Origin of the sequence: Paenarthrobacter sp. NPDC090517 (assembly GCF_044769165.1) — a bacterium.
Taxonomy (GTDB): Bacteria; Actinomycetota; Actinomycetes; order Actinomycetales; family Micrococcaceae; genus Arthrobacter.
Genome location: NZ_JBIVXN010000005.1, coordinates 221,638 through 276,721, shown reverse-complemented (window position 1 = coordinate 276,721; position 55,084 = coordinate 221,638). Strand labels below are relative to the sequence as shown.

The window sequence follows — 55,084 nt, the reverse complement described above, 5'->3', positions numbered from 1 at the left end:
TGGGCCTGACGGCGGCAAGCCTCGGCATATCTGCCGGAGAATTGTGGTTCGCAAAGTCAACCCAGTCACGGGTGACCAGGTTGCTGGCCCTCGCTGCCGCATTTACCTCCCTGTACTATCTGGGCCGGGCCATCACCTTTGTGCTGGAAGGGCCGGACGGGAATACGTTCCGGACCGTCTTCGGCTACGCGCCCGCGGCCCTGGTGCACCTTATTCTCCTGGTGTCGCTGTCCTTCACCATGAACGCGCTTAGCAATAGCCACCTGATCACAAAACTCAGGGAACGCGCCGAACGGGACCATCTCACCGGCCTGCTGAACAGGGGCGCCTTCCTTGCTTTGGCTGCCAAGGAACTGGCAAGTCCCGCCTCCCAACGAGGAGGGGCCTTGATCCTGGCAGACCTCGACTACTTCAAAGCCGTCAATGATGAACACGGACATGCGGCCGGGGACGCCGCCTTGTGTGCCTTCGCCGAGGCCTGCACCGCTTCGGTTAGGTCAACCGACCTTGTTGGCCGGTACGGCGGAGAAGAATTCATCCTGCTGCTGCCCGGGGCGACGCAACAGCGGGCCGAAGCCATCGCCTCGGAGATCAGTCACCGCCTTTCCGCCATGCAAGATCCGGAAGGCTTGCCGTTTCCGACAGTCAGTTATGGCGTCACGTCCACTGGTACTGAGGCTCAAGACCTGGATTTCATGATCAAAGTGGCAGACGCCGCGCTATATAGCGCCAAGGCCCAAGGACGTAACAGGGTTGTCGGCGCAGACCCAGTGGAAATTTCACTGCCTGAATTTCACCAAGGGCCGTAGTACATGCACATAGTGTCGGGCCTCACCCGTCACCCCTTCTTATGGCCCGGGGGTCCGCAAGCGTCTGGTACCGCGTTGTGTGACGTTATGCCTAGGCTGTGGGTGGCAAGTGAGAGTTCCCACCCGTGGATGACTAAGAACAACGATGATGGAGAGCAACGATGACTGAAGCAAACACCAACGTACGTGCACAACAGCTGAAGGCCCTGCACGAGGCACCGGAAATCCTGAGTGTGGTTAATGTGTGGGACGCCGTCAGTGCCCGCACTGTTGCAGAACTTCCCGAAACCAAAGCCATCGCCACGGCAGGGCATTCCATTGCTGCAGCCTTTGGCTATGCCGACGGAACCATGCCGTTGGACGTTGCGCTGGATGGGGTCAAACGAATTGTCGACGCCGTGGATCACCCTGTCACTGCAGACCTGGACGACGGCTACGAGAACCCTGCCGAGACCATCCGCCGGGCGATTGGGATCGGCGTGGTTGGGGCGAATGTTGAGGACCGCTTGCGGCCCTTCGACGAAGCCGTTGCGCGTGTGCAGGCCATCATTTCGGCCGCTGCGGATGAAGGCGTCTCATTCCAGCTGAACGCACGCACTGACGCTATCGCCCGGGGTGGGGATCGACCTATCAACGACAGCATCGAAGACGCCATTGCCAGGGGCCGCGCCTTCCTCGACGCCGGTGCTTCGCTGGTCTTCGTGCCCGGCGCCATGACCCGCGAGGTCATCGAGCCTCTGGTTGAAGGCCTCGGACATGGGAAGCTCTCCGTGATTGGCGCACCCGGCGCCCTCCCGGCAGCAGAGCTTCAGAAACTTGGTGTGGCCCGCGTTTCCTATGGTCCCTTTACCCAGCGGGTGGCTCTGCGGGCGCTTCGGGACCTGGCCACGGACCTCTATGGTTCGGGAGTGGTCCCTACTGACACGCCTGCGCTGAACTAGCTGACGCCTGCCTGGGTGCAGTCTGCCTGATCGGTCCTGACCTGTCCCGCCTTTGGTGGCCTGACAGGTCAGGACCCTGAACGGGTGTCGAACGCGGCCGCCGACTCCCGAAGCAGGCGGGCCACCGTGTCCAACGGCAGGCTTGCAGCCTTTCTCCGGTCGAATCGACGCAACGCGATGTGCCGGGTTCCCAACCCCGGAACATCCAGGATGTCCACTTGGTCATGGACGACGCCCGTCAGCGCCAAGGTGGGCACAATCGCAACTCCCTCACCAGCGGCAACAAGTGCCAGCGCGGTGAGTGTGTCGTGATATTGATGAACAGTCTCAATTCGGGCACCCGTCGAGTGACGAAGGCGCCCAAGTACTGCAGTGTTTGCCGCTGATGGCTCGACTCCCAGCCACGGCAAGTGCAAGCGGCTCAGGTCAACATTGTCCGTGCCGAGCAGGCTTCCTGCGGGCACCACGAGCTTCCAGGGCTCATCCAACAGGGGTTCCTGGACCATTCCGGCCGCCATCGGGCGCTGCTCTGCCGCCGTCGAATCCTGTTCAATCACAACAGCGTCGAGCTGGCGCTGCCGAAGCAGCCGCATCAGAGCTGGAAAGCTGTCCTCAACGATCTGAATCTGCAACTGGGGATATTGGTTGCGCCATTCCGGAAGGCGCGGGATCACCACGGTGCGCATGAAGCTGGTGAACCCGCCCACCCGCACCACTCCCGCGATATTGACTTCGCTTTGCATCCGGGCCCGGGCCACGTTGAGGGCCCGCTCTATCTCTTCCCCTGCCTCAGCCATGGCCAGGCCTGCTGGCGTGAGCACCGAGCCTTTGGGCGTGCGGAGGAGTAGCGCCTGCCCTGCCTCGTTCTCGAGTTTGCTCAGTTGCTGCGAGACGGCGGAGGCAGTAATCCGCAACTCATCAGCTGCGGCAAGGACGCCTCCAGTGCGCGCGACCGCAAGAAGCACGAGCAGCCGGCGCGGGTCCATCTCCATGTTAAGCACTCCTAAACACCGGCTTCAGAATATTGCAATTGAACTAAACGACATCCTCACTCAATATTGACTCAAAAGCACGATTCAGTCGCCAATACCGACAACCGAATCAAGCCCCCATCCCGGATCGAACGCCCCCCTTCGGCTTCATTCGGAATGCCCAAATTCTGAAAGGACTCCCATGGAACTGCTGTTCGAAATTACCGGTTGGGCCGGCGCAGTGGCGATGCTCGGCGGCTACATGGCGGTGTCCATGGGCTGGTTGCAGGCGGGCAGCACCTTCCAGACCGTGAATCTCTTTGGCTCATGCGCCTTCATCGTCAACGGCACGCTCCATGGAGCATGGCCTTCCGTAGTGACGAACGTGGCTTGGTTCTTGATTTCAGCCGTAGCCCTCCTCCGGATGCGGGCCAAGCAGAGGCCAGCGCAGACCGTGGACCAAACTCAAGAGAGCCCTTCACTTGGTCCGGACACTGCCGCCCAGGTCATCGTCTCAGCCACTCGGCCAGCCGCCGGCTGCGCCTAGCGGGTTCACGGGGAACCGTACCCCGCTGGGGGACAGGCGCCGTAACTCCACGAACTCGGTCAGTCCACGAACTCCGACTGAGTCTCGATGAAGTCCCAATCCGCGACGGTCAGCACACCACTGACCTTGTCCGGATGTGGCCCGCCGGCCTCGGCGATGTGCTGCAGCACCTGGAGGGGCAGTTCTTCCGCGCGCAGGTTTTCGCGCAGCCATTCCTTGCTGTCCAAGTGCAGATCGAGCCACCACATGTAGATTTCCATCGCGGACCGCCTTCCTTCGGATGAGCCGTGGACCCGGATTAACCGTAGGCCCCGTCAGGAAGGTCTACAAGGGTGCATGTACGTCTGCAAGGGCCCGCTGAGTCAAAGTAGCTGTTCAAGCACGCGCCGCAGCGCAACAATAAGGGTATGGCTGCGGAAGGTTTCAGCGGACGGATTCCCCTGGTGGTCGGAGTCCTGCCGGATCAGCATGTGGAGGTCCTCCAAACTGCCAGGACTCTCGCCGAACAGATGGGCGTGCCGCTGGTTTGCGCTTATGTGGACGAGGCCAGCTACCTGGTGGAGTGGGACCCCTCGCGCGAGACACACCGGATGTCGCTGCATCCCGAAAAAGATGACGAGGACGTCGCGGCCGTCCGTGGTGATCTGGGCAAGGCCATCGCGGAGGCGATGGACGGCGGCACGGCGGATTGGACTTTGCGCTTGCTCGCAGGTGATCCTGCCCGCGCCCTTGGCCGCCTGGCCGCGGATATCGATGCGTCAATGATCATCGTAGGGACCCCGGAACCTGGGCTGGGGCACCGGATTTCCGAAGCCCTGAACGGCTCGGTAGCAGCCTGGTTGAGTCATCACCAACGGCGACCGGTGCTGATCGTGCCCCAAAAGAAGAGGCGCGAAGCTGCCCATAAAAACTAAAGCGAAAGTACTTATTCGAGGTGGTGGCGAAGGCGTCCCACGGCACGTAGAGTAATTACTGCAGGACGGCGAGAGCCCCTGCTCAAAGACCGCTCCGGAGTGCGTATCCCCCAATAACGCACTCCGGAGCTCTTTGTTTAAGCAACGATGGCACCGTTCAATCGATGCTTGGACCGCGTGCGGCCTCCACCTTTCTTTAAGGCGAAAACGGCCCCGACACACCCTTTCTTAGGCGTGTCGGGACCGTTGTTATTTCAATGTGGGTGGTGGCGGTGCAGTTCGCGGGAAGAAACGCACGACGCCGCCGCCTGGCTTGGGTGCCGCCAGCTCGCCTGACGGAAACTCACCCGGCGGAAACTCACCTGCCGCCGGCTCACCTGACGAACGTGTACAGCAGCGCCGCCATCCCGAAGCCCACTATGGAGAGAACCGTTTCCAGCACGGTCCACGTCTTCAGGGTGTCCTTGACTGACATGTTGAAGTACTTGGAGATGATCCAGAATCCGCCATCGTTCACGTGGCTGGCAATGATGGAACCCGAGGATATAGCCACCACGATCAACGCGAGCTGCGGCTGCGAGTACCCCGACGCGAGGCTTGGAGCCAGGATGCCGCCGGTGGTCACGATCGCCACCGTGGCCGAGCCCTGGGCGATGCGCATACCGGCGCTGATCACGAACGCGGACAAGATAATGGGAAGCCCGGCCTGGGACAACGTATCCGCCACGGCCTTGCCAACACCTGTGGCGGAGAGGACAGCACCGAAGAAGGCACCGGCACCAACAACCAGCAGGATCATGCCTACGGGACGCAACGAGGAACCCGTGATTTCGCTGAGTTCGGCGGAGGTCATGCCGCGGCGGATTCCCAGGAGCCACATTGCCAGGAGCACAGCGACCGTCAGCGCGATGGCCGGGTTGCCGAAGAACTGGAGGATGTCCCGGAATGTGCCTGCGGGAGCGAAGATGTTGCCGAACGTGCCACCCAGGATGAGGATCATGGGCAAGCCGATGGCCAGCAGTACCAGCCCGATGGACGGTTCGTGGCCCTTGGCTTCCTCAGACTCGGGGACGATCCGATCCTCCGGGACGGAAACCATGACGCGCTTGCCGATCCAGGTGCCCCACAGGATGCCCGAAGCGAACCATGCAGGAATACCGCAGATGAGGCCCATGAGGATGATCCAGCCGAGGTCCACGCCGAACAGTCCGGCCGCAGCAACGGGGCCGGGGTGCGGAGGAAGGAAGGCGTGTGTCACGGAGAGTCCTGCGAGCAACGGCAGGGCGTAAAGTGCCAGCGACTTGCCGCCACGGATAGCGGCGACGTAAACCAGCGGAGCAAGGACAAAGATGCCGATGTCGAAGAACACGGGGATACCCAGCACGAAGCCGGTGATACCCATGGCCAGCGGGGTGCCCTTTTCTCCGAAGATCCTCACCAGCCTTCCGAGCAGCACCTCAGCACCGCCGGACCGCTCAAGAATGGCACCGAGGACGGTACCGAGGCCGATAATTACCGTGATGTGGCCAAGGATGCCGGCAAATCCTTTTTCAATCAGGGCGTCGCTGCTTTTGGTGGCCGAACCGACGAGGGCCTCCACGGAGATGCCACCCACCAGGGCCACGATCACACCGGTTCCCACCAAGGCGATAAACGGTTCGAGCTTGACCTTGATGATCAGGAACAGCAGGAGGGCAATGCCGGCACCTGCCAGGAGGAGCAGGCCGGCGGTGTCGTGCCGCAGCCAGTCAAGGAATTCAGTCATGACGAGTCTTTCTGGGTAAGTCCTACTTGAGGGTGCCGGTGAAGGCTGCGGCACGTGCCGCGATGTCTGCCCAGTCACCTGCAGCAACGGCTGCGGGCGGGACTACGCTGGTGCCGCAACAGACTGCGGCAGCACCGGCGTCGAGGTAGCTCTTGGCGTTGGAGGCGTCAATGCCCCCCGAAGGCAGCAAGCGGATGCCCGGGTACGGGCCTTGCAGATCCTTCAAGTACGCCGGGCCGAGCTGGCGGGCGGGGAAAATTTTGACGGCGGACGAGCCCAGGTCCAGGGCCTGCGCCACCTCCGTGGGGGTCATGGCGCCGAGGCTGAACGGGATCCCGGCGGCGACTGCGACGGCGGCGACCTCGGGGCGAAGGCCGGGCGTCACCAGGAACTGCGCACCGGCGTCGATGGCTGCACGGGCTTGGTCTGCGGTCATCACCGTGCCGATTCCGACGGCGGCACCATGCTCCGCCGCCGTCTCCGCCGCGCGCTGGACGTGCTTGAGGACATCGGGGGTGGTGAATGTCAGTTCGACACTGCGGATGCCGCCGTCGGACAGTGCCCGGCAAAGATCCGCGGCGTCCGTGATGGACGGGGCGCGGACCACGGCCAGGGTACGGTCGGCTTCGAGCTGCTGGAGGAATTGTTCAGGAGTCATGCTGTCCTTCTCTGGTGAGGCCGTCGCTGCTGCGACGAAGGGCCCGGCCTGCGCGGGCACCGGTGGCTTTGCCGTGGTCGATCGCTGCCGTGCCGTTGACGAAGACGTACTGGATGCCGCTGGCGGCTTGGCGTGGATTCTCAAAAGTGGCTTCATCGCGGACGGTTTCCTGATCGAAAAGCACGACGTCGGCCGCATAGCCTTCCCGGATGAGTCCCCTGTTGTGGAGCTTGAGTCGTGCGGCGGGCCGGCCCGTGAGGTGATGGACCATTTCCTCGAGGCTCAAAAGTCCGAGGTCCCGTGAGTAGTGGCCGAGATAGCGCGGGAACGTGCCCCAGGCCCGCGGGTGTGGCTTGGCCCCGACCAGGAGTCCGTCGCTGCCGCCGGTGTGGGTTCGGTGCTTCATGATGGCCTGGACGTTTTCCTCGTGGCCCACGTGTTGGAGGATGCCTGTGCCGAGGCGGTCTTCTGTGAGGATCTGCGCGAACACGTCGAACGGCTCTTGGCCGGACTCTGAAGCGAGGTCCCTGATGGTTCTGCCGACGTAGCCCGCGAGCGCCGGGTTCTGCACGCCGCTGATTTCCAAGGTGTCCCACTCGGCCACCACGCCGTGGCAGCCGTCGGAGCCGTAGATCTCCACGGCTTCCCGGATGCGGGCCCGGGTGGTCGGGTCGGCCAGCCGGGCCAACGTTGCCTCTGTCCCGCCCGATGACGCCCAGCTCGGCAGGATCGCGCTCAGCGTGGTGGCACCTGGGAGATACGGGTAGGTGTCCAGGGTGATGTCCACGCCGTGGTCCAGGGCTTCGTCGATCAGGTCCAGGAGTTCCCCGGCGCGGCCCTTGTTTTCCGCGAAATTCATGGTGGCATGGGACAGGTGGAGTGCGCAGCCGGTGTCGCGGCTCAGCCCGATCATCTCGGCGTAGGCACCCAGTGCGCCTTTGCCGTAGGAGCGATGATGCGGCGCGTAGAAACCGCCGAGCTCGCCCACGGTCCGGCAGAGTCCAGCCAGTTCCTCGGTCTGCGCATACATGCCCGGCGTGTAGGTCAGCCCCGAGGACATTCCCACCGCACCTTCCTCCATCGCCGTGCGGATGATGTCCTGCATCTGCCGCTGCTGCTCCGGCGTGGGGTCCCCTTCGGCGAAGCCCATCACCATGGCCCGGACGGTTCCTTGGGGAACGAGGTATGCGGCATTGGTGGCGATGCGGCCACCGTTTTCTTCCGCGTCGAGCCGGTCGAGGTACTCCCGTACGGTCCGCCAGTTCCAGTCAAAGTGGGCCGGATTGTCATTCCAGCCGGCGATCTTCTCGCGGACACCTGCGAGCGTGGCATCGTCCACGGGCGCGTAGGACAAGCCATCCTGGCCCAGCAGTTCGGTGGTGACGCCCTGGCTGAGCTTGGCGTAGTGGTCCCTGTTCACCAGGAGCTGCAGATCCGAATGTGCGTGCATGTCGATGAACCCCGGGGTCAGGACAAGGCCGGTGGCATCGATGACGCGGTCCGCGCCGCTCTCGGTGAGGGAACCGGCGTCGAGCGTTCCGGCGTCGACGACGGTGGCAATCACCGCGCCGTCCAGCAGGACGTCCGCACGGCGCCGGTCTGTTCCCGTTCCATCCACCAAGGTGGCATTGCTGATGAGGGTCTTCATGGCATGGTCCTAGAAGAAGGTATGGATGAGGTCGACGACGGTCTGGTTACCTGGACCTTCGGCGGACCCGCTGTCCGCGAGCACCGGGATGACGGTCCACTTGTCGAACGCGGTGCACGGGTGGGAGAGGCCCAGCCGGACGACGTCGCCGGGACGGACGGCGGTGGTGGTGGCGTCGAAGGTCATGAAGCTGTGCTGATCGTTGACCGAGGTGATCTCGGCGCCAAGCAGCGGTTCCATTGCCCCGCCCAGGACTGGTCCGATGAACTGCGGTTCGGGCAAGCCTTCGTCGAAGGGGAGGTCGCGTTTCCCTGCGTCGAGGATGGCGAGGCCGGGTTCAGTCTGTGAAACAACCCTTGCCCAGCCGTACATGCCGGCTTTGAAGGGCTGGTCACCCTCGCGGGAAAACGGTGAGATTCCGCGGTAGAAACCGTCGTCGTGGATGATGTAGGCGCCGCTGCGGATCACTAGGTCCACTGCGGGTCCGCCAAGTTCAGCGCCGGTGCTGATGCACGGGGCGAGGACGGTCACGACGTCATCGAAGTACGCGCTGCCACCGGCCGTAATAATCACTTTGTTGGCCCCATACAGCCCTGCGGCGAGGAGTTCCTCGTGAAGCAGCCGCATCTGGGCAAGGTAGCCGCGGACGGCGGCCAATCCGGCGTCGTCAGCTGTGTGCGCGAGTGAGCCTTCATAGCCGCTGACGCCCACCAAACGCAGGTTTGGTGACTCGGAAATAGCGCGGGAAATCTCCATGGCAGCCTCCACAGAGCGGGCGCCGGTCCGGCCACCGTGCGCGCCGAGCTCCACCAGGACGTCCAGCACAGCATCAGTGCCGGCGAGCGTTCGGTTGATGACTTCCACGGTCCCCAGGGAGTCGATCCAGGAAAGGATAGGCGCGTCCGGCGTGGCAACGCCGGCAACCCACTGAATGGCGTGCGGATCCGTGAGGCTGTTGGCGAGCTGCAGGTTCCTTACACCGAACTCGCGAGCCACGCGGAGCTGTGCGAAGTTCGCCAACGTAATACCCCAGGCGCCGCGGTTTAGCTGCTCGGTCCAGAGCTGCGGGGACATAGTGGTCTTCCCGTGGGGGGCGAGCAGGACGCCATGGCCCCTGCACCAGTCTGCCAACCGGTCGGCGTTGGCGCGGAGCGCTGCGGCGTCGAGGGTTAGCAGCGGCGTCTGGAGGTCGGCGAGCGTGTGCTTGGCGGCGAGGAAGTCCGCGTGGGTGATGCCGTTCGCGGATGCCGGCACAGCTTTGTGACGCCAGTCGAGACGGCGTTCAGCCAGGCCTGACACGGCGGATGCCGAGATGGCTTCGGAGGTGTTCACGCGTTTCATTCCCTTCGCGGTGCTGCGTTCTTGAAGCTGCGTTGTGGGGTTTATTAGGTAATCTTGATGCGTTGCGTATTTTGCAACGCTGGTTGCAAACCTGCTGGTGATATGTCTAACATGGTGGCGGATCGAGAGTCAAGGCCGCTGAGAAGCGCACGAACTAGTGGGAGAACGATGCTTTCAGCTGTATGCGTGGGCGAAACCATGGCCATGCTTACCCCTGTCCACGCCGTCCCCCTGCACTTGGCAACGGAGCTCCACTTCGGCATCGGCGGCGCGGAATCCAACGTCGCCATGGGCTTGGCCGCCATGGGACTGGACACGCATTGGGTCAGCCGGGTGGGCCACGACGGCTTCGGCACCCGCATCCTGCACGAGCTTCGAGATCACGGCGTGGGAATCTCCGGCGTGGAAGTGGACGAGTCCCTGCCCACTGGCCTGTACGTCAAGGTCCCGGCGCAGGATTCGGACCCCGACGGCGGCAGTTCGGTTTTGTACTACCGGCAAGGATCCGCGGCGTCGGCCATGGGACGGGACACGCTTACCAATCCCGCCGTTTCCTCGTTGCTTGAGAACGCTTCTCTCATCCACCTGAGTGGAATCACCGCTGCCCTCTCCCCCGAGTGTCTTTCACTGTTGGAAGCAATCCTCACAGCACCTCGCAATGGCCGGATCATCAGCTTCGACGTCAACTGGCGCAAAGCCCTCTGGGCAGGCCAGGACAGATCCGTCCTGCAGCGGCTGGCGAACCTGTCCGACGTCGTCCTCGTTGGAAAAGACGAAGCCGAACACGCCTTCGGCACCACCGACGAAGCAGAACTTCGCCGCATGATGCCGGATCCGAAGGTGCTGGTTATCAAGAACGAGGCGATCAGCGCCATCTCTTTGGACCGGACCGGCACCCGGGAAGAGGCGCCCGCACTGTCCGTCGCCGTCGTCGAGCCTGTTGGCGCGGGTGACTCGTTCGCCGCCGGCTACCTCAGCGGCATGCTGTTCGGTCTGGGCCAGAAGGAAAGCCTCCGCCGCGGGCATGTTGCAGCTGCGTGCACCCTGACCGTGCATGGCGATCGCGGTCCGCTGCCTAACGCCGCCGAGCTGGCGGCCATTCTCGATTCTTCGGATGACGCGTGGGCTGCTATCCATGTTGAAGACGGACAATTCAACACCAGAACCGGAGCGTGACATCGTGAGCCAGAGCCTCATGCGAGCCATCGACCTGCTCGGCGAACTCGCCGCAAAGCCAGCAACCCTGGACGAGCTCGCGTCCAAGGCTGCCGTCCACAAGACCACCGTGATGCGGCTCCTGCACGCCATGGAAGAAAAGCGCTTCGTAGTGCGGGACGAAGACCAGCGGTTCATGCTCGGCTCCAAGCTCTTTGAACTGTCATCGTTGGCTTTGGAACAGCGGGACATCCGCAAGGTGGCGCACCCGCATCTCGCCGAACTCAACGGCCGAACCGGGCACACTGTTCACCTCGCCGCATTTGAAGGGAATGAGGTGGTCTACATCGACAAGTTCGAGTCGCACCACCCCGTCCGCATGTACTCGCGCATCGGCCTGACTGCATCGCTGCACTCGGCCGCCGTGTCCAAAGTCCTCCTCGCCGATATGCCGCGCAGCCGGCAGGAAAAAATCGCCGCGGGGCTGGACTACGTGAAAGTTACCGAGAACACCCTGACCTCGCCGGAGGCCTTGCTGGCCGAACTCGAGCAGGTTAAGGAACAGGGCTGGGCCCACGACAACGCTGAGCACGAAGCCTTCGTGCACTGCATCGCGGCCCCCATCCGCGACGCCAGCGGCGCCGTTGTTGCCGCAGCCTCTTGTTCGGTACCGGTAGTGATGCTCAGCTATGAAGGCTTGCTTGAGCTGCTGCCCCACCTCAAAGCCAGCACCGAGGCCATCTCCAACGACCTCGGCTGGATCAGCCACGAAAGGAACTCAGCATGAGTGAAAAAACCGTAGTACTGACCGAAAACGCCCCCGCCCCGGCGCACGTATTCTCGCAGGGCATCAAGAAGGGCGGCATGTTCCAGGTCTCCGGCCAGGGCCCCATGGACCCCGCCACCAACCAGTACATCGGCGAAGGCGACGTCCGCGTCCAGACCCGACGCACCCTGGAGAACGTCAAGGCCATCCTCGAAGCCGGCGGATCCTCCGTTGAAGACGTCCTCATGTTCCGCGTCTACCTCACCACCCGCGACGACTTCGCGGCCATGAATGACGTCTACGGCGAGTTCATCCGTGAGAACGTGCCCAGCGGCCAGCTGCCGAGCCGCACCACCGTGTTCGTGGACCTGCCGCACGAGGTCATGCTGGTGGAGATCGACGCGCTGGCGGTCACTTCGTAACGCTCGCTCACATCCCTACAGCTTCACGCGGACGCTCGCTCACATCCCACGGGGAAAGCACGACGGCGGCACTCACCTTGAGTGCCGCCGTCGAGCTTTTATGGGTGGCTGGCTTCCTAGCTTCCTGGCTGTGTGCCGTCACCACCCTCTTTGGTTCTGAAACCACCCCGACACGCCGCGGTGCCGGGCGTGTTCAAGCCTCCCGGTTTCAAAGTTGGTGGTGAAGGCACACTCTATTTTTGAAACCGAAGCTTCCACGGCGTCAGCGCGGACTCCAGCTGTTCACGGATATTCATCTTGGAAGCGCCCTCCACCCGTTCTTCAAAGTGGATAGGGACTTCCATGATTTTCAGGCCATGCCGGGCTGCCCGATAGTTCATCTCAACCTGGAATGAGTAACCGTCGCTTCGAATTGATGCCACATCAATTTGCTTCAGGGCGGAGGCTGTCCAGGCTTTGAATCCCGCCGTGGAGTCCTTCACTTTCAAACCCAGAATTACACCCACGTAGAAATTCGCCCATGCAGAGAGTGCCTTTCGGTGCCAAGGCCATTCTGTCGCCGTAGATCCACCGGTAACATAGCGCGAGCCGATCACCAGCGCAGCACCGGAGGTACGGATCCGGTCAAGCATTGTAGGAATTGCCGACACCGGGTGGGAGAGGTCTGCGTCCATCTGGATGACGATGTCCGCGTCCTGCGCCAGGGCCCGCGTCATTCCTGACACATACGCCCGGCCCAGCCCATTTTTTTCTTTTCGATGCAGCACCGATACCGTCCCGTTGGACTTCGCAGCCAGCTGATCAGCCACCGCCCCGGTGCCATCGGGAGAATTGTCGTCCACTACGAGGACATTGAGATTCGCAACCCCAAGTGCATCCAGCCGGGCAACGAGGACGGGCAGGTTTTCCCGCTCATTGTAAGTAGGCACAACAACGGTAATTTTCGGATTTGTGGTCAAGACGTGGATCCCCAATTCGGTACTCGATGATTGCCGGGGCTCAGCGCCCTTTGCGCAGCCCTGGCAGACCCAGTCTATTGAGACAGACTGAAAGGAGCTTGGAAACCCGTACCGTCACCACCCGCTTTGAATCTGAATCAGGCCCGACACGCCGCGAAGGACGGCGCGTCGCCGAGGAGATCCCGTCAAAGAAGGTCAGGAAGCCACACGCCGGCCAGCGACCGACGCCGGGACCGCCGGAATGCGCTGCCGCTTTGCATACACGCGTGCACGCTGGCTGGACAGTGCCAGGAGCACCAGGATGTCAGTGGCCAGCCCGGAGAGACCGGCTTCGAGGGTGATGTTTGCGCTGCCCGTGGAGTAGTCGATTGCCTGGACCAGAATCGAGATGGAACTCAAGCCCATGGCTATCACGCGGGCGCCGTTGCTGCCAAGAAAGATGCGCCAGGCCAGAAAGACTTCTCCCAGCCCGAACACCAGGACCACAGCTGCTATCAAGGCGATTCCCGCCGTCGTGCTTTGCGGGTCTGACGAGTCGTCGTCGAAGCTGAGTCCGGATATTTCACCGCCGGAGGTGAACAACGTGATCGCCAGGATCAAAGCCGCCACCGCCCTGGCTACCACCAAAGCAGCACCCATCAAGATGGGGGCGGGCCGCCTGTCCCTGCTATCGGTCCGGCTGGGCGGCTGATCCGATGGAACCTGGACCCGGCGTGCATCGATGATCGGCAGGTCGCCGTCGGTGGAGATGGAGTCACCGCCGCCATTGCGCGTGTGATAACCGGTGGAGAAGTCCTCGATGACCTGCACAGTCACAGCGGGCTCAGCGGCCGAAACGGTAGAAACAATGTGGTCCCGTTCCACATCCGTGTTCTGTTCAATCTTGTGCGTGATCTGCAGTGTGAACAGCGAGAAGCCGACGCTGCGGTCGTACGTCCCCGCCGCCAACCAATCCACCTTGTGGCCGCCCGGCAGGAGCCAGCCCTCGGGGCAACGCCAGAAGCGGACGTGGTGGCGTTTGCCGGGGGTGTTGTTGACCTCCTGCTGGTACGCGAAGTCCTGTTGGCGGTCGAAAAGATACAGGGGGCTGACCGGCGCCTCCGTGTAGCTCTGCCTGAAGATGGTGGAGCTGATGATACGCCGGCTGCTGGCGAACGTGACGTCATCGGCCATGGTCCAGCCGGCGGACCTCATCATCGCGTGGATCTGGGGTTCGGCCCCCAGCAAAGCAACGTTGACGGGGTCACCGAGCAGGCCGTCGCTGGTCCGCGCGCGGCCAATGAAGTAGCCGGGGACGTAGATGGTGGTCAGGATCCGGTGCAGCCGGGGCAACAGCAGGTACGCGAGGAACGCCCAGAACACGACGGAAAACCATAGCTGCCCCCACCCCAGATGGAAGCTCTCCCCCACCAGCAGGAAAGCCAGCCAGACTGCTGCTGCTCCGCCAAGGATGAAGAATCCATGGTCAAGCCGGCTGTCTGTGACTTCCTTGTTCGGCACTTTGTACATATAGCTCCCCCTCGTGCCCCTTAAGCTTCAGGCTTCGGGTAGGAGTTGTACAGGCTTAGGGCAGCAGGTTCGGCACTTGGAGCTGCCCGTTGTTGACGAGCCATTGTACGGATTCGCGCACCGCCTGCTCAGGTTCATACGCCGGCGCGTACCCGATCATCGACCTGGCCTTGTTGATGGACATGCAGTGATTCCTGGAGAGGTGCGCCCAGCTGATATCGGCAGATTCCGGTGTGGTGTTCCGGCGGAACTCCTCCCAACTCACGGTTTCCATGCGGGGCTCCTGTCCGAACCAGGAAGCGGCGATGCCCACGTAACCTCGAACCGTCAACGCGGTGGGAGCAACAATATTGAAGTCTTCGCCGGCTGCAGCGTCCCGTTTCCGGATGGCTTTCTCGAAGGCCTGCGCGACGTCGTCGGCATGCACATGGTGCATCGACTCGGTCCCGCTTCCGGGAACCTGGAGGACCTGCCCCGACGCAATGGTCTGCCAAACCCCAGGATCCAGATTGCCCAGGGGCCCGATCGGCTGCCAGCCGGGGCCCACGATGTGGCCGGGGTGAATCGATGTTGTGGGCAACCCTCCCGTAGCCGTCTCCTCCTTGAGCATGCGGGCAATGTCGCGTTTCCGGATCCCGTACTCGTCCAGAGGTTCGGCGGCGGAATTCGCTCCTTCTGTCAGGGGCAACTTCAAGCTGACGCCGTACCGCCAAATGGAGCCGCAGTGCAGCAGATGCCCCACATCGCTTCGGAGGCTCTTAACCAGCGCAGTGGCTGATTCGAGCGTGAAGCAGATCAGGTCAACAACGACGTCGGCACCCAGCGCCGCAATCCGGGCACCAAAGCTGCCCTCGCGGTCCTCCTGCTCCCGGTCAGCGACCACCTGGCGGACCTGCTGCCATTCAGGGACGTCAGCATAGGACGCCCTGGACCCGCGACTGATGTTGATAACCTCGTGGCCGCCACGCACGAGCCTGGGGATAAGGAAGGACCCGATATGGCCGCTGCCACCGATCACAACGATTTTCATTGTTCTCCGATCTCCACGAAGCACCGTTTGGCTAAGCCGCATCGCCACCAACGTCAACCCAACACATAATAACGAGACTTACTTGTTCCCGGGTTAGACAAACGGCAGGCTCCCCCGACTAGCATGAATAGTCCGGGCAAGCCCGGGTACGTGACCTCTTGAACGACCCCCTCGGACGGTCGGCGTTGACGCGGCGACCACGTAAAGGAGAAAACTGTGCGGGAGCCTGCAGTCAACGAGAGCGTGTCAGAAATCAGCGAAACTTCGGAAGAAAATCCGGAGGAGACGCCACAGGAAACGCCCGATGAAACCGCAAGCGAACCGGCGGAAATCACGTTCGACGAACAGTTCTATCCAGCTCGCCCGAAGGCACTACGGCCGATCGCCCGGAGGCGGCAATTCTTCGCCGCCCGGCCCTCCTTGGAATTCGACGGCCTTAACTCCACCTACGTGGACTGGCTCAGAAACCAATCCATGCTGGGTGATGCCAACACCATGGCCCGGCAACTGTCCGGGCAGGCCAGCATGTGGCAGAACTCCTATGCCAGGCCGAATCCGCGCTCGGCGGTGGAGCGTGCACCCGTCTGGTTCACGGCTTACCCCTTGTCCTTCATCACCAAGGACGGACAGTCCTTCCTTTCGGCGTTGGGCGATCCCGCACTCTGGGACGCGTTCAGCGAGATCGGCATCCGGGGTCTGCACACCGGACCGGTCAAGCTGGCCGGTGGCATCCGCGGCTGGTCCCAGACCCCCAGCGTGGACGGCCACTTTGACCGGATCAGCATGGCGATCGACCCCGCCTTCGGTACTGAGGAAGAGTTCCGCCAGATGTGCGAGGTGGCCAATGACCACGGCGGCACAGTCATTGACGACATCGTGCCCGGGCACACAGGCAAGGGAGCGGACTTCCGGCTCGCCGAAATGAATTTCCGGGATTACCCCGGTATCTATCACATGGTGGACATCCCCGAAGAGGACTGGCACCTGCTGCCCGACGTCCCCGAGGGCGAGGATTCGGTAAACATCAGTCCGGCAACTGAGGAAGCCCTGCAAAAGGCCGGGTACATCATCGGCCGATTGCAGCGGGTCATCTTCTACGAACCCGGCGTCAAGGAAACCAACTGGAGCGCCACTAAGCCCATCATCGACACCACCGGCAAAACCCGCCGGTGGGTCTATCTGCACTACTTCAAGGCCGGCCAGCCTTCCATCAACTGGCTGGACCCAACCTTCGCCGGCATGCGACTTGTGGTTGGCGATGCCCTGCACTCTTTGCTGGACCTGGGAACCGGCGCTCTCCGGCTTGATGCCAACGGATTCCTCGGCGTCGAGAAAAGCGCCGAGGAAGAACCGGGTTGGTCCGAGGGCCATCCCTTGTCCGAAGCCGCCAACCAGCTGATTGGTTCAATGATCCGCAAGGTGGGCGGGTTCTCCTTCCAGGAACTCAACCTCACCATCGATGACATCAAGACCCAGTCCGAGTCCGGGCCGGACCTCTCCTACGACTTCATCACCAGGCCCGCCTATCACTACGCCTTGGTCATCGGAGATACAGAATTCCTGCGCCTGACCCTGCGGCTTTCCATGGAGATCGGCGTGGACCAGGCCTCGTTGGTACATGCCCTCCAGAACCACGATGAACTGACCTACGAGCTGCTCCACTTTGCGGCGGGCCACAGGGATGATGTCTTCGAACTTGCCGGTGAGGAGCTCACCGGCGCGGAGGTGGCGGAGAAAGTCCAGAACACCATGCGGGAAAGGCTCACGGGGGAGAACGGACCGTACAACGCGGTGTTCACCACCAACGGCATTGCCTGCACCACGGTCAGTTTCATCATGGCGGCCCTTGGCATCAAGGATCAGGATGCCATCACCGAGGAGCAGGAAGCGCAGGTCCTGGACGCCCACGTGCTGCTGTCCATGTACAACGCGCTGCAGCCTGGGGTTTTCGCGCTTTCCGGTTGGGACCTGACGGGCATCACGGCGCTTGATCGCCAGACCGTCCGCGAGCTCACGTCGCAGGGCGATACCCGCTGGATCAACCGTGGCGCACACGATCTCATGGGCACCAGCCCGGACGCGAAAACCTCTCTGGCCGGAATGCCCCGTGCCCGGAGCCTCTACGGCCCGCTGCCTGAGCAGCTGAAGGATCCCAACTCCTACGCCCGAAGGCTGCAGCAGATCCTGACTGTGCGGGAGGAGTCGGGAATAGCCACGAGCACGCTCCTGGACGTGCCCGATGTTTCCCATCGAGGGCTGCTGGTGCTGGTCAACCAGCTCGCCGACGGAGCGCTGCAGGTCACCGTCCTGAACTTCTCGGACCAGGACATTGCGGGCAGCATACAGTCCTCGCACCTGGTTCCGGGCTCCACGGTCCACGATCTGTTCAGTGGCGAAGACGTCAGCCAAGTGGATGACCTCCACAGCTTCTTCCTGGAACTGCCCGCTTTCCAAGGCACTGCGCTTCTCTTGAAGGACCCGATAGTGGAGGACGAGGTCACCGAATAGGAAGCACGACGTCGGCACTTACGGTGAGTGCCGACGTCGAGGTTTGGTGTTATCCGCCGCCGCCCGGAACGCCTAGGGGGTAGGCGCGTACATCCTCCATATAGACAAGCTGGCGACCGTCTGCACACTTTCCCACGTCTCTCGAATCCACGTCGAACCCCCCAAATGAGATGACATCACCGATGCTGAAGGATGTTCCGTCAGGCATCACCAACCCAGAGTCTGTGACCTTTGTGCCAGTCGGAAACAGGAAGCCGTTGCCGATACAACCGCTTTTGTCCGCTTCAAGTTTCAGTATCCGGAGAACATCCGGGCGCATGTGAATGCCCTCAGCGATGCGATGGTCGATTTCGGTAGTAGAAACGGCCAACTTACCTGCATTACCCGTAACGATGTCGGCTTCCACCGTCGGCGTCGGGGAGCCTAACAATAGAGGCGGCAATCCGTTAGGGGAGCTGGTCGAGTCATTATGGGGCGCAAGGTCGGGCTGCATGGCAATGGGCGCAGCTTGTTCAGTGAAGGGAGCCTGCATGGAGGACGTCAGGACGACGCCCACAACAACTGCCGCCGCGGCCAGTGCCCCCGCACCGATCATCACCCGCCGACTGCGTCTGTTAGGCCTTCGGTGGAGATCTTCGATGGAGCCGCCGACGGAAAGTTGCTCGGCGTAAGTGTCCACAACAGACAGGCTTTTCCCACGGCTACCGGCCAATTCTTCTTCCGTGACAGCCAAGGCAGGGTCTGCCGCAATCAGGCGTTCCATGCCGGTCGCTTCTTTCCTCTTCATCGCTGCACGTCCTCCGTAATGTGGTCCGCCCGAAGCAGATTGCTGAGTTGTTTCCGCGCTCGATGCAATCGCATCCTGACGGCCGTGGCGGTGACATCGAGCAGGTCCGAGATCTCGGCGGAACTGAATCCGTCCCAGTACGTCAGCAGGAGAACCTCGCGCTCCTCGGGCTTGAGCCGGTCCAGCGCGTCCCTCAATTCGCCGTCGTCAGAATCCAGCTCGTGCGTTCTCTGCCGCTCCAGTTGCTGAGCAAGGTTCATGGAGCGAAGGCTTGAACGGTAGTGGTTTCGAAGAACGTTGCGGGCAATGCCAAACACCACAAGAACAGAGAGTTCCTGGTCCTGTCGGGACTTTTCCCACGCGATCCGGAACACGTCGGCGGTGAGGTCCTCCGCCGTTGACGCACCTTCTGTTCGACGCCGGAAATAGCGGTAAACCTTGTCGTGGCACGCCGCGTGTGCTGCCAGGAAATGCTTCTGCCTGGCCAGTTCCACACGATCCCCCTGCTCCGTTTGCACGCTCATACCCCGTTAATGTCCGGCAGTGAGAAGAAAGTAACCAGCTTCCCTAGTTTTCCCGCGAGGGTTAGACCGTTTCAGCCGTGGTTGCGGCGTGCTTCTACCTGCGTGAAAAGCAGCCAGGTCAACCAGACACCCACAAGGATCGCAACGCCAGGAAGCAGGTCAACGGGAGCAAGTTCGCGTCCTGCGGGGAGAAGCGCAAAGCCCATCCACAAAGCCACGACCACCACAACGATGCTCAGTGCCTCTGGAACCAGGTCCAAAGTCCTGCGTCGGAGCAGCTTAGCCGCCAGCTCGCCAAGCATGATCACCACGATGGCCGCTCCCATTCCCAGCGGATACGCGCTGAAGCCGGGAACGAAGTCCTGGCTGGTGCTCCACACCATAAAGACAATCAAGCCCACCAAGAGCGCCGAGGACTTGATGAGCGCCCCACCAGTGAGCAAGACCGGAATCCTCCGCTCCTTGTCGTGGCGCTTCCGTGGAATGTAGTCCCATGCGCCTCGGGTGAGCTTGGAGCTGATCCATCCGGCAACAAGCACCAGGGCCAGCGGGACCAGCACGGGCGTCACGTAGTTGTTGCTGACGGCCCAAAAGAAAGCCAAAAGCGCCGTGTAAACCTGAGGGGTGGCAATGATTCCCAACCACCAGCCCGTCAGGAATTCCTTGCGGGCTCCGGGGAGGTCAACAGGATGGACCAGGAACTGGGTTTCCGGGTCCGGTAGTTGGACCTTTTCTTCGATGGGATTCATGACGTCCTCCAAGGGACCTGCTCGATGTAGGGCGGGCGCAGACCCGCTCTGGCGATTTCGTATACCTTCTGGCGCGCCACACCGAGCTCAGCAGCTACGGTTACCGCGCTGTATTCGTCCAGCAGCTCGGCAACAGCCGCCGACCTGACTCCGGACGCCCTCGAGTTCAAATGCGCAGCGAAGATGCTCACCTCGGCTGAGAGGAGTGCAACGGCGAGGGGGCCGCCGAATGGATCTGCCCAGCCTGGCTGGCCCACGGCGGCAGCCGCATAAAGGGCATCCCCACCATCGGCGAGGACAGCCTTGAGCTGTTCCGGGGTGATGCCGCGTTCAGCGAACCTTGCGGCTGCGGTTTCCCTGGTTCCGTCGTCCAAAGGACGGTGGGTGAGGACCTGCTGCCACTGTGAATCCGTGGGGCTGGATGCAGGAGTGTCACCCCTGGGTTGACTGCTCATGTGGTCCATGGTGCGCCACACTTGGTTGCAGCGTCAACCCCCGGGTGACAAGCCTAACTTGCTGCAGTTGTTCCCAGGTCAATCCAGTACCGGCGGAAAGGCCGCCCATCTTCACCCGTCCGCACATCGTCGAGCAGCCCACCGCAACGCTCGATGGTTCTAATCGACGCCGAATTGTCGTCGTCACAAGTCAGCAGAACACGATCCGGCAGAGCCGCACCCGACTCGCCCTGCACAGCCAACCGGGACAGCAGTTCGCGCAGGGCCCAGGACGCCGCCCCCCTCCTGCGGTCCGAGGGTCGAATCCCGTAGCCGATGTGCCCACCCGAGTTCAGGAGAGCCGGAGTCAAATGGTGACGGAAAGCAATGGCTCCGACGTAGCGTAGGCCCTCCGTGATCCAGAGGTAGGTGCACGGAACAATGCCATCCTTCTCGGACGCGCTTTCAGCGTCCAGCAACTTACCAACCCAATCAGCGAAGCCCTCGGAGCTGGTGACGTCGTCCGCCATGAAGACGGCGGCACCATCCTGATGGGCTCCTGCCCACTCGCGGTGGGACTCGAGGAATGATTGGTGGAAGGCGACATTCGGCGGGACGATTTCAAACATGTCCTCGACTCTATACCGCGCCCGCCCCGACAGGGACCCCTCGAAGCGACACGCAGAAAAAGTAATCGACAAACTTGTCATATCTATGACAGGTGTCGTAGATTCATTCCGTCCAACAAGTTTATAAACACAAAGGAGTGATTCAAGTGCTTAAGCTCAAGCGACTGGCCAAGCGCCGTTCCAAGCTGAACTTCGTGTTCAACTAACCCAAGAATAAAAAGTGGGGACCACGCACCGCGTGGTCCCCACTCATCATTGGAGGCAAGAATTGGCAGCCGTAACCTACTCCCTCAAGCAGTCGCTACCGGTGATCACCACGGCAACGGCCGTGCAGATCGGATTGGCGCCGCCCAACGCAATCGAAATCGAGGACGCTCCTGACGGGCTGGCTGAACTACTCAGCTTCGCTTCACAGCCACGGACACTCGACGATTTGGGCGGGAAGGCCCAACTCCTGCTGGGCGAAGGCTCCGGAGCGATCGTCGAGGAACTTATCGACGCCGAGATTCTGGTGCCGTACAGATTCGACCTCTCCGGCCGGTACAGCCGTCATGACCTGTACTTTGAACTTGCACACAGCACCGGCCCCGGAGCCAGCGACACGCTGAGCAACCGAAAGGTCACGCTGATCGGCGTGGGAGGAATCGGAACAAACGTTGCCATGCAACTTGCAACGGCCGGAGTCGGTTCCATTGTCCTGGTCGACGGGGACACTGTGGAAGAAAGCAACCTGACCCGGCAGTACCTCTTCACGGCGCAAGATATTGGTTCTCCCAAAATCCAGGCAGCTGCAAGAAACCTTCACCTCAGGGCCCCCGACATCAACACGGTGGAAGTCGCCTCCATGATCTCCGGAGTGGAAGATCTCTTGCCTGTTTTTCAGGACTCAGACTTCGTTGTGGTCTCCGCCGACACGCCACAGGAAGTGCTCGAATGGTCCAACCAGGCGTCCATCGCCACCGGCACACCTTTCACCTGCGCGGGGTATCAAGATACGCGTGGAGTGGTAGGCCCTGTTGTACGGCCAGGCATCACCCCCTGCCTGCAATGTGCAGCGACAGATAACGACGGCAGGACCCAATCAAAGGCATCGCTTTCCACAACAAACCTCAATAGCTCGTACCAGGCTCCAAGCTTTGGGCCGCTTAACTCCATCGTGGCTTCCATTACCGCCATGGAAGTGTTCCGCTACCTGCTTACCGACTCCACCAACCTTGACGGCAGGAGGCTGGTGTTTGACTCCCTGCAGTTGGCATCGGAGTTCGAGGATTTTGCCAGGAATGACCACTGTGCTGCGTGCACCTGACCGCAATAAGGGCGTGGCCCTCGTTGCCTTAACAGGGGCCTACGTAGTCGCCTCGGTGGCCGCAACGGTGGTCAACAGAAACTTCTGGCCAATCGCATCAAACAACATGTTCAATGCGAAGTTCAAGGACCGCGTCTCAAGATTCGCGGTTGAATTCCACCTGCCTGACGGAACAACCGTTTCCTGCGGTCCTGCAAACTGTCTTCCAACTCAGTTCTTCCGGGCCGGGGCAGTGTTCGCCAGCATCTTCATGGCGGAGGAAGATCAACCAAAGAACGTCCTCTGCCAGGGAATCATCCGGAGGCTTCGAAGCAACGCCTGGAGACCGTTTGACGAGGTTCGCGCCCCCGCTCACCTGCCCGGCCTTCCCTTGAGGATGGACGTCCTGGTGGCAACTACTGTTCGGGGAATGCCTGAGGAAAAGGAAATTGTGTACAGCTATGTTCCGACAACTTCGCAGTAAACCAGTCCAACTCCAGCAGGTGCGCAATGCGGCAGTGTGGGTCGTTGCCGCCCTGGCGCTGACCCTCCGCCCCGGCCCGGCTGCTTCCCGGGACTATCGAGCTGCAGTTGCTTCACAAGAGTCAGCTGTGGACGGCACGCCCGATGACGGGACCGCGTGGAAGAGCCGACGTGCGGCAACCGGGCTTCTGATGGCGGCCGCAGCGGCCGGCGAGGTTTGTGGAAACCCGGACTCAAAGCCCTCTTCTTGGATTCGGCGGGCAGCGCTGGGATTGTTTTTGGGAACACGGGCTTTGGATGCCCGATCCCTACCGGGCCGCTGGCCATATGACACGTTCATTGAAGCGGTACTCGTCATCAGTCAGATGTCCAAGCCGGGCAGTGGCCAGTCCCCGAACCTGCCGCTTTCGGTCTCACGGGTTGCGCTATATCTGCCCTACACGCAGGCCGGCTTGTCCAAACTCCTCCATGGCTATGACGCGTGGGTCAGGCGCGGCGATGCCAACCATATATATCACTCGCACCTGTTGGCCGCGGATACTCACCCGTTTGCCCAAGAGCGATACAGAGCGCCGGTTCGTGCCCTGACCCGCACAATTCCCTTTCTTGAATTAGTCGCGCTCCCCCTTGCACTCATTATTCCCGGCAAGTGGCGGATTGTAGTTCCCTGCTGCACCACCATCTTTCACATGGTCATTGCCCGCACATGGAATATCAGCTTTTGGCAGGCTCCCGCGATGCAATGGCTTCTCACATCGATGGAAAAGCAGCCCGACCTTGTCACCATTCTCCATTCATCCCGAGGTAACTGAAGTGTCATTAGCAAAACCATGGCAAAGGCGCCTGCACCTCACGGGAATGTGGGTGAATTCCTTGGGTGGAGGTGCGTACAACATTGCACTGCCGCTCATAGTTCTGCAGACAAGCGGCAGCCTTGCCCAGATGTCCATCGTTGCCGTGGCATCACAACTTCCGAAGGCTTTCCCCGGAGTGCTCATCGGCGGACTCGCAGATCGTATGTCCCCCCGCGCCATGACCCACATAGGCTATTGGGGTCAAGCACTGGTTGTTGCTGCAATGGCGCTGCTGATAGGCCCCTGGCACACGCCCTTTTGGGTCCTCGTACTAGGCGCCTTCCTACGCGGCAGCCTCGACATGTTCGCCCGGACAGCCACCTTCGTGGCCATCCCTCAGATGTACGGTGACGGCACGGCGAAGTTCAACGCCGCAGTGTCCACCGCGTGGACCTCAGCTTCCATCGTGGGTCCGGCAGTTGGTGGAGCTTTGAGCGCCGTTTGGGGTCCGTGGTGGTTGCTGGCTGTTGACGCAGTGTCGTTTACGGTAATTGCCTTGATCATGAATTTCCTGCCTTGGCCGGAGCGGCCGAGCAGCCTGCCGGATCGGCCGGGTTTCTTCAAGGAACTTTCTGCCGGGTACCGGAGGCTTACCCAAATCCATGGTTGGTGGCGTTTTGCCGGGACAGTTGTCCTCGTCGGCTTCCTGTCAGCCCCCTTGTCCACATTGGCGATTTTCCAGACCTCCGTTGGCCTCAATGGGTCCACCACCGAAGTAGGAATCGTGGGCGCAGCAGCCGCGGCGGGCCTCTTCTGCGGTTCGATTCTGTCAGGTTTGCTCTCCGACTGGCGCCCAAATCTTCTGATGCAACGCTCCTCGTGGCTTATGGCAGCTGGGGCCTTGCTCTTCTTCATCCCGTCGTGGATTGCCGTGGCAAGTGCCCTCTTCTTCGTCTGTACTGGCGGCATCGCATGGACGGTGGGACGCACATCCCTCATCCATCAGCAGATTCCCTCGTCTGACCTGGGCAAGACCATGACGGCCGTCCAGTTTCTTGAAACTGTATCCAGTCCCCTTAGCCTTGCAGTTGCCACATTTCTTATGGGCGTCTCATCATTCATGGCCTTTGGCTCCATCCTCCTGGCAGCCCTTCTTTCGGGAATTCTTGCAATCAGTTCAGACTCCATGCTGAGACCAAGTGAAGAGAAACGAGAGGTCAAGCAGGCGGAACCTGTCCAGTAGCTGCAGGCCGTCCCGGACGGGCAGTGCGCTAGTCAGTTGCCCCGGCTCAACTTCCGGCTTTGGACAGCTGCGTGTGTTTTGCGCAGCGCATCTATGGAAGCCTCATACGACTTCTGGGCCACACCCACAAACAGGCAGTCGACGATCATCATCTGCGCTATCCGACTCCCCATGGCGCCAGGGCGGAAAGGAGTTTCACGGGCTGCCGTGCTCAGCACAATGTCAGCCACCCTCCCCAGTGGTGACTCGGCATGGTTGGTGATGGCGATGGTGACGGCTCCGGCCGCTTTGCCCGCCCTCAGGAAGTCGATGGTGTCCGAGGTGGCGCCTGAGTGCGAAATGGCGACAGCAACGCCGTCGGAATCCAGCAGTGCCGCTGAGGCGAGGGCGGCGTGCACTTCGGGCCAGACAAAGGAGACCAGGCCTATTCGGTGCAGCTTTTGCTGCAGATCCTGGCCCACCAAACCTCCCGCGCCCACGCCGAAGATATCGATCTTGCGGGAGCCGGACACTACATCAATGGCCCGAGCCAGCTGTTCGACGTCCAGCACTTGGGCAGTATCAGCGATGGACATGGTTTCGTTGAAGGCGATTTTGGAAACGATGTCTTGCAGCGAGTCGGCAGTGTTGATGTCCTCGTAGACCTCAGCCGGAATTCCATGCACAACACTCTCACGGGCAGTTTCACGCGCAAGATCCAGGCGAAGATCCGAGTAGCCGCCGTAGCCCACCTTTTTGTAAAAACGGACCACCGAGGTGGTGGACGTTCCGCACTCCTCAGCCAAATCGCCGATGGACATGGTGGAGGCCCGGGATGGATCCAACAAGACCAACTCAGCCACGGCCCGCTCCGAGGGGCGCAACGCGGGCAGGACAGATCGAATCCGCACCAAAACAGTGCGGGACAACTTTGCGTTTCCCGGCGCTTCCAGCATGTTTTCCTTCCGACGAATCGAACCCGACCCACGGTGTTGATCCAAGGTCCTCATCCAAGGCCCTGTCATTAAGTTACACAAGCATCGAAGCAGAGGTAAGTTATTGACGCACTACCGGCTAGCGAATACGGTCGGTGTAAGGAAAGTCACAAATCTTGTCATGCTCCTCGCTCACTTTTGAAAGGCTTCTTGATGGCACTCGACCGTAGAAAGCTGCTCCATGCATCGGGGCTGGCGGCCGCTGCCGCCGTCGTCGCACCCTTCGCCCCCAGCGCAACCGCCAGTGCCAACCAGAACAGGCCGGGGAAGCCGGGAACTCCAGTCAGCGGCGCTGATGTAGCCGCCGCCAACAACTGGAGCATCTTCGCCGGCCGCAAAGTGGGAGTCATCACCAACCCCACCGGCGTCTTGGCAAACTTCCGCTCAATCGTGGATGACATGGCGGCCAAAGGTGTGGAAGTCGGAGCGGTCTTCGGACCCGAGCACGGTTTCAGGGGGACCGCGCAGGACGGCGCCAGCGAAGGAACAGCCGTGGACCCCCGGACCGGCATCACGGTCTACGACTCCTACGGCGCCACTGTTGCCGATTATGGGCGCTTCTTCGAAGCCTCCGGCGTGGACACCATCTGCTTCGACATCCAGGACGTCGGCGCACGCTTCTACACCTACATCTGGACCATGTGGGGTGCCATGCAGGCGGCGTCGAAGGCCGGAGCCGCGTTTGTTGTCCTGGACCGCCCGAACCCCATCGGCGGCCAGGCACGCGGACCGGTCCTGCAAAAGGGGTTCGAATCCGGCGTTGGCCAACTGGGCATTGCGCTCCAACATGGGATGACGGTGGGCGAGCTCGCCAAATACTTCAACGCAGTTCACCTTCCGGCCACCGGCCTCACACCCCTCCAGGACCTTCAAGTGGTGGAGGTCCAGGGATGGCGCCGCGACATGACGGGACCGGAGCACCGGGCGGCGTGGATCCTGCCGAGCCCCAATATGCCAACACCAGAAACCGCCACCCTGTACCCCGGCACGGCCTTGTTCGAGGCCACCAACATGTCAGAAGGGCGCGGAACCACCCGGCCGTTCGAACTCGTCGGCGCACCCTACGTGGACTATCGCTGGGCGGAGGCCCTGAACAGCAAGGGCCTTGCGGGTGTCACCTTCCGCGAGGCGTACTTCCAGCCAACACTTTCCAAGAACCAAGGCCTCATTTGTGGTGGCGTCCAAGTTCACATCACCGACTCCACCCGCGTTGAAGCCTTGGAACTGGGAACCCACATGTTGGTGGAGGCCAAGCGTCTGTACCCCGGTTTCGGTTGGCGTGGCGACGGCGGACGATGGATGGGCCTCCTGAGCGGCTCGGCCCGCTTTGCTGAACAGCTCGACGCCGGTGCTGACGCCAAGACAATCATGGACAGCTGGCGGTCCGAACTGGACCAATTCGTGCGCGACACCCGCGAGTACCTCCTCTACAACGGCAAGCGCTAGTCCTACAGACACAAACCTCAACCGCAACAAGGACGATGGGATTGGGATTCACATGCAACGACAACGCACTTCACTCATGACGGCGGCCGCCACTGCGCTCCTGATGACAGGCGCGGGGGTGTTGGCTGGCGCGGGCACGGCACTTGCGGCCATATCCACCACTGGAAGTACGACGACGGTCGCCGCCTCTCCGGATATCGAGGCGATGATCGCCGGCATGACGCTGGACGAAAAGATCGGCCAAATGACCTGGACGCATGTTTACGGTTCATCAGCGGACGACACCTCCATGGCAGCAAAGAACCAAGAGCGGTACGGCGTCAACACGCCCGCGGAGGTGGTGGAAAAGTACAACCTCGGTGGCGTCCTCTACTTCGCATGGTCCGGAAACACCGCCAACCCCCAGCAGGTTGCAGGCCTTTCCAACGGCCTGCAGCAAACGGCACTGCGGGAGGACGGAAACGGCATCCCACTGGCGGTCACCATAGACCAGGAAGGTGGTTTGGTTGCCCGCATCGGCCCGCCCGCCACAGTGCTCCCGGGGAACATGGCCCTCGGCGCCACCGCAGACGCGGGTCTCGCCAAGGCGCAAGGTGAAATCCTGGGATCCGAAATGCGCGCCATGGGTATTAACGTTGACTTCGCACCGGTCCTGGATCTCAACTCCAATCCTGACAACCCCGTCATTGGCATCCGTTCCATGGGTGAAGACCCCACGCTAGTCAGTGCACTCGGTGTCGCCCAGATCGAAGGCATCCAAGCACACAACGTGGGTGCAGCCGCAAAGCACTTCCCCGGCCACGGCGACACTTCAGTTGATTCACACTATGGATTGCCCACCGTCACCTACGATCGCGAGACCCTCAACCAGCATCTCAAGCCGTTCAAAGCCGCAATCGATGGCGGCGTGGATATGGTCATGACGGCTCACATCATTGTGGAGGCCATTGACGCGGAGATGCCCGGCACCCTGTCCCACAAAGTACTCACGGGCTTGCTTCGGGATGAAATGGGCTTCAAGGGTTTGGTGACAACGGATGCCCTGGATATGGCGGCCATGGCTGCCGAATGGCCTCAGGAAGAGATCGCAGTGAAGGCGATCCAGGCCGGCTCTGACATCCTCCTCAACTCCCCCGATGTGGACGCATCGTTCGCTGGGGTTCGCGCCGCCGTCGAGTCCGGCGCGATCACCGAAGCCCGCCTGGACGATTCAGTCCGAAGGATCCTTGAATGGAAGGTCAAGCGCGGCGTTTTCGAACAACCCTTGGCCGACCCCGCCGCTGTGGACAGCCTTGTTGGAAGCGCGGAGAACCTGGCCACGGCCAAGCTGATCTCCGAGCGTGCAGTCACGCTCCTCCGCAATGAAGGCCAGGTTTTGCCGCTTGCTTCGGGCAGTTCCGTGCTCATGGTGGGTGCCGGTTCAGCATGGCCGGAGCTCGTGGGTCCAATGCTTAAGGATCAGGGATTCGCGGTGACGGAAGACTACGAGGATGGGGCCTCGCCGTCCGCGGCCTACCGCTCGCGTGCGGTAGCCGCCGCCGGCAACGTCGACGCCGTCGTCTTCGCTTCGTACAACGCAACCAGCAATGCTGCACAGCAACAGATGGTTGCGGAACTCGCAGCCACGGGGACGCCGGTCATCGTTGTGGCCACGCGAAATCCGTACGACATCAGTGTCTTCCCCGGCGCCGACGCCGTGCTCAACAGCTATGGGGTCAAGGAAGTTAACTTCCACGGTGCCGTCCGCGCCATTTCGGGCGCGATCAACCCGAGCGGCAAGCTGCCGGTCAACGTTCCGGAGGCCGACGGCGACGGCGTCCTGTTGCCTCTGGGCTTCGGCCTGAGCTACGAAACGGCGACGCCGGCTGCGGTCACCTTTACGGACCGGCCGGGTCATGGGCAGGATGACTACACCATCCCCTCCGTCCCGGGTGTGTCATACCTGATAGACGGCAAGGAAGTGGCAGCCGGGAGCTACAGGAAGCCTGCCGGCACTGTGACCGTCACAGCGAAACCGGAGCCGGGATACGTCTTCACCGCTGGCTCAGTCACGGAGTGGAGCCACACGTTCGCCACCGGGCTCCCCAAGCCCTAGGAAGAGCTACACCACCGGCGAGTTCAGCAGGGCGACCGTGATGAGCAGGGCAATCCCGAACATCGGGAGGCAAAGAATGATGTTGGTCAGGCGGTTGTCCCTCATCACGGCCACGAACTCCCTGAGGAAGGCACTGGGCACAAAGTATCTGGCCGTGGGAGCACCCACAACCTCGGCGTTGATCCGTTGCCGACGGGACAATAGTGCTGCGCGCAGTACGTGGTAGTTATTGGTGCATACAAGCAAGGGCCCCTGGATACCCTTGTCTGCCAGCAGTGCCACGGAATAAGCAAGGTTTTCGCGGGTGGTGGTGGCCTGGTTCTCCTCCAACACATCCGCGGCAGCCGCGCCCTTTGCCACCAAGTACTCCTTCATGGCGGTGGACTCCGGCCGCGGCTCGTCCGACCCCTGGCCCCCGGAAGGTACCAGGACCGGCTTGGCCGGAGTACCGCCGTCGTAAATTTCCAAGGCCTTGTTCAAGCGCGCGGCGAGCAACGGCGGGACCTTGCCGTTGATCAGACCGGAGCCGAGGACGATAACGGCCGCAGGGTTCGGGCTGAAACGCATTCGGGAATACACCAGCGCGTATCCCAGGAACACCACGAAGGCGCAGCCGAGGTAGGAGCAGAGGAAGAAGGCCAGAGCAGCAATGCCGGCCAGCACCGGCTGCCCGCTCAGCACAAAAAGGAAGGCGACTACCGGGGCGAGGAACACTGCCAGCCCCACCGCGATCGGGAGGAAGCTGGTCATGCCGGGGCCTTCCCTGCGGACCATCGTGATGCCGTTGGCGATCAGGAAACCGGCGAACACGAAAATGCTCACCACCGGGACAACCAGGACCAACAGGTTTAACCATTCGAACCACGGGTTCAGGTCTATGAGGAACTCCAGAAGAGCCTGCAAGAGGAACCATGCCGCCACCAGCAGGAACACACCGTTCCGGAGCCGACGCCGGTCGGACTGGAACGAGGCAAGGAAGAGCCCCGCAAAGAGAAGTCCAAGGACCAGGTTCAGCATGATCCAAGCCTATGCGCTGGGGCTAAGGCCCTCGACGGCGGCTACCTCGCCGATGTCGTACTGGACGCCGTCAGAAGCCGGACGGAATAGCCCGTGATAGATTCGACAGGCGAAAAAACGCAAACAAAGGTGGTTGACCATGGGCGATGCAAGGACATCCCAGCCGCGGTATTTCAGGGCTGCTGCTGCATCGCTGTTGCTGGTTACAGTCTCCGGCGGACTCTCGGCCTGCGGGGAGGAGAAGAAACCCGCACCCCCTTATCCGGCGGTCGAATGGCAAGGAGCCGCTCCAAGCGGGCCCATTGAGGCTGACCCGTGGGTCATGGCGGCCCGCAAATCCCTGGAGGCCCAGGCTGTGGCACAGAATATTACGGACTTCACCCTGCCCGAGTTGGTGGAGACCACTGGCTTGGAGCTCCGCGTCCGCATTTCCAGGTCTCCGTTGAACGACGTGGCACAGAAACGTCGCCCGGACATCCGTCCGGGACCTGACCCTTTCCTGCCTATGAAGGTCCAGCCGGGCCCGGTTCCCGGCACTGCCGAGGTGCATGGGTGTTTGGTGCGTTGGGCATCAGAAACGGGTGACGTGCCCGATCAATTGAGTGCCTCCGGCGTGATGTTCCGGATGGAACAACTCCCGGAAGGGCAACAGCGGATCAGCAGCGTCGTTACACTTCCGGATCTGGACTGCAGTACCGCCGAACCCCCCGTTGCATTGTTCGTGCCCGCTCCCCAGCCGTCGGAGGTCACCGACGCCAAGGATGTTGTCCGGGCAAAGCCGGCCGACATCGATCCTGCCTGACTGGTTCCTCAGCGTTCCCTCGCGATCCGTTCAGCAAAGTCTGTGAGTACCGCCGCAACAGCGTCTGGATGGCTGAGGGTAACGTAATGGCCCCCTGGGATCTCGACCGGTTCAACTCCGAGCCGTTGTTGTACCTGTCGCCTCATGAAGGGTGCCGGGAAGAACTGGTCATCCCGGCACAAAATCGCCAAGGTGGGAACGTCCGGATGATCGCCAGGCCACGGCCCTGACATCCAAGCGCCTTGCTGGTCCCGTTCTCTCTGGCTGGCTTCGCGAGCCAACTTATCGGGCACGAGATTGAAGAAAGCGTCATCGGGGATCGTCTCCCGGTGGTGCCCGGTATTGGTCCACCAGTCACCGAAGGTCTCACCCGGCATCGGAATCATGGCCGAGAGATACACCAAGCCGTCGGAGTGGAGTTCATCGCACACCAACGGTGCCGTGAAACCTCCCAGCGAGTGCCCCACCACGATGGTGTGCTCAGCATCGCCAACTGCTTCCGACACGGCCCGGGTATAGTCCTCGAGTCCGGCGTCGCTGTCTTCGATGGGCAGGTCAACGGCCACGACGCCATGCCCGGATGCTTCAAGCAGCGGGCTGACCAAATGCCAGTCCCATGCGGTGGAACCACCACCGTGAATCAGTACGAAAACCGCCATCATTCCCCGTTTCGCTTCAGGACGTGTGTGCTGTCACCAGTGAATCCGGCTTGCTTTGGACGGTCCCCGTGGCTGTTGCTGTTGCCAAGGGAAGCCCGTTCCGGATCCAGTACTCAATGCCACCGATCATTTCTTTCACGGAGTAGCCAAGTTCAGCGAAGGCGAGCGCAGCGAACGTGCTCCCGTTGCACCCGGGCCCCCAGGAATAGACCACCACTTGGGAACCGGCCGGGATGAGTTCTTTTGCGAAAGAAGGAATATCCGCAGTAGGAAGATGTACGGCGCCGGGAATATGTCCGTGGTCCCATGAGGACTGCCGGCGGGTATCCACCACAACCAATGAGCCGGATTGGGACTCGGCCACTTCCATGACATCGATCTCGCACTGCAGCTTGGCGCGAAAGTATTCCGATGCGCTGATACTCATGCGAGCTTCGCCAGCTTCGCGCTTGCCCGGCGTGAGCCCAGCTTGGCGGAGATGCGGAGACTGGTTTCAGCTGCCATGGGCCCAACCTCCCGGACGCGCTTGGCAGTCATCCGGGAGGACAACGACGATACTGATAGTGCGGCAACCACGTGATCGTCGTGGCCGAAGATCGGCGCGGCGACACAGCGTACTTCCGGTTCATTCTCACGGTCGTCTATGGAATAGCCACGCCGGCGGATGGCCTCAAAATCAGCGCGAAGCAGGGAAGGATCCGTGATGGTCTTCTCCGTCAGCGGGTGAAGCTCCGATGCGAGGATCGGTCCTACCACTTCCTCCGGACTGAACGCCAGCATGGCTTTACCCACTGCAGTGCAGTACGCCGGCATGGTGGCGCCGACGCGCGAAGCCATCCGCACCGTGGCCTCATCCTCCACCTTGTCCAGGTAGACCACGTCGTGCCCGGAAAGCACCACCAAGTGGCAGGTGCTTTCCGTGGCACGCATGAGGCTCCGGAGCTCACCGTTGGCTACGCTGCGCAGATCCACCCGGTCAAGGTATGACTGGCCCAGCCGCAAACAGCCGTGACCCAAGCGGAACTTGCCTGTCTCGTGGTCACGCTCCAGCAGGTTCTCCTCCAGCAACGGGGCAGCCAAACGCAGCAGCGTGCTCTTGTTCAAACCGGACAGCCGGGTAAGCTCCACGAGCGCCAGCCCATCTCCATTGCCAGGCTCCTCGGCCACCACCGTCAACAAAGCCAGCGCCTTGCGAAGCGATGCCGAGGAATTACGGACATCCTTGCCTTCAGTAGTCACTCAGTTCCTCACGAGCTGCTCGGCGTCGTAATCTCGTTTCCAACCCTCCACACCCGGCCGCTGCTGCCATGGTGCGGGCCCTGCAAGGGGACGGTACTCCACGCCCATAGCCTCAAGGCGCGCCAGATGTGCACCTGTAAGTCGGGTCAGGAACTCATCGTAGTCCCGGCCCTCCGGCTTGGACCAGAACACTTCGGAGATGGCGCTGAGGCGCGGGAACGCTGCGAACTGCACGCGGCGGGGCGAATCCAGGTGCTCGCTCCAGATGTTGGCCTGCGCTCCCAGGAGACGGCCGGGGAATTCCGTGCCGTCTACACCTGGTAGTGGCTCAAACTCGTAGACCGCCTGCAGAGTTGTCACGAAGCCCACGGGTACAGGCTCGTCGTCGCCATCGGCTTGGCGGTGGTCGAGGTACAGCTTGTGCTCGGGGCACATCACAACGTCGTACCCGTTGCGGAGAGCATCCATGCCTCCCTCGTATCCACGCCAGGACGCAACAAGCGCACCGTCCGGGAGGATGCCGTCGCCGATCTCATCCCACACGGATGTGGCGCGGCCGTGGCGCTTCAGATGCGACGCCAACTGCCCCACGAACCAGCTGTGGAGACCTGCCACGTTCTCGAAGCCAAGTTCGGCAGCTTTGGCCTCGGCTTGAACACTCGCCTGCCATTGCGTCAGTGGAACTTCGTCGCCGCCGAGACTTATCCACGGGGAGGGGAAGATCTCCACTACTTCGTCCAGGACATTCCGGTAGAACTGGAGCGAAGCTTCGGAAACTTCCAGGACGGTTTCACTGATGCCCCACCGCGTCCACACCTCCACAGGCGCTGATCCATCGGCTGGCGTCGCACCAAGCTCCGGATATGCCGCAATGGCCGCCTGGCTGTGCCCGGGCACGTCGATCTCCGGGATGACGGTGATGTGCCGGTCAGCGGCAAAGGCCACGATCTCCCGGAGGTCGTCCTGGGTGTAGAAGCCTCCGTGCGGGCGTCCATCGAAGACCCCGGCACGCCAGGAACCAAGCGATGATTCACGTCGCCACGCCCCGATCTCCGTCAGCTTGGGATAGCGATTAATTTGGATCCGCCACCCCTGATCATCCGTGAGGTGCAGGTGCAGGACGTTGAGCTTGTGCATGGCCATCACTTCGATGAACCGGAGCACGTTGTCCTTGGGCATAAAGTGCCGCGCAACATCCAGCATGGTGCCGCGGTAGCCAAAGCGCGGCTTGTCCTCCACGGAAACCCGCGGCACCGGCCAGGTTTCCACGGAAGCGAGGGGAGCCTGCCGAAACGCAGCCGGTCCCATCAGCTGCAATAGCGTCTGCGCACCGTAGAAGGCGCCAGCGGCACCACCTGCAGAAATCACGACGGCGTCACGCACCTCCAAGCGATAGGCCTCGGCGTCGAGCGTGGGGTCCAGCAGGAGGCGAATGTCCGCCTCGTCAGAGGGCACGGGAAGCAGGTCCCAACCCGTCGCTGCGCCCAAAGCCCGGCTCAGCCAGCGGCGAGGACCGCGGAGTTCAGGATCGGCACCCAAGGTTGTGCCGGCGTCGAGCTCCAACTCGCCCGAGCCCGCAGACAAAGACCACGGCGCGGGGATCAAGTGGTGAGCCGGGCTCATCCCTTCACCGCCCCAGCCAGTCCGGACACGAGCTTGCGCTGAACTGATACGAAGAAGATCAGCACAGGAATGGTCATGATGACCGAGCCGGCCATGATGGCTCCCCAATCGTTTTGGTCAGGTTTGAAGAACGTCAGCAATGCCATGGGCAGCGTCTGGTTCTCCTGCGCGGAGATGATGAAGGTCTTGGCAAACAGGAAGTCGTTCCAGGTGGAAATGAACGAGAACACCGAGCACGCCACCACTCCAGGTGCCACCAGCGGGAACAGGATGGAACGGACAAACCGGAAGCTGCTGGCGCCATCCAAGCGGGCGGCCTCCTCAACCTCCAGCGGTACAGCGGCCACGAAACCACGCAGCATCCAAATAGCGAACGGAATGCTGAATCCGACATGAACCAGCACCAGCGAACCCAACTGGTTCAGGCCCACCAACGGGATGGCCTCCCCGGCGTTGCGCAGGAGGAAGAACAGCGGAATGGTCAGTGCTTCAACAGGAACCATTTGCGAGACCAGGATGATGATCAGCAGTTTTGTGCGCATCTTGAAGTTGTAGCGGGTCAGGGCCACGGCTGCGAGGAACGCCAGGACGGTGGACAGCACCACCACCACCAGGGCCACGATCACGCTGTTCAAGAAGTACTGGCCAAAATTGTTCACCCCCAGGACGCGTCCGAACGAGTCCAGCGACGGTTCCAGCGTGTACGGCGCCGCATCACCGGCGTCGAGTGCTGTTTTGGGTTTCAGCGCGGACAGCACCATCCAAAACAGTGGGAAGGCAACGATCAGGGCGATGACAATCGCCGCGGCATCGGCGCCGAAGCGGCGCTTGCCTTGCTTGCGCAGCTTCTGCGGAGCCTCGGCCGGGGTCTTTCGGCGAGGGGCTGAGGAAACGTCGACGGCGGTCATAGGGCTTCGCCTGTTCTCTTGAGAATCCGGAGGTAGACAAGGGTGATGACCATGAGGAGGGCGGTCATGATCACGCCCAGCGCTGAACCGAGGCCGTACAGGCTCGCGGCGAAGGCCTGCTGATAGCCGTAGACGTTGAGCACCAGGTTCTGGCCGGCGATGCCACCGCCGTTGGTCATGATGTAGATCTGCGAGAAGATCTTGAAGTTCCAGATGATGGACTGGATGGTCACCACGATCACGATTGGCCTGAGCATCGGAAGCATGATGCTGCGCGCAATCCGGGGCATGGAAGCACCATCGATTCTGGCGGCTTCAATGACTTCCGTGGGGATCGCCTGAATTCCGGCGTAGACCGTGACCAGCACGAACGGGAACGAGCACCACACCACTTCGCTAGCGACGAGCCCGAAAGCCGACCATTTGTCGTAAGTCCAGGAGTAGCCCTCAAACTGGGTCAGCCCGATGGCCACCAGCGTCTTGTTGACCAAGCCCAGGGTGGGCTCGAACAGGAACAGCCAAACGGCACTGCCCGTGACTGCCGGCGTAGCCCACGCACCGAGCGACACCACAAACAGCATCGAGCGGACCCAGGGGCGCAACCTGGTGGCCAGCACCGCCAACGAGCTGCCCACCAGGAGGGTGAAGACTACGCAGGCGGTGGCGAACACCACCGTATTGCCAAGGACGGTCCAGAACTGTGGATCAGCGAAGAGTTTCTGGTAGTTCTCAAGGCCCACAAAGTTCAGGGGTGCCTTGCCGCTGACCTGTGCCTGACGGTAGTCGTACAGCGAGACGTTGATCAGCTGAAAGATCGGGTAACCGAGCAGTGCGATCAGGACGATGAAGGCGGGAGCAAGGTAGAGCCATGGCTCCAGTCCGCGCTTGCCGTTGGAGAAACGCCGGGACTTGGGGGGCGCCGTCGTCGATCCCTTGCCCGGCTTGCCGTTTTCCGGCGCAGTCGGGAGAACCGGGGTGACCGCTGTCATGATGCGCCTTTGCCTGGTGATGAATTGCAGCGCATCACTTGGACCCGAACGCCGTGTTCATGGCTGTTGCAGCCTCGGTGGTTGCGGCGTTCACGTCAGCCTTGCCTGTGACCACCTTCTGGTACATGCCGGTGAACACACCCTGGGCGTCAATGGTTGACCAGCTTTCAGTGACCGGGACGAACTTTGTGCCGGCACCGAGCGTGTTGATGAACGGTTCCACCTGCTTGTTGTTCTCCGCTACGGACTTCTGCACGTCGCTGAAGGTGGGGAGGTTGCCCATGGAATCGAACATCTTCTGCTGGTACTTCTTGCTTGCCAGCGTCTTCACGAAGTCGGCTGCGAGCGTGCGGCGTTCGCTGCTGTTGAAGACACCCAGGTTGTTACCGCCGGCGAAGGCCGGTGCGATGGAGCCGGCAGTCTTACCGGGTACGGGAACCACGGCGAATTTGTCCTTGATGGCGCTGGCTGCGACGGCCTTGTAGTTGAAGTCGCCGCCGATGGTCATGGCCGATTTACCTGCAATGAACTGCTGGACACTGGCATTTCCACCGAACTCCGCGCACGTTTGGGCCGGGCAGATGTCGTCCTTGAGAAGTCGTGCGTAGGCGGCAACGCCTTCCCGCGACTCAGCGGAGTCCAGTCCGGAGACGAACGTGTCACCTTCCTTCGTTGCGATCTCGCCGCCGTTGGCCCACAGGTACGGCATGGCCGAGAACTGTGCGGCGCCACCCACGGAAATGCCCAGAAGGTCCGGGTTTGCTGCCCGGACGGCGCGGGCAACAGTTTCTACCTCATCCAAAGTCTTGGGAACCTCCAGGCCGAGCTGCTGCAGGAGGTCCGTGCGGTAGTAGAGGGCGCGGACGCCAACGAACCACGGGACACCGTAGTTCTTACCGTCGATCTCAGTGGTGGCCAGGATTTTCTCGTCAAGGTCCTTGGCCTCATCCCAGGACTTGATGTCCTCGGTGACGTCGGCCAGTCCGCCGGATGCCACGTAGCTAGCGAGGTCGGTGTTACCGAACTCAGCTACGTCGGGCGCGCTGGAAGGATCATTGAAGGCCGCCTTGAATCGCTCGGCGCGGCTGTCGACGGGAATGTACTGCACATCGATCTTGGCACCGCTGTGTGCCGCTTCGAATTCAGCAACGGCTTCCTTGACCACTGCGGACTTGGGTTCCTGATTGACCTCGGAGAAGAGCCAGACGCGAACGGTGCCCGATTGCTCGTCCGAACCGGAGGCTGCGTTGTTTGAGGTGGGCGGAGCGCAAGCGGTCAAGGCGAGCGCTGCGATGGCTATGGCCGCTGCGGAGCGTGCGAGTTTCAAGTGTCCTCCAAGGCGAGAAAGTTGGGTTCCGCGGGATTTCCCCCTCCGCGGCTATGAGACCAAACACTATGAACGTGCGGGTGTGGGCGGAAGCACATTTACCAAAAGGTTTGCATTGCAAAACAAGAATCCAGTTTTGAGGGGTTTTGGTCTATACCTTGGGTTCCAGTTGGTCTAGTCCTTTGCCTTCCTGAGGATTATTCGACTTGGGGGTCTGCGGTCACTCTTATACCCCCAGGGGGTACTTGACGCGATACCCCCTGTGGGTATAGTTTCGAAATATGAGCACGCCAGACCTGAGCATGAGCCAGCCGGATGCACCCAACGTCGAGGTGGATCTGGAGCACGCAGCACCCCATGGGTACACCAGCAACAAGGACGCGTACCTCAAACGCTTGAAACGGATAGAAGGGCAAGTCCGCGGTATCGCGCGGATGGTGGAGGACGATAAATACTGCATCGACATCCTCACCCAGGTAGCAGCTGCCACCAAAGCCCTCCATGCGGTCAGTCTGGGACTCGTAGAAGAGCACATCGGCCACTGCGTCGTGGGTGCCGCCTCCGAGCCCAACCCCGAAGCCCGCGCCGAACAGATCGACGCCAAAGTAAAGGAGGCCACCGATGCCATCGGACGCCTGCTGCGGTAACTCCGCCAATAACCACCACACCATTCAACTCATCACCAAGGAGAGCGCCATGAGCCAGACCATCCAGACCAATGTCAACGTTTCGGGTATGACCTGCGGCCACTGCGTCTCCAGCGTGAGCGAAGAACTTGAGTCGCTGAGCGGCGTCGAAAACGTGGCCGTGGATCTCAACCCCGGCGGCTTGTCCACCGTGACCATCACATCAACCAAGGAGCTCTCGCCGTCAGAAATTGGCGAGGCCGTGGCAGAAGCCGGCTACCTGGTGGTAGCCAACGAAGCTTAGGAGTCCTCTTGAGTAGCCAGGAGACTTTCAATCAACCCGGACACAGGGTAATCGAGCTGGACATCGAGGGCATGACCTGCGCCTCGTGCGTCAATCGAGTGGAACGAAAACTCGGCAAGCTCGAAGGCGTGGAGGCCAGCGTCAATCTGCCCCTCGAATCAGCCCACGTCACAGTCCCGGCAACCGTGACAGATCAGCAGATTGTGGACACCGTCAACGCGACAGGCTACAAAGCCACCGTCCGCCAAGCCCCACCCCAAAACACCCGCAACCCCCACTCCCCCGAACCCCAAACCACCAACCTGAAGGATCACGAGGGCCACGGACACTCTTCCACTAACGAACCCCAGGAACATGCTGGCGCTTTACTGACACCGGAAACCGCACTACGCGGCGCCTTCGGCGGCGTGCGGCAGCATGCGTCTAAGGGAGGAACGACCGAGCATGCAGAGCACGGCGCCGAAGGCGCCAGTGGCGCCGCGGAAGCCGACCACACGGATCACGCCACACACGAAGACCACATGTCCCACGGCCCCGCAGCCTCAACCCTGCGCCCCCGCCTGATCATCGCGGCGCTGCTAACCATTCCGGTATTCGCAATCTCGATGATCCCCGCCCTGCAGTTCGCCAACTGGGGATGGGTTGTGGGCGCGATGGCCCTACCGGTGGTGAGCTGGGCGGCCTGGCCGTTCCACAGGGCAGCCGCTATCAATGCCCGGCACTTCGCCTCCACCATGGACACGCTCGTTTCCATTGGCGTCATTGCTGCGTACCTCTACTCGGCATGGCAACTCTTCGTGGATCCGCGCATGACTGAACACCCCGGCATGGAAAACATGTCAGGTGGCGGCCTGTACTTCGAGGTTGCCGCAGTGGTCACAACGTTCCTGCTTCTGGGCCGTTACCTTGAAGCGAACGCCAAGGCCAAAGCCGGCAACGCGCTCAAGGCGCTGCTGAACCTTGGTGCCAAGGATGCAACGATTCTCGTTGAGGGCAAGGAGCAGAAGATCCCGGCGGATCAGCTCCTCGTAGATGACGTCATCGTTGTCCGCCCGGGGGAGAAAATCGCCACCGACGGTGTGGTCACGGACGGCGCTTCCGCCGTCGACGCCTCATTGGTTACCGGCGAATCGGTGCCGGTGGAGGTTGGACCGGGCAGCCTGGTGACGGGCGCTACGATCAACACTTCCGGTCGTTTGCTGGTCCGGGCCACCCGCGTGGGATCGGACACGACGCTTGCTCAGATGGGACGCCTGGTTAGCCAGGCCCAGACGGGCAAGGCACCCATTGCGCGGCTCGCGGACAGGATCAGCTCCGTCTTCGTTCCGATCGTGCTGGTCATCGCCCTGCTCACGTTCATCCTTTGGTTGTTCTTCTCGGGTGACCTCAATGCGGCTTTCACGGCAGCTGTTGCCGTTCTGGTGATCGCCTGCCCCTGCGCCTTGGGACTGGCAACTCCTGTCGGGCTACTGACAGGGACGGGCCGCGGAGCTCAACTGGGCATCCTCATCAAGGGCCCCCAGGTTCTTGAGGACACCCGCCACGTGGACACCATCCTGCTGGACAAGACTGGCACTGTGACCAGTGGCAAGCTCGCCGTGGACCAGACTGTGGGCCTCGACGGCTACGCACCGGCCACCGTCCTAACCCTGGCGGGCGCTGTCGAAGCGGCCTCTGAGCATCCGATCGCCCACGCAATTGCCGCCGCGGCAAAGGACGCCATGCCCGACGCCGGCACCCTGCCTGGTGTTGACGGCTTCAGTTCCGCTCCCGGCGGCGGCGTGAGGGGAACCGTTGCGGTGGACGGCGCCTTGAAGACCGTGGTTGTCGGACGCTCGGGCTGGCTCGAGGAGAACGGCGTTCCGCTCGATTCGGACCAACGGGAAGCTTTGACTGCAGAAGAAAACGGCGGCGCAACAGCCATCTGGGTTGCAGTGGACGGCAAGGCCGCAGGCATCGTCAGCCTGAGGGACACCATTAAGCCCGGTTCCGCAGCGGCGATACAAAAGTTGAAGGACATGGGAATCCGCCCCATCCTCCTGACCGGCGATAACGCTGCAGTAGCCGCCCAAGTGGCTGCCGCCGTCGGGATTTCTCCGGACGACGTGTTCGCCGGCGTACTGCCGGAGGGGAAAGTTGAGGCGGTTAGGAAGCTCCAGGCGTCCGGCGCCACGGTGGCCATGGCCGGTGATGGCGTCAACGACGCAGCGGCTTTGGCACAGTCGGACCTTGGTATCGCGATGGGTTCGGGAACGGACGTTGCCATCGAAGCGTCGGACCTGACCGTGATGGGCAGTGATTTGGGTCAGCTGGTGCAGGCAATCGAGCTGTCCCGCAAGACACTGTCCACCATCAAGACCAACCTGTTCTGGGCGTTCTTCTACAACGCGATCGGCATCCCGGTGGCAGCACTTGGATTCCTGAACCCGATGATCGCCGGCGCAGCCATGGCAGCCAGCTCGGTGCTGGTAGTTGCGAACTCACTGAGACTGCGCTCGTTCGGGAAGTAAACCCCACTGACTGGCGGTTGTGGCCTGGGCTAAGCGGTTCCGAAACGGACCGCCGCCCGGGCCTTCGCTTTGGCGGCTTCCTCGTCACGGTTCTTCGCCGGGGCGTGGCTCACCAAGGAGTCCAGGAGATGCTGCGTAATGTGCGCGATCTCGTGGACAGCCTCCGCGAAGGCTTCCTCATTGGCTTTGGAGGGCTTGGTGGATCCGCTGATTTTGCGCACGTATTGCAGGGCAGCGGCCTCCACTTCGGCGCTCGTAGCGTGCGGTTCGAAGTTATGCAGGGTCCTGATATTGCGGCACATAACCCCATGCTAACTATGGGCAGTGCTGCATGGGGAGGGGTGCCCATCGACGGTTTTTGGATTCCCGGGATAGGTTTTAGCTATTGGATCTTCCGGATGAGCCGGAGGCCGCTGGGGATGCCGAAGAGCTCGGGTCCGAAAAAATGAAGGAGAATCTCATGGCTATTTGGGGTGCAGATGTTGATCAGCTTCGTCAGCTCGGTAACAAGCTGAAGGCCGGTGCTGAGAACATCGAGCAGCAGCGTTCACAGCTCAAGGGCGCACTTGACGGCACCGACTGGAAGGGCCCGGACGCTGACAAGTTCCGCGGCGAGTGGGACAGCCAGCACGCTTCCAACCTGAAGAAGGTTGCCGACGCACTTCGCGAAGCCGGCGACCGCGCTCAGAAGAACGCTGAGCAGCAGCAGCAGGCCTCCAACTAAGACAGTTGGGAAAACCCCGGACGCATCAGCGTCCGGGGTTTTCACTGTTAAGAGCAGGGCTCCCGGTGTTGTTCGCCCGTACCGCCGTTGTATGGCTGGGACTTCGAACAAACCCGGGAGTTCCGTGGCCTAGGTGCGGGGCGCCTTGGTGATGTGACCGGAAGGGACGGGTTCCACGTCGTTCGGGTGATCCAGAACGCGGGCCGCTTCTTGGGCAGTAACGGCCGCCCTGCGATCTCCCCGCAGCTCATCGACCCGGACCAGGACCACGCCTCCCACAATGAGGAGTCCGCCCAGCAGCTGAATGGGGCCGGGGAGTTCACCCAGCAGCAGCCAAGCCCAGATCACTGCAAACAGCACTTCGGTGAGGGACACGAAGGAAGCCACCTTGGAACCCAGGCTGCGGGCAGCCATGATCCCGGAAACGTACGCGAGCACTGTGGCCAGGATGATGAGCCCGACGGCGGAGACCCACCACGGAGTGGTCCACGGCCCCAGCGTAGTGTCTGCGGTGCTGAAGGTCATGGGCAGCAGCCCCAGCAGCCCGACGAGCCACATGACCAGCGCGCCCACCAAGAGGCCCCCGGAAGCGAGCACCAGCGGAGGGAGGCTGTCATTCTCCTTGGCAGTGATGAAGAAGTAGATCACTAGGCAGACTGCGGCGGCCATACCCCAAAGGACTCCAATAAAGTCGACCTTCACGGCACCCGTCAGATCAAGCACCAGGACCAGTCCGCCCAGGGACAACAGGGCACCGGAAGCAGTGAGCGCACGGGGCCGCCGTCGGCTGGCAATCCAGAGCCACAGCACAATCATCACCGGAGCCAGATACTCAAGCAGCAGAGCTACGCCCACGGACAAGCGGGCCACGGCATTGAAGTAAAAGAGCTGGCACCCTGCAACTCCGATGAGCCCGAACAGCAGGATGGTGAGCCAGTTGTCCTTGAGTTGGTGCCATCGGCCGCGAAGAACCATGACGGCGGGAATCACCAAGATCAGTGCGGCACCGGTGAGGCGCACGGCAACTGCGGCGCCGGGTGACCAGCCGGTTTCAAGCATCGACTTGGCAAACGAGCCGGACGTGCCGAAAACAGCGGAAGAAAAGAGTGCGATGCCGAGTCCTGATGCCAGGAAACTCTTTGCATCAGCCTTCGTCGTTGGAGCTGACACAGCAGCCTCCTGTCAGGAGTAAAGTGGGCTTATGGTCATGACAGTACTCTCGAAACATGTAAGGAGTCAAAGTGCTTTTTGCGCCTGACACCGTGATTGCCCTTCGTAGCGTCGTCAATCTGGTCAACACGGCCTCCAATGGCGGGGAATTACTGGCGACAGTGGAGGATCTCGACTCCTTCCTGGACGCCGAAGAGTTCACCGGATCACGGGTAAACACTCCAGCGGAACTGAGCAGCATTAAGCGACTCCGTAGCGAACTGACTGCACTCTGGAGCGCTGACGAGGACACGGCGGCAAAGTCCGTCAACAAGCTGCTCTCCGACGCGAAGGCGCTCCCGCAACTCGTGAAACATGATCACTGGGACTGGCACCTCCACGCCACCACCCCGGAAGCACCACTGGCAATCCGAATGGGGACCGAAGCCGCCATGGCCATCATCGACGTCATCCGAAGCAAGGAAATGGACCGCATGCGGGTGTGCGCGGCGGACGACTGCGACGCCGTCGTGCTTGACCTCAGCCGCAACCGCTCCAAGCTCTACTGCGACACAGGGAACTGCGCCAACCGCGCCCACGTCGCTGCATATCGCGCCAGGAAGGCTGCCGAAGGCGAGTGATAAAGACCGGCGCCGCCGCTCACCCTGGCGGGCAACGCCGCACGCTCAATCCCAGTGTGACCAGATTCACGCCTCTCTTTGCATCACGAACCCCACGTTGACGTCACCTATCCCAAAGCAAGGACATTCGGGCAACCCTCCGCGAGGGCCGCCCGCCAAGCGTCAGGGATAGGAATTCCATGCGGAAAAAGTTCGAGCGTACACGTATCGTCGCCACAACACTTGCCGCAGCGGTGTTGGCAATGTGCCTTCCCGCTGCCCCGGCATCTGCCGCCCCGGTGGTTGACGGGGACCAGACGGGCTCCATTACTATCCACAAATTTGAGAAACCACCGCGACCCCCGATCAATGGCGGCGGAAACAACTTCGGGGCTGGGGACGCCCTCGCCATGGCAGCACCCGACACCTCCGGGTTGACGCCGTTGGGTGGCATTGAGTTCACGATTCAGCAGGTCAACACCATTGACCTGTCGACCAATGCCGGTTGGGACGCAGCCCATAACCTGAGCAGTGTCTTCGCCCCGGCCGATCCTGAAGGCTCCATCACGGGCGCCGGTTACAGCTTGGGTGCAGGGCAGGCCCAGACCACTGCTGCTGACGGCACCGCAGCGTTCGCCAATCTCCCCGTTGGCCTGTACCTGGTCACCGAGACCAACTACCCCGCCGGCGTGACCCCCTCGGCTCCGTTCCTGGTATCGGTTCCCTTGACCGACCCGGATAACCAGGACAACTGGATCTACGACGTTCACGTCTACCCGAAGAACTCCATTGCCGGTGCAGAAAAAACTGTTACGGATGCCCCCGACGTGAAGCTGGGCGACCAGATCGACTTCACCATCACCGGTGACATCCCCAACGAAGCCGTCATCGATGGTTACAAGATCGTGGACGTCCTCGATCCCAAACTGAGCTACGTCGGCGCCACCGCTACTTTGCTTGATGGCACCGTCATCACCGAAGGCACCCACTACAACGTGGTCTTCGACGCAGCAACGAACACGGTCTCCATCGTCTTCACGGAACTCGGCCGTGGCGTTCTTGCCGCACGCAACGCCACCCGCGTTCAGGTCGTTGTAAACACCACCGTCAACACCATCGGTGAAATCGAGAACGAAGCTCTGGTTTACCCGAACCTGGGCAGCTTTACTACAGTTGCCGGTGGGCCCGGAGGACCGGTGGTTACGCCTCCGGTTGTGACCAAGTGGGGCGAAATGACCCTGCAGAAGGTCAACGAGAACGGCACAGCCCTGGCTGGCGCTTCCTTCTCGGTCTACACCAACGAAGCTGACGCACTGGCCGGCACCAACCCGGTCGCGCTGAACGGCCAAAGCGTCTTCACCGTCGCTGCTGATGGCACCCTGACCATCTCCGGTCTGCGCTACTCGGACTGGGCAGATGGCGCAGCTGTTGCACCGGGTTCGGCCGATTACCGCACCTACTACCTGGTCGAGACCATCGCCCCGGCCGGATACGAACTGCTCGCCGAGCCGATCTCCTTCCTGATCAACTCTGCCAGCACCACCGTCGGCATTGACCTGAGCGTCAAGAACATCCCGTCCAACGGCGGCTTCGAACTGCCCCTCACCGGTGGCGTCGGAACCGGCCTGCTCTACGCAGCCGGAGCACTCCTGGTCGTAGGCGCAGGACTCCTGTTCGCACGGAACCGCCGCAATACCAGGAACTAGTCAGCACATACGTCCGCTCAAGCCGCGCTCCACGGGACTGGAGCGCCGAACCGTAGAAGGTTAGTGGCCGGCGTCGGGCGTTTCAGTCTCGGAATCCGGAGCGCCCGGGCGGCCATGGCCGGGGCGCTTGGAGCTGAGGTTAACGCCGGAGCCCTTGCCGAGGTGGTCGGCATTCTCCTTGTGGCTCATGGACAGCATGGCCGCCACAACGAGGCTCACGATGAATGCGATGCCGGCACCCGTGAAAGCGAGATCGAAGCGTGGAGCGCGAGCACTACCACCGGAAGCGAAGATGAGCACGGCAACGAAGGCCAGTACTGCAAAGAATGCGGAGAACATGAGGGGTCCCTTGACCGAGGTCCGCATCTTGCGCGGTTCTCCTGGTGTCTGGTCTGCCACGGTCATTCCTCCAATGATGGCGGTTCGTATCCGCCGGTCTGCAAAAGTTCTACAAAGAGTAGAACGTCCAGCTACTAGTTTACGGCCTCGGGCGAAGCGCCGGGAGCAGCGGTCCGGGAAGGGCCGCCTGCCCCGTTCCTGGCATCGTGCCGCAGCGTCAAGCCGGAGAGGATCCACAGCACGCCGGAAATGATGGCCCCACCACCAGCCACGCCCAGCAGCGCATGCGCACCCAGCGAAGTAAAGAACGGCAGCATCACGGCAGTGCCCACGGCGATAACACCCGAAATGAGCCAATCGCGTGCCAACACGTCCCGCTTCCGGAGACCATGGACGAACTCAAGGAGGCCCAGCACCAGCAGCGCGAACATGGCCGAGAGGGCAACGCCTTGGTCAGACTGGGTGACCAAGGCACCGATGCCTCCGAGTGCAACAACCACCGGAACGGCCACTGGTAGAGCCTTGGACATCCACACAGCACCGGCAGTGGCGAGTAAATACAGCCCCACTGCCCACGCCAGGACGTGCACGGACGGCGAAGCCCAGAAGATGGTGACCGCGCCGAACAGCAGCGCAACCGTGGCTCGGATCAGCACAGGTTTCCAGAGTCCGTCCGCGGGAGCAGAAGGAGTCTGGGCAGGATTCGCTGGGAGAGTCACCCGTCCAGTTTAGTGCGAACCCAGCACCATCCACCGATCGGTCCGCGCACGCAGCCCCAAAGTCACACCTCGGGCAAGCATGTAGCCCAGCGCAAACGCGGCCCACAACCACAGCAGCCCTGCCTCGCCCGCGGGCTTAGTTTGGTGGATGGCCACCAGCAACGGCAAGTACACCACCAGGTTTACGACGCCGGCAATCGCCAGGTAGCGTGCGTCGCCGGCGCCGATAAGGACACCGTCCAGGACGAAGACATAGCCGGCAAGCGGCTGTCCCACCGCGAGGACCCAGAGAGCGATGGTCAGGGCTGATCGGACGCCGGAGTCGGACGTGAAGAGGTATCCGGCCCACGGGGCAACGATCGCCAGGAGTACGCCGGTGATCACGCCGAATCCGAGGCCCCAGCGAATCATGGTGCGGGTCAATTCACGGACACGTTGGGCGTTACGGGCGCCAAGTTCCTTGCCGATCAGGGCTTGCGCGGCGATCGCCAACGCATCCAGGGCAAAGGCAAGGAAGGAAAAGATGGTCATGGCCAACTGGTGCGCGGCCAGGTTGACGGCACCCTGCGCAGTCACCACCAAAACAGTCGCAAGGATGGCGAGGCGGAGGCTCAGCGTACGCAGCATAAGCCACGAACCCACCTTGGTCATGGCCCGGACGCCGTGCCAGTCGGGCCTCAAGGACACCCCGTGTTGCCGTGCATTCCGACTGACCATCACCAGGTACACGGCAGCCATGGCCCACTGCGCGATGCTTGTACCCACCGCCGAACCTGCCACGGACATGTTCAACCCATAGACGAAGAACAGATTGAGGGCGATGTTCAGGGCGAAGCCTGCGGTTGCCACGACAAGCGGCGTCCGGGTGTCCTGGAGTCCGCGAAGCACTCCGGTGCCGGCGAAGATGAGAAGCATTGCGGCCAGCCCAGGCATGGACCATCGCAGATAGTCGACGGCGAATTGCTGAACGTCTCCGGTCGCCCCCATGAAGCCAACCAACGGTTCGGCCGCCACGAAGCCGACCACAGCGAGCGCCAACCCAAGCAGCAGCGCCAGCCAGACGCCGTCGCGCCCTGCTGCCAAAGCCTTCCCCAATTTACCGTCGCCTATCGCCCGGGCGACTGCCGGCGTCGTCGAATATGCCAGGAAGACCATCAGCCCCACTGCGGTGTGCAGGATGGTGGACGCAAGTCCCACGCCGGCGAGTTGGTCGACGCCCAGGTGCCCCACAATGGCGGAGTCAGCCAGCAGGAACATGGGCTCGGCGATGAGCGCCCCGAAAGCCGGGACGGCCAGGCGCAGGATCTCGCGGGCGTTGGAGCGGGCGGGGGCGGTTGTGGTTTGAGGCACTAAACAAGCCTAGTCCGCCGCAGGCCGGGTACATTTGGGCCGTGTCACATGAGCATCCCGTCACCGTTTCCGTCGCCCGCACTATTCTTCCCGGCTATACCCGGCAGGCCAATGCCTGGGCCCACGCCGGACAGGAACTCGCCCGCGAATGGCCTGGATATCTGGGTTCCGGATGGGTACGCAATGGCGTCGATTCCACTGAATGGCACATGCTTTATCGCTTCGCGGACGCCGATTCGCTGCAGGAGTGGGAGGACTCCGAGGAGCGTCGCTGGTGGATCGATAGTGCCAGGGACATGATGGAGACCACCCGGGTGGAGCGCCACACGGGGATTGAGGGATGGTTCTCGCAGCCCGGAGACGTTTCGGTGATTGTGCCCGAAACAGTTGTGCCGCCTCGCTGGAAGCAGGCCATCAGCATCTTCCTGCCGTTCTTCCCGCTCAGTCTGTTGGCGAATTTCCTGTTGCACCCTTTGACTCAGCACTGGCCGCTGGTATTCGCGGTGCTGCTGAACATCGTGATCCTGACCCCGCTGATGACCTACATCTTCCTGCCGATCACCACACGGCTGCTGCAGCCTTGGCTCCAGGCGAAGCCGCGCAGCAGACGGCGGTTGCAGGACCGGTAGCTGGGAGTTTGGTCATAAAGAGCCTTATTTGGTTGACACTTCAACCTTCTTCCGGAATGGTTGAAGGTATGAACAAGTCCAGCTTGACCACCACTGCCCTGACCATCCTGCGCGTAATCGCAGGATTTCTCTTCGCCGCGCACGGTTGGCAGAAGTTCAACGAATTCACTATCGCCGGAACGCAGGCCTCCTTCACCCAGATGGGAGTCCCAGCCGCATCGGCAGTAGCGCCGATTGTCGCAACCCTCGAGCTCGTGGGCGGCATTGCCCTGATCATCGGCCTCCTGACCCGCATCTTTGCAACCTTGCTGGCCGTCAACATGCTCGGCGCGCTGTTCCTGGTTCACGCGCCAGCCGGCGTTTTTGTCGGTAATGGCGGGTACGAGCTTGTCCTGCTCTTCGCAGGCGCCGCCTTGGCCCTGGCACTGGCCGGTGCGGGCAAGCTTTCTGCCGACGCCGCACTATTCAGCCGCTCGGGATCGAAACTCCGCGTCCTCGCGTAGCGCCACCCCCGATCTCTCGCACATAACAAGCCCTTCAGCCGATCGCTCTCTCACTCTCTTCAGGAAAGTGAGAGAGCATCGGGCTTTAAGGGCCGGGATGTGCGAGAGCGTGCAAGTGTTTTCTGTAGTAGAAATAGCCTGATGATGACCATCCTCACAGGCGTCGGCGCCAGCACTGGTACCGCCCGCGGCAATGCCCGGCTCATTCACGGTCCCGACGAGTTCACCCGCTTCCAGCCCGGCGATGTTTTGGTCTGCCGTACCACCGACCCCGCGTGGACGCCTCTCTTCGGAATGGCATCGGCAGTAATCACGGAAACGGGTGGAATGTTGTCGCACGCCGCGATCGTTGCACGGGAGTTCGGGATCCCTGCCGTACTGGGTGTACGGGATGCCCTGCACGTTCTCGCCGACGGCGGCCCCCTGGCCATTGACGGGTCCCGGGGAACAATCACCCTGATGGATAGAGAATGACTCTCCTCACCCTGCATGCGGTCCGCCTCCTCGGTTTCGCTGATACGCATGCGGTGGCGGCTCGTTTCTCGCAAGACCCCGGGTTGGTGGAGTCCCAGCTCATCGACGCCGGAGTGAACGGCTTTGTTACGCACAGCACCTTCGTGGGGACCAGCGGCTGGTCGCTGTCGAGTCTCGGGAGATTGGAGAACGAGCGGCTGCTGGCAGAAGAACTGGACCACGCCGGTGCACGAGACGCGGTGCTGGCGGTTCATGACAATTTCGCGGACATCAACACCGGCGTCGTGGATGCCTGCAGTGCCGCCCAGCTGCACTCTCCGGCCAGTAATGAGGCCATGGACGTCCTAATAAGCGCCCTGGCGTCCTGGCGTCTGCTCGAAGCGCAGCTGAGCGCTTTGTTGCCTCGGTTTGAGGGCTACTCAGAGCGCCTGCTGGGCGCACTCAAGCACGCTGTCCAGGACACAGCCTGGCTAACAGCTATAGACCGGGATTCCTTCCACGGGGTCTGGTTCGAACTCCACGAGGACCTGATCGCCACCCTCGGCATCCAGCGGGCGTAATCGGACTTAGTCACGTAACAGAAACCTGGCGACAGTAAGATTCCAAGCATGAGCGATGACGCCGCCAATTCAGTGACCCTCCGCTTCCTCGCGGCTCCCATGGACGTAGGCCACAGCGGGTCAGTCGACGCCGGTACAGTCCTTGAGTGGGTGGATAAGGCCGCGTACGCAGCAGCAGTTGGGTGGTCGAAGTCGTACTGCGTCACCGCGTACGTGGGGAACATCCACTTCACGGATCCGGTGAACAGCGGCGACATGGTGGAAGTGACCTCCACCATCGTCTACACCGGCCGCTCCTCGATGCACATCCATACGGTGGTCAGCTCCCGCGATCCCAAGGGCGGGCCGGAGACGATGCATAGCCAGTGCATGGTGATTTTCGTAGCAGTGGGACCTGACGGCAAGCCGATTCCTGTTCCCCAGTTTGAGCCATCCACGCCCGAAGAAGTCGAGCAGCGCGACCACGCACTGGCCCGTATCGAGGTTCGCGAGCAGATAGTCAACGCGATGAACGCCCAGGAATATACCGACGCCGGAACCGCCGAACGTGTTGTCCTGCGGTTCATGGCGTCCCCCACTGACGTCAACTGGGGCGGCAAGGTCCACGGTGGCATCGTGATGAAGTGGATCGACGAAGCAGCGTACGTTTGCGCCTCCCGATACTGCGGCAAAGACACTGTGGCTGTGTTCTCCGGGGGCGTCCGTTTCTACCGGCCCCTGCTGATTGGCCACGTCGTCGAGGTAGAGGCGCGGCTCGTCTACACCGGTGCCAAGGGTATGCACATCGCGGTCCACGTACGCTCCGGTGATCCCAAGACCCGCGAAATGAACCTGACCACGTATTGCCTCACTGTGATGGTGGCGCGCGACGAAACAGGGACTGCCGTGCCGATTCCCTCTTGGGTGCCAGTATCCGAGGAGGACAAAAAGCTGCACGCGCATGCCCGTGAACTCTTGGAAATCCGTGGCCGCGCTCCCGGAAACCGACTGCCGGATCACCTGTTGAAGGCGTCAGGCAGCTAACAACCGCTTGGCACGGCCGGGGTTACGAGCCTTATGGTCAGCCCGGCGTCAGGACGCAGAACTCGTTGCCTTCAGGGTCCGTGAGGCAACGCCACGGCGCATCGCCTTGGCCGATGTCGATGTTAGCCGCGCCCAGTGTTTGTAGCCGCGCCACTTCAGCGGCTTGATCATCACCGGGATACGGCATTAGGTCGAGATGGATACGGTTCGGCAGTGTGTCCGGGTCTGGCGTGCGAAGCAGCTCCAAATATGGCCCGACCCCCTGAGCCGAACGCAGCCTCGCATGATCATCGTTGACTTCGTGCAGGGTCCAGTCCATCGCCTCACTCCAGAAGTCGGCCATGGCCCGCGGATCGGTACAGTTGACCACCACAGTGGCGATGGGACCTGTGTCCTGATAGATGGGGCGGGGTTCCAGAACGCAGAACAGGTTGCCCTCGGGGTCGGCCAAGACTGTCCACGGCACATCTCCCTGGCCTACGTCCGCCGGTGTCGCGCCGAGCCCTTTGAGCCGCGCCACCAGCTCCTCTTGATGAGCTGCGGAAGTGGTAGCGAGATCGAGGTGGGCGCGGTACCTCACCGTTTCCGGATCCGGAACTGTCACAACGTCAACGCAGACGGCTGAGGGGTCCGGCCAAGTGAAATCCAGGGGTTCAACGTTGGTCACACCGGGCCCCTCACTGGAGACACCCCAGCCGAGAGCATCAGCCCAAAACTGCCCGAGGCCTGAATCATCCCGTGCTTTGAAATTCACCTGAACAAGTCTCAACGCCATGACGCCTTACCCTATACCCCTGTCCGGCAACACCGTTGCTACCCCGCTGCTGCATCGTTGCCCAACAACGGAAAAGCGGCTAACCAACCAATGGAGAAGCTAGCCGACCAGATTTTCCGCGGCGCTGTCCATGTGCGCGATGATCGTTTCCCGTGCTTTCGCCGCATTTCCAGTCTCGATGGCAGCAACAATGTCGTGATGCCGGCCCACGCTCATATTCCGGGTGGCGCGTTCCAATCCGGCAAACATGATGGACATCCGGATGGAGCCCTCCAGGGATTCCCAGGAGTGCAGCAACGTTTCGTTTCCGGACAGGCGGCAGAGTGTGCGGTGGAACTCAAGGTCGGATTCGATCCGCTCCTGGAGTGAGGCCTTGGCGGCTTTGTCCATATTGTCGACGGCGGCACGCAGTTCTGCGAGTGCGGCGTCCTTGTCCGGCATGTCGCTAAGGGTCCGGGCGGCCAACGATTCCAAGACTCCTCGCACGGCGAAGATGTCCCGGATTTCCTTGACGTCGAGGTGCCGCACGGACATGCGGCCGCGTGCTCCTGCGGCGATCAGGCCCTCCTGTTCCAGCTGGCGCAGGGCTTCCCGAAGGGTGCCGCGGCTGATTTGGAGCATCTCGGAAAGCTCGGTTTCCACGAGGTGCCGCCCGGGCTCGAGTTCGCCACTGGTGATCGCGGTCCGCAGTGCTGCGAGTGCCTGTTCGCGCAGGCTCTTCTTCTCAAGTCCCAGCAGGGATGCGGTGACGGCCATGGTGTCCTCGGTTCTATGGGCGACTGCTAACAGTCCGTTGTTAACAGTCGATACTACGGGCAGCGGGGTGGGACAGGCAGTCGTGTCCGCCCCACCCCGCCAAGAAAGCTCACCCGAGCTCAGCGAGCACCTTCGCCACGATCCGGTCCACGGACAATCCGTATCGTTCGTGCAGCGTGGGCAACGCACCGGCGTCGAGGAACTGATCGGGAAGCGCGATGGGCACCACCCGCTTGCCGAGACCGGCGGTGACGACGGCGGAGGCAACAGTTTCGAACAAGCCGCCAACAACCGTGTGGTTTTCCAGAGTAACGGCCAGCCGGTCGGTGTTCAGTTCTGCCAGTACGGTGGCAGAGTCGAACGGCTTGATGGTGGGTGTGTGCACCACGGCGACATCCACGTTGTGCTTCGCCAGGGCATCGGCCGCCAGCAAAGCGCGCATGGTCATCAGGCCGGAGGAAACGAAAACAACGTCATTGCCCCCGCGCAGGACCTTGGCCTTGCCGAGCTCGAACGTGTAGTCGTACTCGTCCAGGACGGTTGGCACGTTACCGCGCAGCAAGCGCAGGTATGTTGGTCCGTCGGAGGCCGCAAGCTGCGGAACGGCCTGTTCGATGTCGACGGAGTCGCAGGGATCCACGATGGTGAGGTTGGGCATGCCGCGGAAGATCGCCATGTCCTCGGTGGCCTGGTGGCTCGGTCCGTACCCGGTGGTAAGGCCAGGGAGCCCCCCGATGATGTTGACGTTGAGGTTCGGCTCGGCGATGTCCAGGCACAGGAAGTCATACGCACGCCGTGCCGCGAACACCGAGTAGGTGGAAGCGAACGGGATCAAGCCAGTCTCTGCCATGCCTGCAGCGGCGCCGAAGAGGAGCTGCTCGGCCATGCCCATCTGGAAGAACCGCTCCGGGAACGCCTTGGCGAAGATGTGCATGTCCGTGTACTTACCAAGATCTGCGGTCAGACCGACGATCCGGGAGTCCGCTTCGGCGGCCTTGACCAGCGCATGCCCGAACGGTGCGGAGGTGGTCTTCTGGCCAGGATCGGCGAAGGACGCGATCATGGCGGAGGTCTTCAGTTTCGGTTTCGCCGTCGAGGCGGCGACCGATGAAGCAGCGGCACTGGCCGTCGTCGTTATTGTGCTCATGCTGAAGCCGTCCCTTCGTATCCTGCGGTCAGCTGTTCGCGGCAGATCTGCCACTCGTTTTCTTCGATGCGCATGAAGTGCGCTTTTTCGCGGGTTTCCAAGAGCGGCACACCGCGTCCCACCTTGGTGTCACAGAGGATGACCGAGGGCCGCCCGATCGGCGCCGCCGCAGCAGCGATGTTGTCGAAGGCCGCCAGCAGCGCACCGACGTCGTTCCCGTCCACGCGCTGGGTGTACCAGCCGAACGATTCCCACTTTTCGGTGACCGGTTCGGTGCGGAGCACTGTTTCCGTGGCCCCGTCTGCTTGGAGGGCGTTGATGTCTACCATGGCGGTCAGATTTCCGAGCTGGTGGTGGTGTGCACCCATGGCGGCTTCCCAGGTGGAACCCTCGTCCAACTCACCGTCGGACAGAAAGTTGATCACCCGTGACGTTGAGCTCTGAAGACGCAGGCCCAAAGCCATTCCGACGGCAACCGTCAGGCCGTGTCCCAGCGAACCGCCTGAGATTTCCATCCCCGGGGTGTAAGTGGACATACCCGACATCGGCAGGCGGGAATCATCGGAGCCGTACGTTTCGAGCTCGGCCACCGGAACGATTCCAGCTTCGGCTAGCGCTGCATAGTGACCAATGGCGTAGTGCCCGGTGGAAAGAAGGAAGCGGTCACGTCCTTCCCAGTGCGGATCTTCGGCGCGGTACGTCAGCTGATCGGCGTAGACGGCGGCGAACATATCGGCCGCACCGAGGGCCTGGCCGACATAGCCCTGCCCTTGAACTTCGCCCATATTCAGCGCGTGATGACGGATGCGGTAGGCGGCGGCGCGGATGCGGTCCACACGCTCGGGTGTAGGAGTGGCCACTGCCACTTCGACTGAAGAGAGAGTCATTGGTTTCCTTCCGGAGTCGGGCGCGTGCTGATGGAGAGAACGCGCCCGACGTCGATGGCTGCTTAGGCGTTTACCGTCTGGGGTGTTTTGCTGGCGGCTTCTTCAGCGAGGGCACGCTCGCGCTTTCCCCAGGTTTCCCGGGTAATCAGTGCCGCCCCCAGGCCGATGGCTCCGTAAATGCTGAACAACAGTGCCGGCCCCATCCATCCCATGCTGACGAACAGCAGGGTGGTGATGAAGGGGGTGAAGCCGGAGACCATGGCGGAGATCTGGTAGGACAGCGAGGCGCCGGAGGAGCGGGTCTTGGCCTGGAAGAGTTCCGGGAACCAGGCC

At 61.8% G+C, this 55,084-nt stretch carries 59 protein-coding genes (2 of these 59 running past the window's edge); 26 read left to right on the top strand and 33 right to left on the bottom strand.

The genetic code is table 11. The features are described from left to right. Together ACIQTW_RS16900 and ACIQTW_RS16895 are read left to right on the top strand one after the other, a co-directional pair. Positions 1-809, top strand: the 3' portion of a protein-coding gene (locus ACIQTW_RS16900; protein ID WP_402939134.1) for a GGDEF domain-containing protein. The gene continues 397 nt to the left of window position 1, outside the view; the window shows 809 of its 1,206 coding nt (coding positions 398-1,206); its start codon lies off the left edge, out of view; the stop codon is at positions 807-809. Between the two features lie 161 nt (positions 810-970). Beyond that, positions 971-1,750 (top strand): isocitrate lyase/phosphoenolpyruvate mutase family protein, encoded by a 780-nt coding sequence (locus ACIQTW_RS16895; RefSeq protein ID WP_402939131.1) that lies wholly within the window; start codon positions 971-973, stop codon positions 1,748-1,750. A gap of 68 nt (positions 1,751-1,818) precedes the next feature. On the opposite strand, the gene ACIQTW_RS16890 is transcribed toward ACIQTW_RS16895, so the two are convergent. After that, the gene (locus ACIQTW_RS16890) at positions 1,819-2,742 is read right to left on the bottom strand and encodes a LysR family transcriptional regulator (RefSeq protein ID WP_402939128.1); all 924 of its coding nucleotides are present in this window, start codon (positions 2,740-2,742) and stop codon (positions 1,819-1,821) included. A gap of 181 nt (positions 2,743-2,923) precedes the next feature. Between ACIQTW_RS16890 and ACIQTW_RS16885 the strand changes: the two genes are divergently transcribed. Then, entirely contained in the window at positions 2,924-3,268 is a 345-nt protein-coding gene (locus ACIQTW_RS16885; protein WP_402939125.1) for a hypothetical protein, read from the top strand. Between the two features lie 59 nt (positions 3,269-3,327). Here the strand turns inward: ACIQTW_RS16885 and ACIQTW_RS16880 are convergent, their stop codons facing one another. Beyond that, on the bottom strand, positions 3,328-3,528 hold the full coding sequence (locus ACIQTW_RS16880) for a hypothetical protein (protein WP_011776649.1): 201 nt from the start codon (positions 3,526-3,528) through the stop codon (positions 3,328-3,330). A 147-nt stretch (positions 3,529-3,675) separates the two neighbouring features. On the opposite strand from ACIQTW_RS16880, the gene ACIQTW_RS16875 reads away from it, so the two are divergent. Beyond that, the gene (locus ACIQTW_RS16875) at positions 3,676-4,182 is read left to right on the top strand and encodes a universal stress protein (protein ID WP_402939122.1); all 507 of its coding nucleotides are present in this window, start codon (positions 3,676-3,678) and stop codon (positions 4,180-4,182) included. A gap of 373 nt (positions 4,183-4,555) precedes the next feature. Here the strand turns inward: ACIQTW_RS16875 and ACIQTW_RS16870 are convergent, their stop codons facing one another. Genes ACIQTW_RS16870 through ACIQTW_RS16855 form a run of 4 tightly spaced genes read right to left on the bottom strand, consistent with a single transcriptional unit; the run spans position 4,556 to position 9,594 of the window. Further along, on the bottom strand, positions 4,556-5,947 hold the full coding sequence (locus ACIQTW_RS16870) for a GntP family permease (protein ID WP_402939120.1): 1,392 nt from the start codon (positions 5,945-5,947) through the stop codon (positions 4,556-4,558). 22 nt (positions 5,948-5,969) lie between these two features. Then, a complete protein-coding gene (locus tag ACIQTW_RS16865; RefSeq protein WP_402939117.1) occupies positions 5,970-6,605 on the bottom strand; it encodes a bifunctional 4-hydroxy-2-oxoglutarate aldolase/2-dehydro-3-deoxy-phosphogluconate aldolase in 636 nt (211 codons plus the stop codon). Beyond that, positions 6,595-8,253, bottom strand: coding sequence for an amidohydrolase family protein (locus tag ACIQTW_RS16860; protein WP_402939115.1), 1,659 nt, complete (start codon positions 8,251-8,253; stop codon positions 6,595-6,597). Before ACIQTW_RS16860 ends, ACIQTW_RS16865 begins: the two co-directional genes overlap by 11 nt. A gap of 9 nt (positions 8,254-8,262) precedes the next feature. Next, positions 8,263-9,594, bottom strand: a complete 1,332-nt coding sequence (locus ACIQTW_RS16855; protein ID WP_402939112.1) for an alanine racemase — start codon at positions 9,592-9,594, stop codon at positions 8,263-8,265. Between the two features lie 168 nt (positions 9,595-9,762). Between ACIQTW_RS16855 and ACIQTW_RS16850 the strand changes: the two genes are divergently transcribed. Genes ACIQTW_RS16850 through ACIQTW_RS16840 form a run of 3 tightly spaced genes read left to right on the top strand, consistent with a single transcriptional unit; the run spans position 9,763 to position 11,937 of the window. Then, on the top strand, positions 9,763-10,770 hold the full coding sequence (locus tag ACIQTW_RS16850) for a sugar kinase (protein WP_402939109.1): 1,008 nt from the start codon (positions 9,763-9,765) through the stop codon (positions 10,768-10,770). Beyond that, entirely contained in the window at positions 10,730-11,536 is an 807-nt protein-coding gene (locus ACIQTW_RS16845) for an IclR family transcriptional regulator (RefSeq protein ID WP_402939107.1), read from the top strand. The genes ACIQTW_RS16850 and ACIQTW_RS16845 overlap by 41 nt, the downstream gene beginning before the upstream one ends. Next, the gene (locus ACIQTW_RS16840) at positions 11,533-11,937 is read left to right on the top strand and encodes a RidA family protein (RefSeq protein ID WP_402939104.1); all 405 of its coding nucleotides are present in this window, start codon (positions 11,533-11,535) and stop codon (positions 11,935-11,937) included. The genes ACIQTW_RS16845 and ACIQTW_RS16840 overlap by 4 nt, the downstream gene beginning before the upstream one ends. Before the next feature lie 233 nt (positions 11,938-12,170). Here the strand turns inward: ACIQTW_RS16840 and ACIQTW_RS16835 are convergent, their stop codons facing one another. From ACIQTW_RS16835 to ACIQTW_RS16825, 3 genes are all read right to left on the bottom strand, one after another. Beyond that, positions 12,171-12,896 (bottom strand): polyprenol monophosphomannose synthase, encoded by a 726-nt coding sequence (locus tag ACIQTW_RS16835; protein WP_402939101.1) that lies wholly within the window; start codon positions 12,894-12,896, stop codon positions 12,171-12,173. 195 nt (positions 12,897-13,091) lie between these two features. Beyond that, positions 13,092-14,405, bottom strand: a complete 1,314-nt coding sequence (locus ACIQTW_RS16830; protein WP_402939098.1) for an LssY C-terminal domain-containing protein — start codon at positions 14,403-14,405, stop codon at positions 13,092-13,094. Positions 14,406-14,460: 55 nt separating this feature from the next. Then, entirely contained in the window at positions 14,461-15,435 is a 975-nt protein-coding gene (locus tag ACIQTW_RS16825) for an NAD-dependent epimerase/dehydratase family protein (RefSeq protein WP_402939096.1), read from the bottom strand. A 216-nt stretch (positions 15,436-15,651) separates the two neighbouring features. Between ACIQTW_RS16825 and treS the strand changes: the two genes are divergently transcribed. Beyond that, positions 15,652-17,943 carry a maltose alpha-D-glucosyltransferase gene (treS, locus tag ACIQTW_RS16820; protein ID WP_402939093.1) on the top strand — a complete coding sequence of 764 codons (2,292 nt, stop codon included), beginning with the start codon at positions 15,652-15,654 and terminating at the stop codon, positions 17,941-17,943. 49 nt (positions 17,944-17,992) lie between these two features. Here treS and ACIQTW_RS16815 read toward each other — a convergent pair whose 3' ends face one another. From ACIQTW_RS16815 to ACIQTW_RS16795, 5 genes are all read right to left on the bottom strand, one after another. Next, positions 17,993-18,730 (bottom strand): hypothetical protein, encoded by a 738-nt coding sequence (locus ACIQTW_RS16815; protein WP_402939090.1) that lies wholly within the window; start codon positions 18,728-18,730, stop codon positions 17,993-17,995. Next, positions 18,727-19,254, bottom strand: a complete 528-nt coding sequence (locus tag ACIQTW_RS16810; RefSeq protein ID WP_402939087.1) for an RNA polymerase sigma factor — start codon at positions 19,252-19,254, stop codon at positions 18,727-18,729. The genes ACIQTW_RS16815 and ACIQTW_RS16810 overlap by 4 nt, the downstream gene beginning before the upstream one ends. A gap of 71 nt (positions 19,255-19,325) precedes the next feature. Next, the gene (locus ACIQTW_RS16805) at positions 19,326-20,003 is read right to left on the bottom strand and encodes a hypothetical protein (RefSeq protein WP_402939085.1); all 678 of its coding nucleotides are present in this window, start codon (positions 20,001-20,003) and stop codon (positions 19,326-19,328) included. Continuing rightward, complete coding sequence (locus ACIQTW_RS16800; protein ID WP_402939083.1) at positions 20,000-20,458, bottom strand: hypothetical protein; 459 nt, start codon at positions 20,456-20,458, stop codon at positions 20,000-20,002. The genes ACIQTW_RS16805 and ACIQTW_RS16800 overlap by 4 nt, the downstream gene beginning before the upstream one ends. Before the next feature lie 53 nt (positions 20,459-20,511). After that, on the bottom strand, positions 20,512-21,066 hold the full coding sequence (locus ACIQTW_RS16795; RefSeq protein WP_402939080.1) for a GNAT family N-acetyltransferase: 555 nt from the start codon (positions 21,064-21,066) through the stop codon (positions 20,512-20,514). Between the two features lie 268 nt (positions 21,067-21,334). On the opposite strand from ACIQTW_RS16795, the gene ACIQTW_RS16790 reads away from it, so the two are divergent. From ACIQTW_RS16790 to ACIQTW_RS16775, 4 genes are read left to right on the top strand one after another with little or no spacing between them, the layout of a single operon-like run. Beyond that, positions 21,335-22,372 (top strand): TOMM precursor leader peptide-binding protein, encoded by a 1,038-nt coding sequence (locus ACIQTW_RS16790; protein ID WP_402939077.1) that lies wholly within the window; start codon positions 21,335-21,337, stop codon positions 22,370-22,372. Then, complete coding sequence (locus ACIQTW_RS16785) at positions 22,347-22,835, top strand: hypothetical protein (protein ID WP_402939074.1); 489 nt, start codon at positions 22,347-22,349, stop codon at positions 22,833-22,835. The genes ACIQTW_RS16790 and ACIQTW_RS16785 overlap by 26 nt, the downstream gene beginning before the upstream one ends. Further along, entirely contained in the window at positions 22,813-23,646 is an 834-nt protein-coding gene (locus ACIQTW_RS16780) for a hypothetical protein (RefSeq protein WP_402939072.1), read from the top strand. Before ACIQTW_RS16785 ends, ACIQTW_RS16780 begins: the two co-directional genes overlap by 23 nt. A gap of 1 nt (position 23,647) precedes the next feature. Then, positions 23,648-24,871, top strand: a complete 1,224-nt coding sequence (locus ACIQTW_RS16775) for an MFS transporter (protein ID WP_402939069.1) — start codon at positions 23,648-23,650, stop codon at positions 24,869-24,871. A 32-nt stretch (positions 24,872-24,903) separates the two neighbouring features. Here ACIQTW_RS16775 and ACIQTW_RS16770 read toward each other — a convergent pair whose 3' ends face one another. Then, positions 24,904-25,806 (bottom strand): MurR/RpiR family transcriptional regulator, encoded by a 903-nt coding sequence (locus ACIQTW_RS16770; RefSeq protein WP_402939066.1) that lies wholly within the window; start codon positions 25,804-25,806, stop codon positions 24,904-24,906. Between the two features lie 192 nt (positions 25,807-25,998). On the opposite strand from ACIQTW_RS16770, the gene ACIQTW_RS16765 reads away from it, so the two are divergent. Together ACIQTW_RS16765 and ACIQTW_RS16760 are read left to right on the top strand one after the other, a co-directional pair. Further along, the gene (locus tag ACIQTW_RS16765) at positions 25,999-27,291 is read left to right on the top strand and encodes an exo-beta-N-acetylmuramidase NamZ domain-containing protein (protein ID WP_402939063.1); all 1,293 of its coding nucleotides are present in this window, start codon (positions 25,999-26,001) and stop codon (positions 27,289-27,291) included. 52 nt (positions 27,292-27,343) lie between these two features. Next, positions 27,344-29,386 carry a glycoside hydrolase family 3 protein gene (locus ACIQTW_RS16760; protein WP_402939060.1) on the top strand — a complete coding sequence of 681 codons (2,043 nt, stop codon included), beginning with the start codon at positions 27,344-27,346 and terminating at the stop codon, positions 29,384-29,386. A gap of 6 nt (positions 29,387-29,392) precedes the next feature. Here ACIQTW_RS16760 and ACIQTW_RS16755 read toward each other — a convergent pair whose 3' ends face one another. Continuing rightward, positions 29,393-30,403 carry a YdcF family protein gene (locus ACIQTW_RS16755; protein ID WP_402939057.1) on the bottom strand — a complete coding sequence of 337 codons (1,011 nt, stop codon included), beginning with the start codon at positions 30,401-30,403 and terminating at the stop codon, positions 29,393-29,395. A gap of 139 nt (positions 30,404-30,542) precedes the next feature. On the opposite strand from ACIQTW_RS16755, the gene ACIQTW_RS16750 reads away from it, so the two are divergent. Further along, positions 30,543-31,205: a hypothetical protein gene (locus tag ACIQTW_RS16750; protein WP_402939055.1), complete on the top strand. Its 663-nt coding sequence runs from the start codon at positions 30,543-30,545 to the stop codon at positions 31,203-31,205. 8 nt (positions 31,206-31,213) lie between these two features. Here ACIQTW_RS16750 and ACIQTW_RS16745 read toward each other — a convergent pair whose 3' ends face one another. From ACIQTW_RS16745 to ACIQTW_RS16715, 7 genes are read right to left on the bottom strand one after another with little or no spacing between them, the layout of a single operon-like run. Then, positions 31,214-31,864 carry an alpha/beta fold hydrolase gene (locus ACIQTW_RS16745; protein WP_402939052.1) on the bottom strand — a complete coding sequence of 217 codons (651 nt, stop codon included), beginning with the start codon at positions 31,862-31,864 and terminating at the stop codon, positions 31,214-31,216. Between the two features lie 16 nt (positions 31,865-31,880). Then, positions 31,881-32,291 (bottom strand): rhodanese-like domain-containing protein, encoded by a 411-nt coding sequence (locus ACIQTW_RS16740; RefSeq protein ID WP_402939049.1) that lies wholly within the window; start codon positions 32,289-32,291, stop codon positions 31,881-31,883. Then, entirely contained in the window at positions 32,288-33,103 is an 816-nt protein-coding gene (locus ACIQTW_RS16735; protein WP_402939047.1) for an IclR family transcriptional regulator, read from the bottom strand. Before ACIQTW_RS16735 ends, ACIQTW_RS16740 begins: the two co-directional genes overlap by 4 nt. Further along, entirely contained in the window at positions 33,104-34,726 is a 1,623-nt protein-coding gene (locus tag ACIQTW_RS16730; RefSeq protein WP_402939044.1) for a beta-N-acetylhexosaminidase, read from the bottom strand. Next, positions 34,723-35,634 (bottom strand): carbohydrate ABC transporter permease, encoded by a 912-nt coding sequence (locus tag ACIQTW_RS16725; RefSeq protein WP_402939042.1) that lies wholly within the window; start codon positions 35,632-35,634, stop codon positions 34,723-34,725. Before ACIQTW_RS16725 ends, ACIQTW_RS16730 begins: the two co-directional genes overlap by 4 nt. Further along, positions 35,631-36,623: a carbohydrate ABC transporter permease gene (locus ACIQTW_RS16720; protein ID WP_402939039.1), complete on the bottom strand. Its 993-nt coding sequence runs from the start codon at positions 36,621-36,623 to the stop codon at positions 35,631-35,633. Before ACIQTW_RS16720 ends, ACIQTW_RS16725 begins: the two co-directional genes overlap by 4 nt. A 34-nt stretch (positions 36,624-36,657) precedes the next feature. After that, positions 36,658-37,950 (bottom strand): extracellular solute-binding protein, encoded by a 1,293-nt coding sequence (locus tag ACIQTW_RS16715; RefSeq protein ID WP_402939036.1) that lies wholly within the window; start codon positions 37,948-37,950, stop codon positions 36,658-36,660. A gap of 281 nt (positions 37,951-38,231) precedes the next feature. Between ACIQTW_RS16715 and ACIQTW_RS16710 the strand changes: the two genes are divergently transcribed. From ACIQTW_RS16710 to ACIQTW_RS16700, 3 genes are read left to right on the top strand one after another with little or no spacing between them, the layout of a single operon-like run. Continuing rightward, positions 38,232-38,597 (top strand): metal-sensitive transcriptional regulator, encoded by a 366-nt coding sequence (locus ACIQTW_RS16710; protein WP_402939033.1) that lies wholly within the window; start codon positions 38,232-38,234, stop codon positions 38,595-38,597. A gap of 49 nt (positions 38,598-38,646) precedes the next feature. After that, on the top strand, positions 38,647-38,880 hold the full coding sequence (locus tag ACIQTW_RS16705) for a heavy-metal-associated domain-containing protein (RefSeq protein ID WP_402939300.1): 234 nt from the start codon (positions 38,647-38,649) through the stop codon (positions 38,878-38,880). Positions 38,881-38,888: 8 nt separating this feature from the next. Then, entirely contained in the window at positions 38,889-41,390 is a 2,502-nt protein-coding gene (locus tag ACIQTW_RS16700) for a heavy metal translocating P-type ATPase (protein ID WP_402939030.1), read from the top strand. Positions 41,391-41,419: 29 nt separating this feature from the next. Here the strand turns inward: ACIQTW_RS16700 and ACIQTW_RS16695 are convergent, their stop codons facing one another. Beyond that, on the bottom strand, positions 41,420-41,692 hold the full coding sequence (locus tag ACIQTW_RS16695) for a DUF2277 domain-containing protein (protein WP_216924537.1): 273 nt from the start codon (positions 41,690-41,692) through the stop codon (positions 41,420-41,422). Positions 41,693-41,850: 158 nt separating this feature from the next. On the opposite strand from ACIQTW_RS16695, the gene ACIQTW_RS16690 reads away from it, so the two are divergent. Continuing rightward, positions 41,851-42,114 carry a WXG100 family type VII secretion target gene (locus ACIQTW_RS16690; protein WP_011776688.1) on the top strand — a complete coding sequence of 88 codons (264 nt, stop codon included), beginning with the start codon at positions 41,851-41,853 and terminating at the stop codon, positions 42,112-42,114. Positions 42,115-42,243: 129 nt separating this feature from the next. On the opposite strand, the gene ACIQTW_RS16685 is transcribed toward ACIQTW_RS16690, so the two are convergent. Next, the gene (locus ACIQTW_RS16685) at positions 42,244-43,284 is read right to left on the bottom strand and encodes an EamA family transporter (protein ID WP_402939026.1); all 1,041 of its coding nucleotides are present in this window, start codon (positions 43,282-43,284) and stop codon (positions 42,244-42,246) included. A 71-nt stretch (positions 43,285-43,355) separates the two neighbouring features. Here ACIQTW_RS16685 and ACIQTW_RS16680 point away from each other — a divergent pair, with 71 nt between their 5' ends. Continuing rightward, a complete protein-coding gene (locus ACIQTW_RS16680) occupies positions 43,356-43,904 on the top strand; it encodes a CGNR zinc finger domain-containing protein (protein WP_402939023.1) in 549 nt (182 codons plus the stop codon). Between the two features lie 179 nt (positions 43,905-44,083). Beyond that, positions 44,084-45,589, top strand: a complete 1,506-nt coding sequence (locus ACIQTW_RS16675) for a SpaH/EbpB family LPXTG-anchored major pilin (protein ID WP_402939021.1) — start codon at positions 44,084-44,086, stop codon at positions 45,587-45,589. A 60-nt stretch (positions 45,590-45,649) separates the two neighbouring features. Here ACIQTW_RS16675 and ACIQTW_RS16670 read toward each other — a convergent pair whose 3' ends face one another. The 3 genes from ACIQTW_RS16670 to ACIQTW_RS16660 form a co-directional block, all read right to left on the bottom strand. Continuing rightward, positions 45,650-45,994, bottom strand: a complete 345-nt coding sequence (locus ACIQTW_RS16670) for a hypothetical protein (protein WP_309074174.1) — start codon at positions 45,992-45,994, stop codon at positions 45,650-45,652. Positions 45,995-46,062: 68 nt separating this feature from the next. After that, positions 46,063-46,647 carry a DUF308 domain-containing protein gene (locus ACIQTW_RS16665; protein WP_402939018.1) on the bottom strand — a complete coding sequence of 195 codons (585 nt, stop codon included), beginning with the start codon at positions 46,645-46,647 and terminating at the stop codon, positions 46,063-46,065. Positions 46,648-46,656: 9 nt separating this feature from the next. After that, a complete protein-coding gene (locus ACIQTW_RS16660; RefSeq protein WP_402939015.1) occupies positions 46,657-47,997 on the bottom strand; it encodes an MATE family efflux transporter in 1,341 nt (446 codons plus the stop codon). Between the two features lie 41 nt (positions 47,998-48,038). Between ACIQTW_RS16660 and ACIQTW_RS16655 the strand changes: the two genes are divergently transcribed. The 5 genes from ACIQTW_RS16655 to ACIQTW_RS16635 all read left to right on the top strand — a co-directional run bounded on the left by ACIQTW_RS16655 (position 48,039) and on the right by ACIQTW_RS16635 (position 51,186). Continuing rightward, positions 48,039-48,626, top strand: coding sequence for an antibiotic biosynthesis monooxygenase (locus ACIQTW_RS16655; protein ID WP_402939012.1), 588 nt, complete (start codon positions 48,039-48,041; stop codon positions 48,624-48,626). A 68-nt stretch (positions 48,627-48,694) separates the two neighbouring features. Then, entirely contained in the window at positions 48,695-49,129 is a 435-nt protein-coding gene (locus ACIQTW_RS16650) for a DoxX family protein (protein ID WP_402939010.1), read from the top strand. Positions 49,130-49,270: 141 nt separating this feature from the next. After that, on the top strand, positions 49,271-49,603 hold the full coding sequence (locus ACIQTW_RS16645; RefSeq protein WP_402939007.1) for a PEP-utilizing enzyme: 333 nt from the start codon (positions 49,271-49,273) through the stop codon (positions 49,601-49,603). Further along, complete coding sequence (locus tag ACIQTW_RS16640) at positions 49,600-50,163, top strand: hypothetical protein (RefSeq protein WP_402939004.1); 564 nt, start codon at positions 49,600-49,602, stop codon at positions 50,161-50,163. Before ACIQTW_RS16645 ends, ACIQTW_RS16640 begins: the two co-directional genes overlap by 4 nt. A gap of 48 nt (positions 50,164-50,211) precedes the next feature. After that, a complete protein-coding gene (locus ACIQTW_RS16635) occupies positions 50,212-51,186 on the top strand; it encodes an acyl-CoA thioesterase (protein ID WP_402939002.1) in 975 nt (324 codons plus the stop codon). A 37-nt stretch (positions 51,187-51,223) separates the two neighbouring features. Here the strand turns inward: ACIQTW_RS16635 and ACIQTW_RS16630 are convergent, their stop codons facing one another. The 5 genes from ACIQTW_RS16630 to ACIQTW_RS16610 form a co-directional block, all read right to left on the bottom strand. Next, positions 51,224-51,961 carry a VOC family protein gene (locus ACIQTW_RS16630; RefSeq protein WP_402939000.1) on the bottom strand — a complete coding sequence of 246 codons (738 nt, stop codon included), beginning with the start codon at positions 51,959-51,961 and terminating at the stop codon, positions 51,224-51,226. Positions 51,962-52,060: 99 nt separating this feature from the next. Next, positions 52,061-52,717, bottom strand: coding sequence for a GntR family transcriptional regulator (locus ACIQTW_RS16625; RefSeq protein ID WP_402938997.1), 657 nt, complete (start codon positions 52,715-52,717; stop codon positions 52,061-52,063). 109 nt (positions 52,718-52,826) lie between these two features. Beyond that, a complete protein-coding gene (locus ACIQTW_RS16620) occupies positions 52,827-53,864 on the bottom strand; it encodes a transketolase family protein (RefSeq protein ID WP_402938994.1) in 1,038 nt (345 codons plus the stop codon). Next, entirely contained in the window at positions 53,861-54,751 is an 891-nt protein-coding gene (locus ACIQTW_RS16615; RefSeq protein WP_402938991.1) for a transketolase, read from the bottom strand. Before ACIQTW_RS16615 ends, ACIQTW_RS16620 begins: the two co-directional genes overlap by 4 nt. Positions 54,752-54,813: 62 nt before the next feature. Continuing rightward, positions 54,814-55,084, bottom strand: the end of a protein-coding gene (locus ACIQTW_RS16610) for an MFS transporter (protein WP_402938988.1). It continues 1,067 nt past the right edge of the window; only the last 271 of its 1,338 coding nucleotides appear in the window; its start codon lies beyond the right edge, outside the window; its stop codon occupies positions 54,814-54,816.

Bases quoted from the DNA above. Each gene is read 5' to 3' on its own strand.
- ACIQTW_RS16705 (WP_402939300.1), top strand. From the start codon at position 38,647: ATGAGCCAGACCATCCAGACCAATGTCAACGTTTCGGGTATGACCTGC.
- ACIQTW_RS16865 (WP_402939117.1), bottom strand. From the start codon at position 6,605: ATGACTCCTGAACAATTCCTCCAGCAGCTCGAAGCCGACCGTACCCTG.
- ACIQTW_RS16815 (WP_402939090.1), bottom strand. From the start codon at position 18,730: ATGAAGAGGAAAGAAGCGACCGGCATGGAACGCCTGATTGCGGCAGAC.
- ACIQTW_RS16850 (WP_402939109.1), top strand. From the start codon at position 9,763: ATGCTTTCAGCTGTATGCGTGGGCGAAACCATGGCCATGCTTACCCCT.
- ACIQTW_RS16755 (WP_402939057.1), bottom strand. From the start codon at position 30,403: ATGCTGAACCTGGTCCTTGGACTTCTCTTTGCGGGGCTCTTCCTTGCC.
- ACIQTW_RS16890 (WP_402939128.1), bottom strand. From the start codon at position 2,742: ATGGAGATGGACCCGCGCCGGCTGCTCGTGCTTCTTGCGGTCGCGCGC.
- ACIQTW_RS16825 (WP_402939096.1), bottom strand. From the start codon at position 15,435: ATGAAAATCGTTGTGATCGGTGGCAGCGGCCATATCGGGTCCTTCCTT.
- ACIQTW_RS16855 (WP_402939112.1), bottom strand. From the start codon at position 9,594: ATGAAACGCGTGAACACCTCCGAAGCCATCTCGGCATCCGCCGTGTCA.
- ACIQTW_RS16690 (WP_011776688.1), top strand. From the start codon at position 41,851: ATGGCTATTTGGGGTGCAGATGTTGATCAGCTTCGTCAGCTCGGTAAC.
- ACIQTW_RS16635 (WP_402939002.1), top strand. From the start codon at position 50,212: ATGAGCGATGACGCCGCCAATTCAGTGACCCTCCGCTTCCTCGCGGCT.
- ACIQTW_RS16740 (WP_402939049.1), bottom strand. From the start codon at position 32,291: ATGAGTATCAGCGCATCGGAATACTTTCGCGCCAAGCTGCAGTGCGAG.
- ACIQTW_RS16670 (WP_309074174.1), bottom strand. From the start codon at position 45,994: ATGACCGTGGCAGACCAGACACCAGGAGAACCGCGCAAGATGCGGACC.
- ACIQTW_RS16895 (WP_402939131.1), top strand. From the start codon at position 971: ATGACTGAAGCAAACACCAACGTACGTGCACAACAGCTGAAGGCCCTG.
- ACIQTW_RS16615 (WP_402938991.1), bottom strand. From the start codon at position 54,751: ATGACTCTCTCTTCAGTCGAAGTGGCAGTGGCCACTCCTACACCCGAG.
- ACIQTW_RS16730 (WP_402939044.1), bottom strand. From the start codon at position 34,726: ATGAGCCCGGCTCACCACTTGATCCCCGCGCCGTGGTCTTTGTCTGCG.
- ACIQTW_RS16640 (WP_402939004.1), top strand. From the start codon at position 49,600: ATGACTCTCCTCACCCTGCATGCGGTCCGCCTCCTCGGTTTCGCTGAT.
- ACIQTW_RS16860 (WP_402939115.1), bottom strand. From the start codon at position 8,253: ATGAAGACCCTCATCAGCAATGCCACCTTGGTGGATGGAACGGGAACA.
- ACIQTW_RS16885 (WP_402939125.1), top strand. From the start codon at position 2,924: ATGGAACTGCTGTTCGAAATTACCGGTTGGGCCGGCGCAGTGGCGATG.
- ACIQTW_RS16760 (WP_402939060.1), top strand. From the start codon at position 27,344: ATGCAACGACAACGCACTTCACTCATGACGGCGGCCGCCACTGCGCTC.
- ACIQTW_RS16840 (WP_402939104.1), top strand. From the start codon at position 11,533: ATGAGTGAAAAAACCGTAGTACTGACCGAAAACGCCCCCGCCCCGGCG.
- ACIQTW_RS16725 (WP_402939042.1), bottom strand. From the start codon at position 35,634: ATGACCGCCGTCGACGTTTCCTCAGCCCCTCGCCGAAAGACCCCGGCC.
- ACIQTW_RS16795 (WP_402939080.1), bottom strand. From the start codon at position 21,066: ATGTTTGAAATCGTCCCGCCGAATGTCGCCTTCCACCAATCATTCCTC.
- ACIQTW_RS16630 (WP_402939000.1), bottom strand. From the start codon at position 51,961: ATGGCGTTGAGACTTGTTCAGGTGAATTTCAAAGCACGGGATGATTCA.
- ACIQTW_RS16645 (WP_402939007.1), top strand. From the start codon at position 49,271: ATGATGACCATCCTCACAGGCGTCGGCGCCAGCACTGGTACCGCCCGC.
- ACIQTW_RS16625 (WP_402938997.1), bottom strand. From the start codon at position 52,717: ATGGCCGTCACCGCATCCCTGCTGGGACTTGAGAAGAAGAGCCTGCGC.
- ACIQTW_RS16805 (WP_402939085.1), bottom strand. From the start codon at position 20,003: ATGAATCCCATCGAAGAAAAGGTCCAACTACCGGACCCGGAAACCCAG.
- ACIQTW_RS16845 (WP_402939107.1), top strand. From the start codon at position 10,730: ATGTTGAAGACGGACAATTCAACACCAGAACCGGAGCGTGACATCGTG.
- ACIQTW_RS16695 (WP_216924537.1), bottom strand. From the start codon at position 41,692: ATGTGCCGCAATATCAGGACCCTGCATAACTTCGAACCGCACGCTACG.
- ACIQTW_RS16650 (WP_402939010.1), top strand. From the start codon at position 48,695: ATGAACAAGTCCAGCTTGACCACCACTGCCCTGACCATCCTGCGCGTA.
- ACIQTW_RS16810 (WP_402939087.1), bottom strand. From the start codon at position 19,254: ATGAGCGTGCAAACGGAGCAGGGGGATCGTGTGGAACTGGCCAGGCAG.
- ACIQTW_RS16800 (WP_402939083.1), bottom strand. From the start codon at position 20,458: ATGAGCAGTCAACCCAGGGGTGACACTCCTGCATCCAGCCCCACGGAT.
- ACIQTW_RS16720 (WP_402939039.1), bottom strand. From the start codon at position 36,623: ATGACAGCGGTCACCCCGGTTCTCCCGACTGCGCCGGAAAACGGCAAG.
- ACIQTW_RS16830 (WP_402939098.1), bottom strand. From the start codon at position 14,405: ATGTACAAAGTGCCGAACAAGGAAGTCACAGACAGCCGGCTTGACCAT.
- ACIQTW_RS16675 (WP_402939021.1), top strand. From the start codon at position 44,084: ATGCGGAAAAAGTTCGAGCGTACACGTATCGTCGCCACAACACTTGCC.
- ACIQTW_RS16785 (WP_402939074.1), top strand. From the start codon at position 22,347: ATGACCACTGTGCTGCGTGCACCTGACCGCAATAAGGGCGTGGCCCTC.
- ACIQTW_RS16875 (WP_402939122.1), top strand. From the start codon at position 3,676: ATGGCTGCGGAAGGTTTCAGCGGACGGATTCCCCTGGTGGTCGGAGTC.
- ACIQTW_RS16620 (WP_402938994.1), bottom strand. From the start codon at position 53,864: ATGAGCACAATAACGACGACGGCCAGTGCCGCTGCTTCATCGGTCGCC.
- ACIQTW_RS16745 (WP_402939052.1), bottom strand. From the start codon at position 31,864: ATGGCGGTTTTCGTACTGATTCACGGTGGTGGTTCCACCGCATGGGAC.
- ACIQTW_RS16780 (WP_402939072.1), top strand. From the start codon at position 22,813: ATGTTCCGACAACTTCGCAGTAAACCAGTCCAACTCCAGCAGGTGCGC.
- ACIQTW_RS16880 (WP_011776649.1), bottom strand. From the start codon at position 3,528: ATGGAAATCTACATGTGGTGGCTCGATCTGCACTTGGACAGCAAGGAA.
- ACIQTW_RS16770 (WP_402939066.1), bottom strand. From the start codon at position 25,806: ATGCTGGAAGCGCCGGGAAACGCAAAGTTGTCCCGCACTGTTTTGGTG.
- ACIQTW_RS16750 (WP_402939055.1), top strand. From the start codon at position 30,543: ATGGGCGATGCAAGGACATCCCAGCCGCGGTATTTCAGGGCTGCTGCT.
- ACIQTW_RS16765 (WP_402939063.1), top strand. From the start codon at position 25,999: ATGGCACTCGACCGTAGAAAGCTGCTCCATGCATCGGGGCTGGCGGCC.
- ACIQTW_RS16710 (WP_402939033.1), top strand. From the start codon at position 38,232: ATGAGCACGCCAGACCTGAGCATGAGCCAGCCGGATGCACCCAACGTC.
- ACIQTW_RS16870 (WP_402939120.1), bottom strand. From the start codon at position 5,947: ATGACTGAATTCCTTGACTGGCTGCGGCACGACACCGCCGGCCTGCTC.